The following is a 57671-nucleotide window of genomic DNA, read 5'->3' on the forward strand; positions in this document are numbered from 1 at the left end:
CTCGTACGCCCAGGTGGTATAGCCCAGCCCGTGCCCGAACCAGTACGCCGGCGGCTCCGCCTCGCGCAGCCAGGCACGGTAGCCGATGTCCTGGCCCTCGGCGTAGGTGAGCGTGCCGTCCACGGGAACGGTGGAGACCAGGGACCGGCCGGCGAAGGTGACGGGCAGGCGGCCGCCGGGCTCGGCCCGCCCGAACAGGACGTCCGCCAGCCCGTGCCCCGCCTCCTGCCCGGGGAACCAGCTCAGCAGCACGGCCGGCACCTCCTCGCGCCACGGGAGGGCGACGGGGCCACCGGCGTTGACGATCACGATGGCGGCCGGGTTGGCCGCCGCCACCGCCCGGACGAGCTCGTCCTGGCGGCCGGGCAGGTTCAGGTCCGTCCGGTCGGCGCCCTCGCTCTCGGCGTCCTGGCCGGTCCCCACCACCACGACGGCGAGGTCGGCGGAGCGCGCGAGGCCGGCCGCCGCCCGCAGCCCGGCCGTCTCCTCCGGCCGGGGCGGGTCGGCGGCCAGCGCCGAGGCCACTCCGCTTCCGGGGTCGAGACGCCGCCGGGACACCAGTTCGACGTCCCGGCCCGCCTCTAGCTGGAGCCGGGCCGTCCGGTACGGCGGGGAGAGGTGCACGGTCGCCGGGTCGTCGGTGTCGCGTTCCACCTCCTCGTCGATGAGCACGCGGCCGTCGGCTGCCAGGGTGACGTGCCCCCAGCCCGCGACGCCCAGCTCCCACAGTCCGGTGACGTCGGGACGCAGGAGCGCGCGGATCTCGACGACCGCCGCACGGGCGGGCACCGTGCGCGCCGGCTCCGGAACATGGCCCGTCAGGCGGTGCTCGGCGTGGATCTCCCGGCCGGCGGCGTCCAGCAGCCGGACCAGCAGGCCGGGCTCACCGGTGCGCGGGTCCCGGGCGTTTCCCGTGCCGAGGGGGGTGGGACGGGCGCCGGGCGAGACGCCGGGACAGTGGACCACCTCCACCGTGGCGGGCAGGGCTGCCCGGATGCCGTCGAGGAGCGACACCGTACGCCGGGGGTACACACCCGCGCTGCCGCCGCCCTGGATCCGGGGGGTGACGGCGTTCGGCCCGAACACCGCGACGCGGCGCGGCCGGGCGGGGTCCAGGGGAAGCAGCCCTCCCTCGTTGCGCAGGAGCACCGCGCTCGCCGCGACGGCGCGCCGCAGCAGCGTCCGCGCCGCCCGCTCGCCTTCCGGAGCCCCGGACGCCGGGCCGGTCGGGAGGTCCGGCGACCAGGGGCCGTCCACCCGAAGGCCGAGCGCGCCGACCCGGGCGGCCAGCAGAAGCAGCCGCCTGACCTTGTCGTCGATCGCGGCCTCGGGCACCTGCCCGTCACGCACGGCGGCGGCCAGCGCCGGCCCCCATGGACTCTCCGGGCCCGGCATGGCGAGGTCCTGCGCGGCCCGGCCCGCCGGAGCCGTGGAGCGGACGGCCCCCCAGTCCGAAACCACCACCCCGTCGAACCCCCACTCGTCCTTCAGCGGGTTCGCCAGCAGCGGATTCTCCGACATCGTGATCGAGTTCACCGCGTTGTAGGCCGACATGACGACCCACACGCCCGCCGCCACCGCGGTCTCGAACGGCGCCAGGTACAGCTCGCGCAGCGTCCGCTCGTCGATCCGCGCGTCGAGGGTGAGCCGTTCGGTCTCGGAGTCGTTGGCGACGTAGTGCTTGGCGGTGGCCGCGACCCCGCCCGCCTGGATTCCGCCGATGAGGGCGGCGCCGATCCGGCCGGCCAGCACCGGGTCCTCCGAGTAGCACTCGAAGTGGCGGCCGGCGAGCGGCGAGCGGTGCAGGTTCAGCGCCGGGGCGAGCAGGACGTGCACCCCCTTGCGCCGCGCCTCGCCGGCGAGCAGCCCGCCGAGCAGGCCGACCAGGTGCTCGTCCCAGGTGGCGGCCAGCGCGGTCGGGCAGGGCAGGGTCAGGGAGGTGTCCCGCTCGTCCCAGCCCTCCCCGCGCACGCCGGCCGGGCCGTCGGAGAACACCATGGCCCGCAGCCCGATGTCCGGCTCGGCGCCGGTGCGCCACACGCTCGCACCGGTGATCAGCCGCGCCTTCTGTTCCAGGTCCAGCTTGCTCACGAGGCGATCGATGTCGTCGTCGGTCACACACTTTCCTTTCACATCCAGGAGAGCGCTCTCCGAATCCGTCGCGGCGGAGAGCGTCAAGACTCGATCTCGTCCAGCAGGCCGCGCTCGGCCGTCCGGTTTCGCACGATCGCGGCGGCGAGGTCCCTGGTGGCGCGGTCCATCCCGGAGACCTGCTCCGACCGGGACACCAGGGCCGTCTGCTCGACATGCTCGCGCAGCCGGGTCAGGAAGAGCCGGTCGAAGGCGCCGCCCGTGGCGGCCCCGAGCGCCGCCAGCTCGGCCGGGGTGGCCATGCCCGGCATGTCGTGCCCTTCGTGCGGGTTCCGCGAAGGCAGTCCGGTACGGCCGAGACCGGCCCGCAGGCGTCGCAACTCCCCCGCGTGAGCCTGCCGGAGACGGCCCGCCAACCCTCGCACGGCGGGAGAACGCCCAGGTCCCGCACCGAGGTCGAGCAGGAGCAGCGCCCGCTCCTCCATCGCGATCATCAGTTGCAGCCAGGCGATGTCGGTGGTGTTGAACCCGGCGGCCGTGGCAGGCAGGACGGCGGCGGCGGGCGGATGCGAGGCGTGCCGGTCGGGTGATCCGGGTCCGGCGGAACGGGCGAGGCAGCCTCCCACCAGGGCGACCGCCGCCCCGAACACCAGGAGCAGGACCAGGGCGGCGGGGCCGTGTCTCATGCGAAGTCCCTCGATCAGGTCGGGCCGTGCCGGGCACCGGGTCACGGCGCCCGGCACGGTAATCAGGTCCCGGGGTGAGCCGGGCAGAGGTCAGGGCAGCTCGAAGTTCTCGGTGAGGGCAGCGCCGCGGTGCGGCTTGTACTGGTCGTATCCCCGCGGGTCACACTGCAGCCCGCCGTTGATGCAGTGCGTCACCAGCGCGTCCAGGATGGCGGGGGCGTCCCAGGCGTTGAAGAAGTCGTAGTGCCAGGTGTAACCGCGCCCGCTGGCCAGCCGCGCCTGCGACAGGTCGCCACTGGCGGGGAAAGCGATCTTGAACTCCAGCATCGGCACCGCGACCGGGTGGCTGGCCGGGCAGTAGCCGCCGGCCGGGTAGGCCATGTGGCTCTTGTGGTCGGCGCTGTCGAGGTGGACGCCGTCCCAGCAGCTCGGCGCCTGGTACCGGACGTTCACCTGGGTGCCCGCCGCGCACGACTGCGGGATGTCCCAGCTGCGTGAGATGTCCCCGCACTCGAAGCCCTCGACCGCGCCCGGGGAGTCACGGAACTGCTCCAGCGTCGCCGTCGGACTGCCCACGACGAAGCGCAGGCCCTGCGGGAACGGCTGGACCCGCCAGTACTCCAGGATCCCGGACTTGTAGTAGATGACCTGGTTCCCGGTCGGCTGGATCAGCTGGTCGCCCTTGTAGAAGCTGGGGAACCAGTACGCGGACCGGTCGTGCGGGTTGGTGCAGGACGTGCCGCCGGCCAGCAGCGAGGTCGCCGTGCTGGCGGCGTTCGTCGTCCTGTTCCCGACGAAGGTGTGCATGTGGGACGCGCCGGGAAGGCCGGGGTAGACGATGGGGTCGTCGGGTCGGTTGGCCGTCCAGGAGCAGTTGGCCTGGAATTCGTGGTGCGTCACCTCATCGGTGAAGGTCGGCCTCGGCCTGGGGATGGTCCCGTCGCCTCCGGCGCCGTACACCTTGAACTCCCACAGCGAGTAGCCGTAGCCGGTGCCGCGCGCGGTGCCGTACATCCGTACGTACCGGCCGGTGCCGGACACCTGCAGGGTCTGGGTCCCTCCGGTGCCGGACGCGGTGGAGTAGACATCGCTCCAGCTCTGCCCGTCGGACGAGGTCTGGATCTTGAACGCCTGGCCGTAGGCGCCCTCCCAGGCCAGCACGACCTGGGAGACGGTCGCCGAACCGCCGAGGTCCACCTGCAGCCACTGCGGGTCGGCCGCGAGGCTGGACCACCGGGTCGCGGTGTCGCCGTCGACGGCGGCTCCGGGGCCGTATCCCGCTCCCTCCACCGAGGAGGCGGTGACGACGCGGCCCTGCGAGAGCAGGGCGTCCGCCGCGCGGGCCGGGGCGATCATCAGCAGCGCGGCGACGACGACCGTGGCCAGCGTGCCGGCGAACAGGGCCAGGCGGAGCCTGGCGGGACTTCGGGAGAATTTCATGATCTCTCCTTGGGGGAACCGTCGGAACCGGCCAGGAGAGCGCTCTCCAAAAGAGTCGTATGCCGAGCCGCGCTTGTCAAGGCGCGATGACTCCGGCCGAAAAGAGACGTTCACCCGGCCGACACGCGGACACCCGCCCAAGGCCACGACCTGTGGGAATCCGGGCCACCCTCCGCCTGAATGCTTCGTGCGGATTTCTAGATCGCCGGAAATGGGCCTTGACTGGGTCCGGTTCGCCCGGCACCCTCGCTGGTACGGAGAGCGCTCTCCCTCTGTCGCCGATGCGGCGACCACCCCCCATGTTCGGAGGAGAGACAGTGCGTCCAGCTCGAAGCCCCGGCTTGTCGCGACCGGCCCTGGTCGTCGTCGCCCTGGTGGGGCTGCTCCTTTCCGGCCTGGCCTTACCCGGCCCCGCCGCCGCGGCCGACACCCTGCTGTCACAGGGGAAGCCGGCGACGGCGTCCTCATCGGAGGGTGCCGCCTACGCCGCCGCGGCCGCCGTCGACGGCGACACCGCCACCCGGTGGTCGAGCTCGTTCGGCGACCCCCAATGGCTGCAGATCGACCTCGGCGCCCCGGCGACGATCAGCAAGATCGTCCTGAGCTGGGAGACCGCGTACGGCAAGGCGTTCACCATCCAGACCTCGCCCGACGGCACGAACTGGACCGACGTCTACCAGACCGCCGCCGGCACCGGCGGCACGCAGACCCTCGCCGTCACCGGCAGCGGCCGGTACGTGCGCATGCACGGCACGGCGCGCGGCACCGGCTACGGCTACTCCCTGTGGGAGTTCCAGGTCTACGGCGAGAGCGGCGGACCTCCGGGAGGCGATTGGACGGAGGTGTGGAAGGACGACTTCACCGGCCCGGCCGGCACCTCCCCCGCGGCCGGTGACTGGATCCTGCGCACCGGGACCCAGTATCCGGGCGGCCCGGCGAAGTGGGGTACCGGAGAGGTCGAGACGATGAGCGCCTCGACGGCGAACGTGTCCCTCGACGGCTCCGGCCAGCTGAACATCAAGGCGATCAGGGACGCCTCCGGCGCCTGGACCTCGGGCCGGATCGAGACGCAGCGCACCGACTTCGAGCCGAAGCCGGGCGAGATGCTGAGGTTCAGCGCCCGCATCAGACAGCCCGACGTCCCCGGCGCGCTCGGCTACTGGCCGGGCTTCCGCGCGACCGGCGCCGCCTTCCGCGGCAACCACACCAACTGGCCGTCGATCGGCGAGACCGACATCATGACCGACGTCAACGGCCGCGACCAGCTCGCCAACACCCTGCACTGCGGCACCGCCCCCGGCGGAGCCTGCACCGAGTACGACGGCCGGACCAGCGGCTTCGCCACCTGCGGCGGCTGCCAGAGCGACTACCACGACTACGCGCAGGTCATCGACCGCACCACGACGGACGAGGAGATCCGCTTCTACCTCGACGGCAGGCAGACCTGGGTGGTGCGCCAGAGCCAGGTCGGCGTGGCCGCCTGGAACGCCGCCGTCCACCACGGCTTCTACCTGCGCCTGGACCTGGCGATCGGCGGCTCACTGCCCGACGCGATCGCGGGCCGCACGACGCCGACCACCGCCACCACCTCCGGCGGCGTGCTGAGCGTGGACCGCGTCGTGGTCGAACGGCGGTCCGGCACGACGCCCGCCGCCATGACCGACCCGCCCGTCCCCGCCGGGCCGAGCACGGTGAAGGTCACCGGCTCGCAGGGCAACTGGCAGCTGCAGGTGAACGGGTCGCCCTACCTGGTCAAAGGCGTGACCTACGGCCCGCCGCAGGGCGCGGCCGACGCGTACCTGCGGGACCTGGCCGCCATGGGCGTCAACACGATCCGGATCTGGGGCGTCGACGACACCGCCACCCCCGCGCTGCTCGACACCGCCGCCCGGCACGGCATCAAGGTCATCGTCGGCCACTGGCTCAACCAGGGCGCCGACTACGTGAACGACACCGCCTACAAGACCAGCGTGAAGAACGAGATCGTCGCCCGGGTCAACGCGCTGAAGAACCGCCAGGGCGTGCTGATGTGGGACGTCGGCAACGAGGTCATCCTCACCATGCAGGACCACGGGCTGCCCGCGGACGTCGTCGAGCAGCGGCGGGTGGCCTACGCCAGGTTCGTCGGCGAGGTCGCCGAGGCGATCCACGCCGCCGACCCGAACCACCCGGTGACCTCCACCGACGCCTGGACCGGCGCCTGGCCGTACTACAAGGCGTACTCCCCGGCGCTCGACCTGCTCGCCGTCAACGCCTACGGCGCCCTCAAGACCGTCAAGGACGACTGGTCCAAGGGCGGCTACACCAAGCCGTACATCGTCACCGAGGCCGGCCCGGACGGCGAGTGGGAGGTCCAGAACGACGTCAACGGGCAGCCCACCGAGCCGTCCGACCTGCAGAAACGCGACATGTACACCGCGAGCTGGACCGCGATCCGCGGCCATTCCGGGGTGGCGCTCGGCATGACCGCCTTCAACTACGGGCTGGAGAACGACTTCGGCGGGGTCTGGCTGAACGTCCTCACCGGAGGGTGGCGGCGGCTGGGGTACCACGCGCTGAAGCAGGCCTACACCGGGCAGTCCCCGGCGAACACTCCGCCGCAGATCACCTCGATGACCGTCGGCTCGCAGAGCGCGGTGCCCGCCGGGCGCACCTTCACGGTGGACGCCGCGGCCACCGATCCCGACGGCGACCCGATCCGCTACAACCTGATGTTCAGCGACAAGCACGTCACCGGGAACCGGGGGCTTCGGCACGTCTCCTTCACCCAGACCGGCCCGGGACGGTTCTCGGTGACCGCCCCCGAGCAGCTGGGCGTGTGGAAGGTGTACGTCTACGCCTACGACGGCCAGGGCGGAGCCGGCATCGAGCAGCGCTCGTTCCGCGTGGTCCCGCCGGTCGTGGACGGGACCAACGTGGCACGCGGGAAGCCCACCACCGCCTCCAGCTTCCAGCCGACCGGCGACGGCGGGCCGTTCTCCCCTGATCGCGCCACCGACGGCAGCTTCACCACCAGGTGGGCCAGCGAGTGGGCCGATCCCCAGTGGATCACCGTCGACCTCGGCCAGGTCACCGCGCTCAAACAGGTCCAGCTCGGCTGGGAGGCCGCCTACGGCAAGGCGTACCAGATCCAGACCTCGGCCAACGGCGCCGACTGGGCCACCGCCTACGGCACCACCACCGGCGACGGCGGATTCGACCAGATCCCCCTGAACGCCTCCGCCCGATACGTACGGCTGAACCTCACCCAGCGAGGCACCGCGTACGGCTACTCGCTGTGGGAGTTCGGCGTCTACAGCTGACCAGGCCGATCACGCACCACCCCCGATGAAAGCGAAGGACATGAGACACAGGTCAAACCCGGCCGCGCTCGCGATCCTGGCCGCCCTGCTGGTCACGCCCGCGGTGGTCATGCCCGCGTCCGCCTCCTCGATCCCCCAGGACGGCGGCGCGACCGCTCTCGCCGACTGCCAGTCCGCCAACGCCGCGCTGAACAGGCCGGCCACCGCCTCGTCGATCGAGGGCGCCGGCACCCCCGCCTCGGCGGCCTTCGACGGCGACCCCGGAACCCGCTGGTCGAGCGCGTTCAGCGACCCGCAGTGGATCCAGGTCGACTTGGGCGCGGTGCGCGACATCTGCAAGGTCGATCTGTCGTGGGAAGCCGCCTACGGCAAGGACTTCACCATCCAGATATCCGCCGACGGCGCCGCCTGGAGCGTGCTCAGGACGGTCACCGGCGGCACCGGCGGCACCGGCGGCACCGGCGGCAACGCCTCCTACGACGTCGCCGGCTCGGGCCGCTACCTGCGGATCAACGGCACCGCCCGCGGCACCGGCTACGGCTACTCGCTGTGGGAGGCGGCCGTGCACGTGACAGGCGGTGGCGGCACGCCGCTGCCCGGCGGTGGCGACCTCGGCCCGAACGTCAAGGTCTTCGACCCGTCCACGTCGTCGGCGACCATCCAGGGACAGATCGACCAGATCTTCAAGCAGCAGGAGGCCGCCCAGTTCGGCACCGGCCGGTACGCCCTGCTGTTCAAGCCCGGGAGCTACGACGTCAACGTCAACACCGGCTTCTACACCTCCGTGCACGGCCTCGGGCGCAACCCCGACGACGTCACCGTCAAGGGCGTGAGCGTGGACGCGGGCTGGTTCAACGGCAACGCCACCCAGAACTTCTGGCGCTCCACCGAGAACCTCGCGGTCACACCGTACGACGGCACCAACCGGTGGGCGGTCGCGCAGGCCGCGCCGTTCCGCCGCATGCACATCCGCGGCGGGCTCAACCTCGCGCCGTCCGGGTACGGCTGGGCGTCCGGCGGTTACATCGCCGACAGCAAGATCGACGGCACCGTCGGGTCGTACTCCCAGCAGCAGTGGTACACCCGGGACAGTTCGATCGGCGGCTGGTCCAACAGCGTGTGGAACATGGTGTTCTCCGGCGTGCAGGGCGCGCCCGCCACCGGCTTCCCCGAGCCGCGCTACACCACGCTCGACACCACCCCGGTGAGCCGCGAGAAGCCGTACCTCTACCTGAACGGGAACGACTACGCGGTGTTCGTCCCCGGCAAGCGCACGAACGCCCGCGGCACGACCTGGGCGAACGGCCCGACCCCCGGCACTTCGGTCCCGCTCACGCAGTTCTACGTGGCCAAGCCCGGGGTCGGCGCCGCCACGCTCAACCAGGCGCTCGCCCAGGGGCTGCACCTGCTGTTCACCCCCGGCATCTACCACCTCGACCAGACCGTCGAGGTGACCAGGCCGGACACCGTCGTCATGGGCCTCGGCCTGGCGACACTGGTGCCGGACAACGGCGTCACCGCCATGCGGGTGGCGGACGCGGACGGGGTGAAGCTGTCCGGCTTCCTGATCGACGCCGGCACGGTCAACTCGCCGACGCTCCTGGAGATCGGCCGCCAGGGCGTCCACACCGACCACTCGGCGAACCCGATCACCATGCAGGACGTGTTCGCCCGGATCGGCGGGCAGTTCGCCGGGAAGGCGACGACCGGCGTGGTGGTGTACGCCGACGACACGGTCATCGACCACACCTGGATCTGGCGGGCCGACCACGGCGACAGCGTCGGCTGGGACGTCAACGCCGCCGACTACGGCCTTCGCGTGTACGGCGACGACGTGCTGGCCACCGGCCTGTTCGTGGAGCACTTCAAGAAGTACAACGTGGAGTGGTCCGGCGAGCGCGGACGGACGATCTTCTTCCAGAACGAGCTGCCGTACGATCCGCCGAACCAGGCGGCGTACATGAACGGGAGCGTCAAAGGCTGGGCCGCCTACAAGGTCGCCCCCTCGGTGAACACCCACGAGGGCTGGGGCCTGGGCAGCTACTGCGTGTTCACCAGCGACCCCACCATCCAGGTGGACCACGGCTTCGAGGTCCCGGTGAAGGCGGGCGTGAAGTTCCACAGCCTCCTGGTCGTCTCCCTCGGCGGCAAGGGGCGGTACAACCACGTCGTCAACGACACCGGCGCCCCGGCCTACGGAACCGACACCATCCCCTCAACGGTCACCACCTATCCGTGACCGGCGACTGGCGTCGGTGAGCTTTGTGGCACGGCGAGCCGTGCCACAAAGCTCCTCACCGCAGTGCGTCGGCCGGTTCCATGCGCGCCGCGCGCAGCGCCGGATACAGCCCCGCGAGCAGCCCCACCAGCGCACCCGCCACGGGCGCGGCCAGCACGAGCCGTACGTCGAGAACCGGGGTCCACAGGCGCACGGCCGCCACCGCGACGACGGCCACCAGGCCCAGGCTGGCTCCGATCACCCCGCCGGTCAGGCCGATCAGGCTGGATTCCAACAGGAACTGGGCGGCGATGTGGCGGCGGGCCGCGCCCAGGGCTCGGCGCAGGCCGATCTCGGCGACTCGTTCCATGACGGTGACCAGCGTGACGTTGGCGATGCCCACCGCGCCGACGACCAGGGAGACCAGGCCAAGGACGAGGAAGAGGCCGTTGACGTCGTCCTGGGCGCCGTCACGCGCACGCTTGGGGCTGGGCGGCGCGATCACCTGGAGCTCCGCGCTGCGGTTGGGGCTCAGTGCGAGCGGCGCCTGGCGGGCGATGAGCTCGGCGGCGCCCAGTTGCGTGGCGACGAGGACGCGGGTGACGTCCTTCAGCCCGAGGTCGGGGCCGAGCGTGGGCGGGAGGAGGACCGCGCTGGCCAGGATCTGCTCGCGCCGCAGGCCGCCGATGACGCCGATGACGGTGTAGGCGCGGTCCTTGATGAACACGGCGGGCGCGTGTTCCAGGCTGGTGACGCCGAGCATGGCGGCGGCCTGTTCCCCCAGCACGACCACCCGGTCACGGCGGGACACGTGGCCGGGGTCGTAGAAGCGCCCGGCCAGCATCCGGCCGTGGGTGGTCTCCGGCAGGTCGGGGGTGGCCGCGACCACCGCGAGGGTCTGCCCGGACACCCGGGTCGGGTCGAGCAGGTTGTTCGCGGTCACGACCAGGTTGGAGCTACCGTCGGTCTGCGCCAGCGCCGTCGCCGACGTCACGCCGCGCAGGCGGCGCAGCTCCTTGGCCGCGTCCCAGGACACCAGAGGGTGGTGGCCGCCACGTGGCACCTCGACGGTGATGCTGGTGGCCAGCAACTCGTCGAAGCGGCCGACGATCTGGTTGCCCGCGGTCGCGGCGATGCCCAGGGTGACCACCAGCGTGGTGATGCCGAGGACGGTGCCGAGGGTGGTCAGGGCCGAGCGCACCGGGCGGGCGAGCATCCCCGCCAGGGACTCGGTCCACAGGTCACGGAGCTTCACTCAGCACCCCGTCCGCGATCCGTACCCTGCGCTTGGCCCTGGCGCTCACCTCGTCTTCGTGCGTGATCACCAGGATGGTCAGGCCGTCGGCCCGCAGGCCGTCGAACAGGCCGAGGATGGCCTCGGTGTTGCGGCTGTCGAGGTTGCCGGTCGGCTCGTCGCACAGCAGCAGGGCGGGCCTGGCCATCAGGGCGCGGGCGATCGCCACGCGCTGGCGCTCGCCACCCGACAGCCGGTCGGGGACGAAGCCGACGCGATGGCTCATGTCCACCTGCTCCAGCGCCTGCTCGGCGCGGGCGCGCCGACCGGCGCGCGGGTGCGGGCCGTACACCTCGGCGAGCATCACGTTCTCCACGACCGTCCGATGGGACAGCAGGTGGAAGGACTGGAAGACGAAGCCGATGCGGGTACCGCGCAGCCGGGTACGCGCGCCGTCGCGCAGCGCCGTGGTCTCGACGCCGCCCAGCCGGTAGGAGCCGGAGGTCGGCCGGTCGAGCAGGCCGAGGATGTTGAGGAGGGTCGACTTGCCGGAGCCGGACGGCCCGATGATGGCCAGGTAGTCGCCCTGGTCGACGCGCAGGTTCACCTCGGCGAGCGCGCGCACCGGCGGGTCCGCGGGAAAGTCCCTGCAGACGCCGGTCAGCTCCATGACGGGCTCAGGCATCGCTCACCACGACCCGATCGCCCTCCTTCAGGTCGCCCGCGCGCACCGGTGTGACCTCCACGTCGCCGTCGGCGGTCAGTCCCGCGCGTACCTCGACCTCGCGGGTACGGTCACCGTCCAGGGCCACCCTGACCCGGGGCCGCCCGTCCGCGGAGGTGACCACGGCGGTCACCGGGACGGCCAGCACCTCGCCCTCGGTCGAGCCGACCGAGATCCGCACGGTCATGGGCGAGCCGACCAGGGACTTGAGCGCCTTGGACGAACCGGGGGTGAGCAGGACGGGCACCGAGCCGGTCTCGGACTCGTTCTCCTCGCCGTCCGGTTTCTCCTCCTCCGTCTTGGCCGCCTCACCCACCGCACTCAGCGTGGCGGGCAGTTGGGTGCCGTCCATGGTCTCCATCGAAGCCTCTTGGCCGGCGCGCAGCAGCTTGGCCTCTTTGGCCTCGACCGATCCGGTGACCGCGAAGGTGGAGCTGGTCACGGTGGCGACCTTGCCCTCGATGGTGTCGCCCGGCTTGACCTCCGCCTTGTCGATCCGGGCGGGCAGCTTCGGCAGGAAGACGATCTCACCGGCCGGAACGCTGACGCCGTAGGTCTTGCGGAACTCGGCCAGCAGCGCCTGGGCATCGGCCAGATTGGCGGTGCTGTGCGTCACCTTCTGCCGCAGCGGCGAGACCTTCCTGGCCCGGCTCAGCGCCTGGGCGGCGGTGGCCTCGGCCTCCTTCGCGACGCGTACCGCCTTGCGCAGCTCCTCCAGCCGTTTGTCCCGCTCGACGCGGATCTGCTCCTCGTACGCGGCCACCGCCTGCCGGGCGTCGTCAAGGTCCTGCCGGGCGTTGGCCGCCTTCATCTCCAGCAGACTCGTGTCCACCGCGCTGGGCGTGGGCGCCGGGGTGACGGTCGTGGTCGGGGTGGGGGCCGGTTTCCTGGCCTCGGCCAGGGCCTGCTCGGCCGTGAGCACCTGCTCTTCGGCGGCCCGTACGGCACGGCGCAGCGCGGCGAGCTGGGTATCCTGCTCAGGCGTCATCTCCGGCGCCTCTTCCAGCGCCTTCTCCGCGGCCTTGAGGTCCCGGCGGGCGTTGTCGTGACGGATCCGGAGCGGCCGGACGTCGAGGCCCTCGTTCAGGGCCTTGCGGTCGGCGGCCAAAGTCTCCTTCGCGGTCTGTACCGCTTGACGCAACTGCTGCAGGTTCTTGCGCGCTTCCAGGTCAGGTTCCTGGGCCTTGTAGCCGCGCTTGGCATACCAGCGCCGCACCGCCGCCACCGTGGCCGCGTCGAAGACGCCGGTCGCCTTCACCCGCAACGCGCGCTGGAGCTGCTCGACGTCCTTGCCCTCGGTGCCGGGCACCAGCGGGCGATACATGGGCTTCTTGCCCCGCAAGGCGAAGACCGGCCGCCCGTTGACCTGCATCAGCGTCTGGCCCGCGCGCAGCGGACCGGGCTTGGGCGCCGTGGTGACGCGCTGCGGAGCGCCGTTCGCCCCACCGATCCCGCCGCCGCCACCGCTTCCGCCGACCATCCCGGCCAGCGTGACCGGCAGCGGCGAGCCGTACGTGAGCGTGCCGCTGACCGTGACGGTGCTGGTGAGCTTGCGTCGCTCGACCGGCGCGGTGATCAGGGAGGGCTTGGGCGGGCGGCGCGAGGCGGCCTCGTCGGCCGGGGAACGCAGCCGGGAGGCGACGACCCAGCCCACCCCGGCGATCACCAGCACGCCCGCCACGACCAGGGCGAGCACTCTTGATCTGCGCACGCTACTTCGCGGCCGTGGCGGCCATCATGCCCACGCCGGGCAGGAACTGGGCACGCTCGTAGACCGCGTTCGCCTTGGGCCGGTAGGCGGCGTAGAACTCCTTGCCGCATTCCAGGTCGTCCAGGGCCGCCTTGATCTCACGCCGCAGGAGGGGCCGCGCGTCGTCCGCCGTGGTGGTCCTCTGCTGGGCGAGCTTGCCGAACTCCGTCATGAACGCCGCCTCGGTGCTGCGCACGACCTCCGAGGGGCGCTGCGAGGCGACCCGGTAGCCCTTGCCCTTCAGGCAGTCGGCGAACGCGTCCGCCAGCTCCACCAGCTTGGGATCGCCGTCGATCTCACGGCTGATGATCTGCTCCAGCATCTGGCTCTGGGCCTTGGCCGCTTCGTCCATCGATTTCAGGTTCTTGCCGGTGGCCTTGTTGATCAGCTCCAGCGTGCAGGCGCTCATCGCGTTGAAGTACGCCTCCCGCTGCTGCTTCGGCAGCCCGGCGATGACTTTCGCGTTGGGGTCGTCGCCTGTGTCGCCGTCCGCCCTCTGGCGCGCCACCCTGCCCACGCCGTCGTTGGGGTAGACGAAGGAGGCGGCGAACCCAAAGCCGTACTTTTCCCGATATTTCCGCATTCCCTGGTAGTCGCCGGACATTTCCTGCTTGATGGCGTCCGGTAGTTCGGGCATGGATACGACCGGGTGATAGGTGAAGCCCTTGCCCTTCATACAGCTCGCCAGTTGGGCCTGGTTCTCACGCTGCTTGTTGGCGGGGTCGGCAGAGGGCGACACGGAGGCCTCGGTCCCGCCGGACGAGGAACATCCGGTGAGGGCCGCCATCAGGGCCGCGGCAATCATGAGCGGCACTCGGGAGGGGGTCATGGGGCTTCACTGTCACGAGTGCATGCTGAAGCCGACCTGAAAGCGGCTGAACGGCTCTTAAGCCGACAGCGGTGGGGCGTGCCGCCTACCGGCGACACGCCCCACCCGCGATCCGGACTACCCGTTAGCGGACGATGCCCTGGGTGTCGATGTGGTTGCCGTCCCAGTCGCCGGTGATGGGCAGGTCGGAGGGGTCGCCGTAGCCGACGGAGGTGGTGGTCTCGGTGGCGGTGGTGACCGGGCTGGTGCGCATGTAGAAGGTGCCGTTCATGCGGACCCCGACGTTGTCCTTGCCGTCACCGTCCCAGTCGCCGACCAGAGGTGCGGCACCGGGATCGCCGTAGCCGAAGATGTAGGAGGCCGCTCCGGTCTGAGGGGTGTTGGACAGGTAGAAGGTGCCATTGGCGGGTTTGTAGGCGCTGGGAGTGTCCTTGCCGTCGCCGTCCCAGTCACCAACCACGGGGATCATGTCGGCATCGCCGTAGGCGAGGGAAGTGGTGGTTTCCGTGGCGCTGGTGACCGGGCTGGTACGCATGTAGAACGTGTTGCCCATCCGGACCCCGACGTTGTCCTTGCCGTCACCGTCCCAGTCACCGACCAGAGGAACCGCACCGGCGTCGCCGTAACGGAAGGTGTAGGAGGCCGCCCCGGTCTCGGGCGTGTTGGACAGGTAGAACGTGGCCGTGGTCGGGTCGAAGCTGCTGACCGTGTCCTTGCCATCGCCGTCCCAGTCACCGCGGATGGGAACCATCGGGCTGTTGCCGTACGCGATGACCGGGCGGGTGGCCACGGTCGAGCTCTGACTGTCGGACAGATAGAAGTCCAGGACGCCGAGACTCGGCGAACCGGCGAAGGCGGCCAGGTCGGCCAGGCTGCCGTTGAACACCGTCGGCGAGCCCGGAAGGGTGCTGGAGGAGCCGGCGTACTGCCAGGCGGTGAAGCGTGACCAGCCCGCGGGCAACGCCCCGGGGGACCCGCTGTAGTTGGAGGTCTCCAGAGGGTTGGCCGAGAACGACTTGTTGCTCCCCGTGCACTGGTTCCACCAGTTGGGATTGGTGTAGATGGCCGCTTCCCGGCCGGTCTTCGCCTTGACCTCGTTCACGAAGTCGCGAATCCAGGTGACCATCTGAGTGGTCGACAACCCGTAGCAGGGATACATCGGGGCGGACGTCGTCCACCAGGGCCACTCGATGTCGAGCTGCAGGGGAAGGGTCTTGCCGTCGTTGACGTACTGGGCATGGGAGATCAGCCAGTCCGCCTGGGCCTTGCCGGTGTTCACGCCCTTGTCCGGGCGGCCGAAGGCGTAGGCCCCGATGTAGACGCCGTTGGCCTTGGCATTGTGGTAGTTGGCGTTGTACGTCGCATCGACGAAGTCGAGGCCCTCGGTGGCCTTCGCCCAGCCGAACTTGACGCCCTTGGCCGCCGTCTGCGCCCAGTCGATCGTTCCGGCGTGGTTGGAGACGTCGGTGCCGCCGACCGGGTATCCCGCCGGGACGGCGGCCTGCGCCGGCTGCACCCCCAGGGCGATCACCGATACGAGAGCGGCCACTCCGGCCATGACACGGACGGCCCGCATGGATCTGATCATGAGATTTCTCCGGTTCCAGCGGGGGCGGGATTCCTGTCCGCCCCCGCGTTGAGGGGTTGGGTCAGCGGACGATGCCCTGGGTGTCAATGTGGTTGCCGTCCCAGTCGCCGGTGATGGGCAGGTCGGAGGGGTCGCCGTAGCCGACGGAGGTGGTGGTCTCGGTGGCGGTGGTGACCGGGCTGGTGCGCATGTAGAAGGTGCCGTTCATGCGGACCCCGACGTTGTCCTTGCCGTCACCGTCCCAGTCGCCGACCAGAGGTGCGGCACCGGGATCGCCGTAGCCGAAGATGTAGGAGGCCGCTCCGGTCTGAGGGGTGTTGGACAGGTAGAAGGTGCCATTGGCGGGTTTGTAGGCGCTGGGGGTGTCCTTGCCGTCGCCGTCCCAGTCACCAACCACGGGGATCATGTCGGCATCGCCGTAGGCGAGGGAAGTGGTGGTCTCGGTGGCGCTGGTGACCGGGCTGGTACGCATGTAGAACGTGTTGCCCATGCGGACCCCGACGTTGTCCTTGCCGTCACCGTCCCAGTCACCGACCAGAGGAACCGCACCGGCGTCGCCGTAGCGGAAGGTGTAGGAGGCCGCTCCGGTTTCGGGGGTGTTGGACAGGTAGAACGTGGCCGTGGTGGGGTCGAAGCTGCTGACCGTGTCCTTGCCGTCACCGTCCCAGTCACCGCGGATCGGGATCATGGGGCTGTTGCCGTACGCGACGACCGGACGCGTGGCCACGGTCGAGCTCTGACTGTCGGACAGGTAGAACTCCAGGACGCCGAGATCCGGCGAACCGCCGTCGATGCCGACCGGTGAGGAGTAGCCGACGATGTCGATGTCCGAGCGCGAGTAGCTCTTGGCCTTGATCGCGTCGCCGCTGTTGCCCTCGATCGTGTAGACGGTGCTCGCGTTGGACGAGGTGACGATGCCGACGTGGTCGATGTCCCCGCTCTGGTCCCAGTCGAACACCAGCGCGTCCCCGGGCTGAGGGGTGTAACCGCTGGAGCGGGCGTGCCAGGTGCCGTACGTGGTCCCGTAGTCCTTGAAGGAGGAGGCCCAGCCGGTCAGGATGCCCCCGCTGGTCTCGGCCACGTCCGCGTGGCGCACCCCGGCGGTCTTCCAGACGTACTTGGAGAAGTCGGCGCACCAGTCGCTGTTGCGGAACTGCACGCCGTCCCCCGTACCGCAGCCGGAGGCCGACTTCCACGTGCGGAAGACCCCTGTGTAGTAGTTGCACCCGCTGCCCATGGGGTTCTCCTTGTTGCGGGCCGCCTTGCCGGCTTCCGCCTGCGCGACCGAGACGATCGTGTCCCGGCTCGCCGCGGAGGCCGGGGTGTTAACAGCCGCCTGCAGCCCGACCACCGAGACCGTCGCCGACAGCAGGCAGATGGTGGCGCGCTTGGCCATCGAGTTGTTCATGACTTCCCTCTCGCTTGCGTTCGCTTGACTGGAACCGAGAGTGGTCGGGGTCTCTCCAAATGGACTGCAATAGCGCTGTACCGATCCGTACTGGCATGATCGGTGCAGGCACGAAACCTGGGAGACTCACATGGAGTTACGGCTCCTGGGACCGGTGGAAGTGTGGAACGGGGGACGGCAGGTGCTCCTCGGGGGCGCCAAGCCGCAGTCGTTGCTGGCCGCTCTCCTGCTGGAGGCGGGCCGCGTCGTCACGGTCGACAGGTTGATCGACGCGATCTGGGAGGACGACCCGCCGACGACCGCCCGCGGGGTGCTGCAGACCTACGTCGCCTCGCTGCGAAGAGCCTTCACCGGCGCGGGGCTGCCCGACATCATCGTCTCCCACCGGCTCGGCTACCTGGCCGAGATCGCCCCGGACACCCTGGACCGGGACCTCTTCCAGCGGCTCGTCACCCGTGGCAGGCAGTCCTCCCAGCAGGGGCGGCACGAGGAGGCGGGCGAAACCTTCCGTACGGCCCTGCGGCTCTGGCGCGGCGAGGCCCTGGGCGGGATCGGCGGCGCGTACCTGCGCGCGGAAGCCGTACGGCTGGAAGAGCTGAGACTGGCGGTCACCGAGGAGCGGATCGCCGCGGACCTCGCGGCCGGGCAGGACGAGCGGCTCATCGACGAGCTGGCCGAGCTGGTCGCGCTGCACCCGGCGCGCGAGCGGCTGCGCCGCGACTTCATGGTGGCCCTGTACCGGGTGGGCAGGCAGGCCGACGCGCTGGCCGTCTACCAGAAGGGCCGCCAGGTGCTGATCGAGGAGATGGGCGTCGAGCCCGGGCCCGAGCTGCGCCAGACGCAGGAGGCCATCCTGCGTTCGGACCCCGCGCTGGCCAGGCCGGTCAAGGCCGTGCCCCGCATGCCGCGCCAGCTGCCCTCCCCGGTGCCCGACTTCACCGGGCGCGAGAAGGAGATCGTGGCGCTGCGTGACCATCTCACCGACTCCGGCGCCACCCCGATCTGCGTCATCTCCGGGCAGGGCGGCGTCGGGAAGTCCGCCCTGGCACTGCGTACGGCACACGAGATCGCGCACCACTATCCCGACGGGCAGCTCCACGTCGAGCTGCGCGGCACCACAGGCACGCCGGCCGGTGCCGAGGAGGTGCTCGGGCGGCTGCTGCGCGAGCTCGAGCCCACCGGCGCGCCGCTCCCGCTCACGCTGGAGGAGCGCGCCAGCCGCTACCGGACGCTGCTGGCCGACCGGCGCCGGCTGATCGTGCTGGACGACGCCGCCTCGGAGGCTCAGGTACGCCCGCTGCTGCCGGGCAACCAGGGCTGCGCGGTGATCGTCACCTCCAGGAACCGGCTCGCCGGGCTGTCCGGCGCCATGCTCGTCGACCTCGGCATGCTGCCGCCCGAAGCGGGCATCGACCTGCTCATCCGCATCGCGGGCGAGGAGCGGATCACCGGCGACGCGGAGGCGGCGGTGCGCATCGTCCGCCAGTGCGGTGGCCTGCCGCTCGCACTGAGGGTCGCGGGCGCGCGCCTGGCCTCGCGGCGCCAATGGTCGGCCCGGCGGCTGGCCGACCGGCTCGCCGACGAGCAGCACCGGCTCGACGAGCTGGCCGCCGGTGACCTGGAGGTACGCGCCAGCATCGCCCTCAGCTACGACATGCTCTCCGCCCAGGAGAAGCGGGCGCTGCGCCGGCTGGGCCTGCTCGGGCTGCCGAGCTTCCCCCTCTGGGTGGCCGCGACCGCCGCGGACCTCGGCCCGCGCGAGGCCGACCAGCTGCTGGAGCAGCTCGTGGACACCTCGCTGGTCGACGAGGTGGACCCCGATGAGACCGGTCAGGCCCGTTACCGGCTCCACGACCTGGTCAGGCTGTTCGCCGGCGAGCGCGCCCGGGCCGAGGAAGAGGCCCAAGAGCTGACGGCGATGACCAGTAGGGTGCTGGGCGGCTGGCTGTGGCTGGTCGAGCAGGTCAGCAAGGTCGTCCCGACCGGGGCCGTTCCCATGCGCGTCACCCCCGGGCTGCCGCACCCGGTGGGAGAGGATGCGGCCCGCCCGGCGCTGGCCGACCCGCGGGGCTGGTTCCGGAGCGAGGAGGAGTCGCTGATCGCCGCCGTCGAACTGGCCGCCTCGATGGACCTCGACCAGCTCGCCGTCGACCTCGCCTCCGCGCTGTCCCTGGTGGCCCTCGGAGGCAGCCAGTACGTCGTCGACGACCCGTTCACCTCCTGGCACCGCACCCACGAGGCGGCGCTGGCCGTGGCGCGGCGCGCCGGCAACGTGCTCGGCGAGGCGAGCCTGGTGGCGGGCCTGGGGCAGCTCTACTACGAACGGGACTTCTACGCCGAGTCCCGCCAGTACCTCAGCCAGGCGCTCTCGCTGTTCCGCGAGGCCGCGGACGTACGGGGAGAGGCCTCCACCCTGGCCGCCCTCGGCGCGGCGTGCCGCGAACAGGGCTACCTGGCCGAGGCGCTGCACTTCCTCGGCGAGGCCGAACCGCTCTGGCAGCGCCAGGCCGACACCGCCGCCATCGCCCACGTCAAACGGCTGACCGGCACCGTACGCCTCGAACGCGGCGACTACACCGCTGCCTGGACCGACTTCACCACGGCGCTGACCCTCTACCAGGAGGCCGGCAGCCGGCGCGGCGCCGGGCTGACCCTGCGCAACATGTCGCTGCACCACCGCGCCAGAGGCGAGTACGACCTGGCCGAGAAGGTGTGCGAGCAGGCGCTGGAGATCTTCCGGCAGCTCGGCGACCGGCTCATGGTGGCCTACTGCTCACGTTCGCTGGCCAAGGTCAGGCTCCGGCTCGGCGGGCACGAGCAGGCCCGGCGGCTGCTGGAGGAGGCGCTCGGCGTCACCCGGACCCTGCACGACCGCTGGGGCGAGGCCTGCACCCTGCGTACCCTCGGCGAGCTCAACCTGGCCGAGGGCCGCCTCTACCAGGCCAAGGCTGATCTGGAGGAGTCCGCGCGGCTGTGGGAGGCGCTGCGCCTGGGCCTGTTCCGGGCCCGTACCCTGCGGGACCTGGCGCTGGTCCACGAGGCCCTCGGCGATGACGCCACCGCCCGTACGACCCGGGCCGAGGCGCTGGAGGTGTTCCGGCTGCACGGCGCCCGCGAGTACGAGGAGATGTCCAAGTAAGGGCAGTTTCAGAGGTATTACAGCGGTCTTGGATCCCGCCGGTGAACCATGGCGACGGCACACCTCACCTGGAGTGCCCATGGTTCACAACGGAGGGCTTCCATGCCAAAGATCGTGCTCCTGTCCGACCCGCGGATCGCCGCGGTTTCCGTCAAGGAGTGCGGGGAACCGCTCGTGGACCTGCGCACCGTGGAAGCCATCCGCGTCGATCCGAGACTGGCCGACCGCGAGGGGGCCTACGCGCACGTACGGCTGAGCGTGGCCGACCGGCTGGTGGTCGCGCAGACCCGGCTGCCCCGGGAGCTGCGCCTGCTGGTCACCGAGGGGTATCGCCGGGTGGGACTGCAGCAGCAGTACTTCGACTCATCGGTCACCCGCCACCGCGCCGCGCACCCCGGCTGGGACGAGCACCGCGTTCACGTCGAGGCCAGCAGATACGTCTCCCCGCCCGACGTGGCCCCCCACGTCACCGGCGGCGCGGTCGACCTGACCCTGTGCACCTCCACCGGCACGGAGCTGCCGATGGGCACGCCGGTCAACGCCACCCCGCCGGAGGACGGCGAGGCCTGCTACACCGCCTCGACCGCGATCTCCGCGGAGGCCACGGCGAACCGGCACATCCTGGGCACCGCCATGACCTCCACCGGCTTCGTCAACTACCCGACCGAGTGGTGGCATTGGTCCTACGGCGAGCGCTATTGGGCCTTCACCACGAGCGCTCACCACGCGCTGTACGGCCCCTGGGAGTTGCCGTCCTGAATCGGCCGCCACTGCGCCACCGTGACTTCTCCGCCCGATGCCGAACTCGATCGGGCGAGACGTTTGTGAGCTCGACGGCCTTGCCGACAACCCTGCCCATGAGATTACCCACAGGGCGAAATGTCCGTATTGTCATGACAAGTCGGTAACGGGTCCGGCAGAATGCGGGACCACCAGCGTCTCCCTCCACGGAGGAACCCTCATGCGTCGACCCCTTGGGGCACTCGCCGTCGTCGCCGGCCTCACCTCTTGCGCCCCGTCCACCGGTGGGGCGGCCGGAGCTGCGCCCGAAGTGACCGCGCCGACCTCGACACCGACGCAGACGAAGGACGCGACTCCCGAGCCGACCTCCGAATCGGACGAGTGCCGTGTGCGCGTGACCAGTCCGAGCATCTCCGCGCTCACGATCCAGACCTCGGCCGTCCGCCGCGGCTGTGTGCGCCCGGCGCTGCTGCGGATCCGGGTCAAGCGCGCCGTCCCCGGCGACGATCCGGTCGTCAAAAGCGGCGCCACCAGAAAGGACCGCATCACCCTGAAGCTGCCCTGCAAGCCGGGCACGTACTACGCCGTCGCCACCGACTACCGGGGCCGCACCGCCAAGTCCAAGGCCGTACAGCTGACCTGCGCCACCCCCACTCCCACGACGCGGGGTACGGAGGCGCCGCCGGTTTCCGAGACGAAGGAGCCCGTCACCTCCGTCGGCACGGCATTGGAGAACGAGGTCGTCCGGCTGACCAACGCCGAGCGGGCCAAGGGCGGCTGCGACCCGCTCAAGCACGACGCGCGGCTGCGCAGGGCGGCGTTCGGGCACTCGGCCGACATGGCGAAGAAGGACTATTTCGACCACGACTCCCAGGACGGCCGCGACATGGTCGACCGCATTCGCGCGACCGGCTTCACCGGCTCGACCTTGGCCGAGAACATCGCCATGGGCCAGCGGTCGGCGGCCGAGGTGGTCAAGGGCTGGATGAACAGCGATGGCCACCGGCAGAACATCATGAACTGCTCGTACACCCTCATCGGGGTGGGCGCGGCCAAGGACCCGCAGGGGCAGATCTACTGGACGCAGGACTTCGCCGCCGACTGATTTGTCGCACGACCTGGGCGCCGGAGCGCGAGCCCCGAGCATCCTGGGGCAGCCGTCAGCCAAACCCGCCATCACGAACCGCCATCGCTTGCCGGCGAACCCATGCAGAGCGAACATCCGCCTGGAAGCTTGGAAACATGGCGATCGAAGACCCTCACCACCTGTTGGGACGCCTACGGCTGGGCCGGGAGGAATACTGCCAACGGCTCCTGACCATGCTGATCGTGGGCGGTCCCTACCCCCGCTGGAACAGCCGTACCCGCCCGTCGCCCCGGGGCGCCGGGTTCCTGCGGTCGCTGGATGAGCTGTCGTTCGGCCGCAGCGAGTGGAGCGGTCAACCGCTGTTCGTGGACGAGTTCGAGTTGCGCTCACGGCACGACGACGAACAGGGCGGAGCACCCGACTACGCCGTGCTGTGGCACGACCGGCTATGGCTGATCGAGCTGAAAACCGAGAGCTCAAGCCACCGGCGAGGTCAGCTCTCCGGCTACTACACGCTCGCCGCCCATCATCATCCGAGCCTTGCCGTGGATCTCACCTACCTGACACCAGCGCTCACCTTCACGCCACCGACCAGCCAGAACGGCACCAGATTCGCACACGTCACCTGGCCCCAGATCTTTCCGCTACTGGACGAGGCCTGGGGCAAGGGCACGGACATGGAACGACACGTCCACACAACGTTGCTGGCGGCCTTGAAGAGCATCGGCTCGGACTGGTCCGGCTGGCGGGCCCAGCAGGTCGGCGTAAGAAGCGATGAACCTCTGACGGTCGAGAACACGGCGATGGCCATGGCAGAGGCCACCGCTCGTGACGGACGGCAGCGAGCTGTGGACCATCCGGCAGCGGACCTGGACCAACTGCAACGTCTTCGCCTCGCCCTCCGGCAGACCATCTGCACCAGTCCGGCACAGGCCCCTCTCCGCCACGTACGGCCTTGGCTCTGGAGCGCCACGACCAGCGGCGGCGATGCACTTACGGCCTCCGGCCGAGACACGGGGTTCGAACTGCGCCTCTCCCGGTACCAAAAGCCGGCGTGCTGAAGGTCACGAGGGATCTCTGTCCTCGTCGACGCCGTGCAGGTGGTCCTCGAAGGTGGGGCGTCGATCCGCCATCCGCGACCATACGATCAAGGTAGCCAGCCGGAAGGGGGCCAATACGAGCCTGAGCACTCGACGCCCCAGCCGACGGATCAACCTGGAGAGTTCCTTGAGCGTCTGCCAGGGGCGTCCCAAGGCCACGACGGTCAGGGTGAAGATCATGCCGCCGAAACTGATCCCTCCGAAGTCGTCGGGGTCGTCTCGCTCCTTCTTGCTCACGACGCGAAACTGAAGGCCGGAAACACGAACGTGCTGCTGTGCGCCACGGATCCTCCCGAGCCAGTCTTCGGTCGCGCGATAACCGTATGCCTACGTCGGCAAAGACGCACGGCAGGCCGCGACCGTCAAGGCCGCCAGCACGACGGTGGACAGCATGTCGGCCGCGGGCGGATCGATCACGCGTTGCGCCGCGACGGCCATGACCGCATCCTCGATGCCGACGAGGTCTTCCGCGTCTGGGCCGCGCTGCCGACCGAGCCGCGCCGCCTGTTCTCACCGCGCACGCTGGAGCACGTGCTCGACCGGGCTGCCACCGCAGCGGGGGCTGCCCCTGGTCAACGGCGAGCGGCTGGCGGCCGGGGTGGACCTGGGACACACCCCCAGCGCCTTCACCGCCGTCTACCCGCAGGTGGCCACGGCCGCGGCCGAGAGGACCGCAGCCGTGGTAGCCGAGGTCTTCCCTTGGACGTCGGCGACGAGTTGACGCGTGGTGACGGGCCGGCCGGCGTCCAGCGCCAAGCGCGTCACCACGGCGACGGCCCGCCGGCCGTACGGGCTGCCCGTCCACCTCGACCTGCCAGGGCTCGCAACGACTTCGTGGCCGCTTTCTCCCGCTCTTCAGAAATATGGTGTCCAGCCGGGGCCGATGGGGATGCCGGGGCCGAACTTGTTGCCGCCCTTGCCGTTCCAGATGTACAGCGTGCCGTCACGCGTGGCCGCGATGTCGGTGTGACCGTCCTGGTTCACGTCTCCCAGCGACATCAACGTGCTCGCGTACGGCTCCCAGCCCGGACCGAGCTCGATGGCCGGACCGAACTCGTTGCCCCCTTCGCCGTTCCACACGTGCAGCGTGCCAGTATCCGTCTTGACCGCGAGTAGGTCGCTGTTGCCGTCGGCATTGACGTCCCCCGCGATCGGGCGGCTGAAGGCGGTCCAGCCGCCGCCGATCGTGGTGGCCGGGCCGAACTTGTTGCCGCCTTGGCCATTCCAGACGGTCAGCGTCCCGGTGGCGGCCGAGAAGATGTCGCCCACGCCGTCGGAGTTGAAGTCCGGCGTGGCCGGTCCGGTCATCGCGGCGTAGTGCGAGCGCAGTTCCGCTCCCGAGAGTTCGCGGTTGTAGAGCGCGAACTTTCCGACCGCCCCCTTGAAGTAGGACGCCCCGTCGCGGGTGCCGACCCGGACGGGCGCCGGACCCGGCTTGGGGTTGATGACGACCTCGTCGTCCGTGCCGGGGCGGTAGACCAGGTTGTCCGTGCCCGCCAGCACGCCGTCACGGTAGATCCGCACCTTGCCGTACGCACCCTCCGAGGTGTCGAACGTGACGGCGTAGTGGATCCACTCGTTGACCTTGACCGGCTGCTGGACGTACGCCCCGGCGCCGAAGCCGCCGTCGAGGTTCCACGCGTAGCCGGAGATGCGGTTGGGCCGGTTCTCCTCGTTCTCCTTCGAGTACATGCGACCCGCCCACTCGCGATCGCCGCCGGTGCCCGACTTCGTGCCCTTGCCCATGAAGTAGACGTAGCCGGACTGTTCCTCGTCGGCGAATTGGAGAGTGTGCGGCCTGATCCACGCCTCCATGGTGAACGCGCCGGTGGTCGAGATGTGGAACTGCTTGGCGGTGGGAATCTCGAAATATCCCGACGAGCCGTTGAAGACGGCGGCGCCGTCCTGATTGGGCAGGCGGACTGTGCTGGTGACGCCGTGAAAGGTCCCCTTGTGGCCGTTGCCGGTGCGGTCGCTCTCCGCGCCGTCCGAGGGGTTCGACAGTCGCCAATAGGCGACCGGGCGGTGCGAGAGCACCAGCGCGTCGTAGGCGCTCAGGCCGGCGGAACTCGCCGTGGCCGGGTGCGGAAGGCACACCGTCGAGGCGCCCAGGGCCGCCGCGACGAGAATACGTAGGCGAAGCGCTCTGCCCGCGCCGATCGGTGTCCGGGTCGTAGGTCTTTGCACGGCGGCAGAGTAGGAAACGGCGGTATGGCGCCGGTATGTCGTCTCATCAGGCCGGCCAGGTGGTGAAGACCGATCACCCGCGGAACATACTCCCGGCATACCCCCTCTCGCTAACGTCCTTCGTCCAAGTACGAATCACCGCACATGAGAGGGCACTATGCGACTGGCAAATATCCTGCGGAAGGCGGCGTTCGTCGGAGCCACGGGAACGGCGCTGACGATCCTCCTCGCCACGTCCGCTTCGGCGATCTCCTGGAACAGCAGCGCACCCAGCAACGCCTCGAGCGTCTCGACCCCGGCGTACGACGACGTCCGGATAGGCGCGACCGGGCCGAACGACGGCACCCTCCAAGTCCGTAAGGGCAAGTACAACGGCAAGTGGTACGTCTGGGGACGCGTCGCCAGCCCGTCGTCGAAGCTCAACAGCGGATATGAGCTCCAGCTCACGGTGGCCGGGATCGGATGCAAGCTCGGCAGCGGCACGAAGATCAAAGACATCAACACGACGACCTACACCGCCGCAGCTCCGCTGGACTCAAGCTGCCAGTACACCGGGCGAATCGTGAAGACGAGTTCCGGCTACACCCTTGGCATAGCCACCTACTACGCCTGATCCACCGCTCCCCGCGCCACTCCACCGGCATGAAGTAGGTGACCGCGGCGTGGTCGACCAGGATGTCGACCACGCCGTACAGCTGCTCGGCCGTCTGGACGAGCGCCTGTGGGCCCTGCTCGCGCGAGGTCCGTGGCCTGGGCGCAGGCCGGTGCCACTCCCCCGCCCGAGGTGTTCCACTACGCCAAGGCCACCACGAGCTGAGTTGGTTCCTGATCACTTCCGGCGTGTCCGGGACCGGCTGTGCGAGATAGCGAGCCGGTAGCCCGCCTCGCTCGCCCGGATCCGACGATCCGGGCGAGCAGCGTGGCCGCGTTGGCGTCGTCGAGCCTGCCGAGGTGCGGGTGCCGGGCGTTGTTCAGGGTGGCCGGCGGATCCCGGCTGGTGATCAGGACGCGGCTGGCCGGGCCGGGATGAGCGGGCGGACCTGGCGTACGTGGCGCGCGTTGTCGAGGATGATCAGCGGGTCGCCCGCGGCGGTGAGCGAGCGGTAGCAGGCGGCGGCTCGCGGGTGAAGATCCGGCGGGGTCAGGCCAGGGTTGAGAAGTCCGGGGAGGTGGAGATGGTCATGATGGCTCCCACCGCCGTGATCACCGTCGGCCCGACCAACCTCAGCCAGTACAAATCCGGCAGACCCTCGAAGCGAGTCACCAGACCGTCGGCTTCACTGGGCCACGTCGTGGCCGTGCGCAACAGCGGCGTGAGAGTGATCTCGTCGACGAGCGACGATGCGATGTCCGGCCCCTTGTCGACGGCGACGTGCCGCACGTCCTCCAGCAGCAGGCTCACCATCGGCCATTTCAGGGTCTGGACGATCTTGATGTCGAGATGGTCGCGCTCGCCGAGAGCCGCGAAGGCCACCGCGTCGAGGAAGCCACCGGCGCAGTGCGCAAGCACCGCGCCGGCTCGCTCACAGGTCATCTGGACCGTGTTGTCCACCATGGGTTGCTCAGCATTGCAGGTTCTCCCCCGAGTCGGCACCCTCAGCCGTCCTTCATGACGTAGCGGATGGGGAGGCGTTTGAGCCCGCCAACGAATGTGGTGGCGGTCCACACGGGCTCGCCATCCAGCTCGACGCTCGCCAGCCTCGGGACGAGTTCGGCGAAGAGCGCGCGGATCTCCATGCGGGCGAGCGCGGCGCCCAGGCAGTAGTGGACGCCGAAGCCGAAGGCCAGGTGCCTGTTGGGGTCGCGGCCGACGTCGAAGCGGAACGGGTCGGCAAAGACCTCCTCATCCCTGTTGGCCGACGGATACGACAGCAGCACGGATTCGCCCTTCCGGATCGGCGTGCCGTTGACCTGGGTGTCAGCGGAGGCGGTGCGCATGAACTCCTTCACAGGGCTCACCCACCGGATCATCTCCTCGACGGCCGTCGGCAGCAGACTGGGGTCGTCCCGCAGTCGCCGCAGCTCCTCCGGGTGCCGGATGAGCGCCTCCAGGCCGCCCGCGATGGTGGAGCTGGTGGTGTCGTGCCCGGCCGTGGCAATGAGGATGTAGTAGGAGGCGGCAGTGTTGTCGTCCAGCAGCCGGCCGTCGATGCGGGCGTTGGCGATCTCCGAGGCCAGGTCGCCAGTCGGCCTGGCCCTGCGCTCGGCCGTCAATTCGTGGAAGTAGGCGAAGAGGTCCTCCAGCACGGAGGTGTGACCCTGCGGGCTGCCGCCGCGCCCGGTCTCCTCGTCGTGCTGGCCGAACAGCTCCTGCGTGAGCCGCAACATGCGTGGGAAGTCCGACTCGGGCAGGCCCAGCAGGGTGAGGATGACGTAGAGCGGATAGTGCACGGCGACCTGGCGGGCGAAGTCGCACGCGCCGCCGTACTCCGCCATCCGGTCCACGTGCAGGCGGGCGAGCTCTCGGACCCGCGCCTCCAGGGCGCGCATGGCCTTGGGGCGGAACCAGTCGGCCCCGACGGCGCGCAGGACGCGGTGCTCCGGCTCATCCATGTGGACGATGCTCCTGAGCGCGGTCCCCCGCGCCCGGCGCGTTTCGAGTGCGGCGTCGAGGTCCGCGGTCCTCAGCACGGGGCGCGGAGCGCTGAGCCACAGGGCATGGTCCCGCTCGATCTCCAGCACGTCGGCGTGGCGGGTGACCGCCCAGAACGGGGTGTATCCGGCGACCTCCACGCGGTGGACGGGAGACTCACGGCGCAACAGCGCGAGGGCCTCGTGAAGGCGGGTCTCGTCGGTGTACGCGGCGGGCCTGGTAAACGTTCGCCCGGCTTCGCTCACGGACATGGCGGGATTCATGGTGAAGCCTCCTGTCTCATCGAATGGCGCGACGGGGCGGTACATCCGGCCGGGAGGAGTACCTTCCCTTTCGACGCCCTACAGGCCAGGAGGTGCCATTCCCGCGGCGCCGCGTCCCCATGTCAGGACCGGGGACCGGCTGCTTCTGAACGTCGATGGGGACAGACGTTGCCGCACCGACACAGGGGGTGACAAAAGGATCGTTGATCCCGTAAGTTCACCGGATTCCCACCAATTGGAGGATCTACGGTGAGCAGCCCCCAGCATCGTATGACTGCGGCCTGCTTGGCGGTCGGCACCATCACGGCGCTCCTCACGCCGGGCACCGCCCAGGCCACGACCGAACCGACCGCCACCGTTTTCTACCCCAACGCGGTCCAGAGCACGGGCGACGAGTCCCTCGTCGACGACCACGACCGCGACGGCGCGGCCTTCGCCCCGGCGTACCGCACCGTCACCCTCACCTACCTGGACAGCTCCGGCACTCTCACCGGGCGCTACGTCATGGTCAAGAGCGAGACCGGCAAGCCCGCCAAGGCGGTGAACGGGGCCTTCCCGGCCTGGCACCGCGACAGTGACCAGTTCGAGCAGGTCATGGGCTACTACTGGGTCACCACCGCCCAGCACTACATCCAGTCACTGGGCTTCGGCTCCCGGCTGCGCCCGGTGAACCTGCGCCAGATCGAGCTGCGGATCAACCAGTACGGCGGCGACAACTCCTTCTTCAGGGAGGACAAGGCCAACATCACCCTCGGCAAGGGAGGCGTGGACGACGCCGAGGACGGCGAGGTGATCGTCCATGAGTACGGCCACTCCGTGCAGGACGGCCAGGTGACCGGCTTCGGCACGACCCTGGAATCGGGCGCGATCGGTGAGGCCTTCGGCGACTACCTCGCCGTGGCCGTCAGCAGCTGGAAGACCGGCGTACCCACGCGGACTCCCGAAGCATGCGTGGCCGACTGGGATTCGGTCTCCTACACGTCAGGGGCCCCGCACTGCTTGCGCCGGCTGGACGGCACCAAGCACTACCCCGAGGACATGGTCGGCGAGGTGCACGCGGACGGCGAGATCTGGTCGTCAGCCCTGTACGACATCCGCACCGGGCTTGGTGACACGCTGGGCAGCACGGTCATCATCGACGCGCAGTTCGACTTCGCCAAGGACACCACCTTCAAGGCGGCGGCCGAGGCCACGGTGAACGCGGCACAGCGGCACGGCGGCGACACTGCCGCGGCAGCCGTACGTGCCGCGTTCACCTCCAGAGGGCTTCTCTAGCTCTGCCGGAGCGCGGGCATCGAGACCGGGATGGAGCAGGCGGTGGCACCTCCGCCTGCTCCGGCCGCTGCTGCCGAGGGCGGCCAGCGGGGTGGACGGTGGAATGACCCCCGCGCGACGATCGACGGCGTGTTGTACCGGGCACGGACCGGGCTGCCGTGGCGGTACCTGCCCGAGCGATTCGGCCCATGGATCACGGTCTACAAACGGCACCGCCGCTGGCCGCCGAGTTGGCGGAGGTGGTCAGGCTGGGGCTCCTCCCGGGCCAACCGCGCTTACCTGCGCCGCCGCGAGATCCGCCACACCATCCCCGAGCCGCGCGATCAACGCGCCAACCGGCGTCGGCGCGGCTCAGCAGGAAGACGACCCACCGGCTTCGACGCCGAACGCTACAAGGCAAGGAACGTCGTGGAACGGGCGATCAACCAACTAATAAGCCGGCGTTACCGCCATCGCCTGGTGCATTGATAGGCGATCCAGCGACCGCCGCCCGCATTGGCTACGGCGTTCCGCTTCGCCCTGGCGGGCGTGCTCCCCCTACCGCCCCAAAAGACGTTTCTCCTGGCGTTGTAGGCGACAGCGCCGCACCCGTTGACGAAGGTGACAAGGACTTTGCAGCTGGAGCGGCCGCATTCTCTCAGCGCCCGCCGTTTGGCGGAAGCCACTGTTCGGTAGTCCCAGGACCTGCCGGTTCGGCCGTTCCGCGCCACAGCAATGGCGCCGTAATAGTAACGTGCTTGACTTTCCCCCGCAGTAGCCGATGTAGCCGCAGCAGCTGCCACGGGAGACGCCGTAGCCAGCACCCCGCTCGCCATAAAGACGCAAGCGGCCACGGCAGTGAGCTTCTTGCCTAGCTGCACGATCTCTTCCCTTCGTGCCGTCCAAGCGGACGGCAGCGTGATTGGTGAGGAGAGTCTGTATTGTGCCACTTGCAAACTACTTAAACCGATGGATGCTCAAGGGAGCAATGTGACGGCCGCCAGCGGAACGGGCAGGAGTTGAGCCGCTTGCGCGCAGGCCCGCGCCGTCGGCCAGCTCGGGAGTGTTCCCTCACCAGTTGGTGAAGGCGCCGTCACGGGTGCGCAGGTGGGGGCGTTCAGCGGCGATGGCCTGATATTTCCGGGCCTCGGCCCGGTCGATGTCGACGCCGAGGCCGGGCAGGTCCGGGATCTCGAAGCGACCCCCTCGGACCACCGGCCGGGCGGTGAACACGTCCGGCAGCTCGGGCAGGGCCTGGTGCTCCTGCACTCCGATGTACGGTGAAGCCAGGTTCAGGTGCAGCGACGAGGCCGCCGTCACCGGGCCGAGCGGGTTGTGGGTGGCCAGCTTGACGTAGTGCGCCTCGCACATCGCGGCGATCTTCCTGGCCTCGGTGAGCCCGGCCGCCACAGCGACGTCCACCCTGGCGTAGTCGATGAGATCCTGCTCGATGAGCCGCTGGAACTCCCATTTCGACCCGAACTGCTCGCCCGCCGCCAGCGGCACCGCTGTACGGGATCTCAACGACCGGTACACCTCCAGGCTCTCGCACCGCAGCGGGTCCTCCACGAAGTACGGCTTGGCCGCCTCGATCTCGCGGCACAACGTCACGGCCTCGGGCAGGTCGAGCCGCGTGTGCACGTCGAGGATCAGCTCCACGTCGTCGCCCACGGCCTGCCGTACGGCATGGAACAGGTCGATGCCCCACCGCATCGAGGCCCGCTGGTCCAGGGTGCCGTCCTCGTCATGGGGCACGGCGAAGCGAAGGTGCCGCCAGCCTTCCGCGACGAGTGCCCGCGCCCGGTCCAGGAACGCCTCGAGGTCGTGGTAGTCGTCGCCCAGGTGGGCGTAGGCGGGGACGTGATCACGCGTCCGCCCCCCGAACAGGTCGTAGACCGGCACTCCAAGCGTCTTGCCCCGGATGTCCCATAGCGCCACGTCGATGGCGGCTGTGGCGGACGACAGGATGCGATCGGCCGGGAAGAAGCCCCGGCGGAACATCACCTGCCACAGGTGCTCGATCCTGGTGGGATCCTCACCCAGCAGCAGCTCGCCCAGGTGCTCGATCGCCCCCGAGACCGCCTTCTGCCGCGAGCGGATGCCCACCTCGCCGATGCCGTGCACGCCCTCGTCGGTGTCGACGACGACCAGCATCATGCTGTCGCCGTGCTCGGGCAGCGTGAGCACTTCCCAACCAGTGATCTTCACAGATGAACTCCTATGAGAACGTTACCGGGATTCTCAGGAACCCAATCATGCATCCTTCGCGCGGCGATGGCCAGAGCGGATTTAACAGGTTGGTGACCGCGAGGAAACGCTCTTGACGCTTCCGGGAACGTTTGCAACCATCCTCCGTACCGGTACGAGGAGGACAGCGTGGCAGTGACGATCAGGCAGGTGGCTCAGGCGGCCGGGGTGTCGGTCTCGACGGTCTCTCGCGCGTTCACCGCCCCCGATCAGGTGCAGCCCCAGACCTTGCAGCGCATCCGGGACGCGGCCGTGAAACTGGGGTACGCGCCCAACCCGGCGGCCCGCTCACTGCGTGGCGGGAAGACCGAGTCTCTCGGGCTGATCATCCCCGACATCGCCAACCCGTTCTTCCCGCCGATCTTCAAGGCGATGCAGGCCCGGGCCCGCAGGCTCGGCTACACCGTGCTGGCCGCCGACACCGACGAGCGGGAGTCCGACGAGCTGGAGACCATTGCCGCGGTCTCCAAGCGGGTCGACGGCATGATCCTGTGGGCCTCCACCCTCTCGGAGGACAGGCTGGGCGAGCTGGCGGAGACCATGCCGGTGGTCCTGGTCAACCGGCACGTGCCCGGCATCCCGGAGATCCGGATCTCCCTGACCGCCGGCATCTCCCAGGCGGCCGAGCACCTGAAGGCCTACGGCCACACCAGGTGCGTCTTCGTCAACGGCTCGCGGCCCGAGCACAGCCGCGGCAAGTCGATAAGGGAGGCGTTCGAGGCGCACGACCTGTCCCTCGTCGAGCTCGGCCCCTACGAGCCGCGCTTCGAGACCGGCCTGCACGCCGCCACCTTGGTCACCTCCGCCGACGCCACCGCGGTGCTCGCCCACAACGACCTGGTCGCGCTCGGAGTGCTGCACCAGCTCGCCAAGCTGGGCGTCGACGTGCCGCGCGACGTCAGCGTGATCGGCATAGACGACACGCTGCTCGCCGAGACCGCCACCCCGTCGCTGACCACCATCCGCATCTCGGCAGAAGAGCTCGCCACCCGGGCCACCGACCTCCTGCTCGACACCATCGGCGGGCGGGGCGGCGGGCGCGTCGTGGAGATCGGCTCCCGGCTCATACCCAGATCCTCGACCGGTCCCGTCCGCGGCTGACCGAAGACCTGGCGGTACCGTCCGCCACTCACCGAAACCGACAACCCCCGTGGTACGGCATGCCGTACCACCGTCCCGCCCTGCCGTCTTCAACACCTTTTTTAATGCTATGACCTGAACGCGGGAGTTCAGATGAACAAGATCACCGCTTCCCTCGGCGTGGCCTTCCTGGCCACGGCCGTCGCCGCATGCGGATCGTCCTCCGGTGCCGGGCAGGAGTCCGGCACCATAACCCTCAGGGTCCAGGGCATGCCGCCGGCGACCGACAAGCCGAGCCTGGCCGCGTTCGAGAAGATGGTCGCCGACTTCGAGAAGCAGAATCCCGGCATCGCCATTGAAGGCTCCTCGGCCGCCTACGACCCGCTGACGTTCTCCGCCAAACTGGCCGGCGGCAAGGTCGAGGACGTGATCAAGGTGCCGCTCACCGAGCCGCAGGGGCTCATCGCCCGCAGGCAGGTCAAGCCGCTGGCCGCGGAACTGGCCAAGTGGCCGCACTACAAGGAGTTCAACCCGCAGGTCTTGCGGCCGCTGAGCGACTCCGCCGGTGAGGTCTACGGCGTGCCCCAATCGCCCTTCGCGATGGGACTCGTCTACAACCGGGAGCTGTTCGCGAAGGCGGGCCTCGATCCCGACAAGCCGCCGACGACCTGGGACGAGGTTCGGGCCCAGGCCAAGCGGATCGCCGAGAAGACCGGCAAGGCCGGGTTCGTGCACGAGTCCAAGAACAACCAGGGCGGCTGGCAGCTCACGAAGCTGACCTACACCTTCGGCGGCGAGATGGAGAAGCCCGCCGGCGACACGTGGGTGGCGGCCTTCAACGCCGACCCGACCAAGCAGGCGCTGACCCTGCTCAAGGAGATGCGCTGGACCGACGACTCCATGGGTGCCAACCAGCTCAACGACCAGAACGACGTGATCAAGCGGTTCGCCGCCGGCGAGATCGGGATGTACCTGGGCACGCCCGGCACGTACCGGCTGGCCAAGATGACCTACGGCATGCCGGACATCGACGCGTTCGGCATCGGGCCGCTCCCGCAGGCCGGCGGGAACGCCACGCTGACCGGCGGTGACGTCTACATGGTGCCCAAGTCGGCCTCCGCCGAGAAGACGGCCGCGGCCGTCAAGTGGCTGCTGTTCGCCTACGCCCAGCCGCAGTACGACACCGGCGCCGCCGCCGAACGGGCCAAGGCGCTGGCGGCCGACCCGAACGCCGCCGTGGGCGTGCCGACGCTGCCGATGTTCGACGAAGCGCAGCAGGCCAAGATCGACGAAGCCGTCAAGCCGTACGTGAACGTCAAGCTCGAGCACTTCCGGCCGTGGATCGAGGGCACTCCTAAACTCCAGCTCCGCGCCGAACCCCCGGTGCAGGCCCAGGCCGTCTACGCCGTGCTCGACAACGTGGTGCAGGCCGTACTGACCGACCGGGACGCCGACGTCGACGCCCTCCTCACCAAGGCCGAAACCGACGTGAACACCAAGCTCGCCGCGAGCCGGCAGTGACGCTCGCCCCGCGCCTCGCCCGACGCGAACCGGCGGTGACGGTCGTCCCACGCGCCGGCAGGCGGGGGAACTCCGTCATGGCGTTCCTCTTCCTCGTCCCGGCCTTCGTCGCCTTCGGCGTGTTCTCCTACTGGCCGATGATCCGCGGGCTGCTGATCTCCTTCCAGGAGACGAACCTGGTCGACCCGGCCACGTGGGTGGGGCTGGACAACTTCACCGCGCTCGTCCGGGACCCGCTGCTCTACACGGCGATCGCGAACACCCTGCTGTTCGTCGGGCTGGGACTGCTCATCGGGTTCCCTGCGCCGCTGATCCTGGCCACCGTCATGTCGACGGTGCGAAAGGGCGCCGGGGTCTACCGCTTCCTCGTCTACCTCCCGGTGGTGATCCCGCCGGTGGTGGCGATCCTGCTGTGGAAGTGGTTCTACGATCCCGGGCACGGCCTGTTCAACGAGTTGCTGGGCCTGATCGGCGTGGGCCCCTTCCCCTGGCTGGAGTCGCCCAGGACCGCGATGCTCAGCCTGGTCATCCAGTCGACCTGGGCCTGGATGGGCAGCACGGTCCTCATCTACCTCGCCGCCTTGGTGACCATCCCCTCGGAGCTCTACGAGGCGGCGCAGATGGACGGCGCGTCGATCGGGCGCAGGCTGTGGCACATAACCCTGCCCCAGCTCCGCCCCACCATCGGCCTGCTGCTCCTGCTCCAGCTGGTCAGCACCACACAGGTGTTCACCGAGCCCTACGTCTTCACCGACGGCGGACCGGAGAACAGCACGCTCACGATCCTCCTGCTGATCTTCAGGTACGCCTTCCGGGACGGCGCCTACGGCCAGGCCGCCGCGCTCGCCTTCCTCCTGGCGATCTTCCTGGGCCTGATGTCGGCGATCTACCTGCGGGCCACCCGCGCATGGAGCTCCTCATGAGCCTGATCTCCGCCGTCGAGGAGCGCCGCCCGGCGGTCAGGGCGGCCGTGCGCGCGGTCCAGTGGCTCACCCTCGCGCTTCTCCTGGTGATCGGCATCGGCCCGCTCTACATGACCGTCAAGGGCGCGGTCTCCCCGGCCACCGACCTGATCGCCAAGCCGCTCGAACTCTGGCCGGGCGACCCCCGGCCGGAGAACTTCGGCACCGCCTGGAACGACCTGGGCATCGGCCACTACCTGCTCAACACGCTCCAGGTCGTCGGCGGCTCATGGGCCGTCCAGCTCATCGTGGCGATCACCGCCGGCTACTCCCTGTCGGTGCTGAAGCCCAGGCTCGGCAGGCTGATCTACGGCGCGATCCTGGCCACGATGTTCGTCCCCTACACGGTCTCGATGACCAGCCTCTTCCTGACCATCATCGACCTGGGCCTCGTCGACTCCTACTGGTCGATCTGGCTGCCCGCGGGGGCCAGCGCCTTCAACGTCCTGCTGGCCAAGCGCTTCTTCGACGCGCTGCCGCCGGAGCTCTTCGCCGCCGCCAAGGTGGACGGCGCCAACTCCTGGCAGCTCCTGACCAGGATCGTGCTGCCGATGAGCCGCCCGATCCTGGCCGTCATCAGCCTGATCGCGATCATGCACAGCTGGAAGGACTTCATCTGGCCGCTCGTGGCCATCACCGACCCGGACAAGCAGCCCGTCAGCGTGGCCCTGGCCACGCTGGCCGACCAGGCGCCGCAGGACGTGCTGATCGCCAGCATGGCGATGGCGCTGGCCCCGCCGGTCCTGCTGTTCCTGGTCTTCCAGAAGTACGTCGTCGCCGGGCTCGGTTTCACCGGTGTCAAAGGCTAATCCGGCTGTCAAAGGCTAATCCGGCGTCAAAGGCTAATCACGAAAGGCAGACCCCCATGCCTGAAGTCTCCCGTCGTACCCTCCTCCAGGCCGCCGCGCTGACCGGCCCACTAATCGGCGCGGCCTCCGCTCTCACCGCCGCCCCCGCTCAGGCGGACGGCCTGTCGATCTCGGCCGACGGCATCGCTCTCGTCGCCGAGGCCGACGGCTCGATCGTGGTCCGCGACGGTTCGGGAACCGATCGTCTCAGGATCGGCCACTTCATGATCAAGGACAGCGTGCTCGGGCAGCAGCGTACGTTCGGCGGCACGCCGAGCCTGACCACCGTGGATGGGCAGCCCGCCCTCCAGGTCGTCTACAAGCTGTCGGCGAGCGCCTCGGCGGTGACCGTGCGCGGCACGTTCACCGTGGCCGCCCGCCGGGCGGGCCTGAAGTGGGAGGTGAGCGGCAGCGCCACGCTGACTCCCGCCGGCTACATGTTCTCCCGCACCCTGATCGGCAACACGGCGCCCGAGAAGTACGTGCCCGCCACCGCCTGGACCAAGGACGCGCGTGGCGGCGTGCCGTACGAGGTCAACGCCGGCTCGCTCTATCAGGAAACCTGGGCGGACACCCAAGCCTACTTCCGGCTGTCGAGCTCGAGGCCCGCCTTCACCAACGCCACCTGGATCCACGCACCCGCGGGCGAGGATGGGGCGACCCAGGTCGAGCTGGTCCTCGGCGACCTGCGGCCGGGCGCGGCCAACGCCGTGGCGACCGCCGCGCCGCTCGGCGTGGACGTGTGGAGCGACCAGCCTTTCGGCCTCCACGAGCCGGGCGCGGCCCTGGCCGTGAACGCCCAGGTGGTCAACGGCGGCGCCGCGCCCAAGCCGGTGAGCCTCACCTGGTGGGCGCGCGACTTCAACGGCGCCGTGCTCGGCGGCGGCCGCCTCGACAGGACCGTGGAGCCCAGCGGCGCCTGGACCGAGGCGCTCACCGTGCCGGCGCCCCCGCAGGGCATCGTGTTCGTCGAGGTCAAGGCCGCCTCGGGCGGCGAGGAGGCGTTCGCGCGCACCAACCTGGCCACGCTGAAGCCGCACGCCTACCAGAGCGAGGGCATCTTCGGCATCTCCAACTACACCTGGCTGCTCGTCCCGGACAAGGAGCAGGTCGGCCGGTTGATGCAGAAGGTCGGCGTCAAGTGGGTGCGCATCGCCTACGACGGCGCGCCGGGCATCCCGCCCGCCGAACTCGACGCGCTGGGCATCGGGCACAACGTCCAGCTCGGCGGGGTGATCTACAACGGCACGGCGGAGCAGGTCGCCGCCTGGGCGGACGACCGCGCCAGGATCGCCCGCGAGTCCGGCGCGACCTACTTCGAGGTGGCCAACGAGCTGAACCAGCCCTGGATGTCGGGGCAGAAGGCGGCCGAATACGTGCGCGACGGTCTGAAGCCGATCCACGACCGGCTCAAGGACTCCGGCATCAAGCTGATGAACTGCGGCCTCGGCGGCATGGACTACCGGTGGACGGCCAACTTCCACGCGGCCGGCGGCTGGGACCTGATCGACGCGTTCGCCTTCCACCCGGGCCGCGGCAACTTCACCGCCGACTACGCCCCGCCGCCGGAGGAGTGGGAGCAGGGCTCCAACGGCTCCTACTGGAACTTCCTCGGCTCGTTGCGCAAGGCCAGGCAGACGCTGGACGAGTACGGCGGGGACAAGGAACTGTGGCTGACCGAGGCCTACGCCTGTACCCGGCCCAACGCCTGGTGGAACGACACGATCCGCCAGGCCGCGGAGAACACGCTCCTGCAGCTCGCCCTCTGCCTGTCGGAAGGGGTGGACGGGGTCAACTGGTACCAGCCGCACGACAGCACCATCCATCACCCGCAGGAGGCGGACCCGAACAACGCCGAATACCACCACGGCCTGCTGAACCGCGACACGAGCGTCAAACCCACCCTGCTCGCCTTCGCCACGGCCACGCGCCACCTGGAGGGCGCGATCTTCAAGCGCTGGCTCACCTTCGCCGACCCCGATCTGAAGGGCCTGCTGTTCGACACGCCGCGGGGCAAGCTGGCCGTCCTGTGGAGCCGCAAGGACGGCTACCTCCTCAACCGGGACCATGGTGAGGACCAGTGGTATCCGCATCCCGAGGCCTGGGAGGACCACTGGCCGACCAAGACCCGCCTGTCGCTGAAGACCTCCGGGAAGACGGTCCGGGAGATCGACTGCATCGGGCAGGAGCGCACCATCACCGCCACCGGTCGCCGCGTACAGGTCACCCTGGACGGCGCCCCGCGCCTCTACTACGGGCTGGAGCTATGAGATCGGAAACCCTTTCCCGCGACGTGACCGTGGTCGGCGGCGGCCTGGCCGGCGTCAACGCCGCCGTCGCCGCGGCCCGGCTGGGCCGTACGGTCGCCCTCGTCACCAACCGGCCCGTGCTCGGCGGCAACTCCAGCAGCGAGGTACGGGTCTGGGTGGTCGGGGCGACCGGCCACGGCAAGAACCACCACGCCCGCGAGGGCGGCGTCATGGGCGAGCTCTTCCTGGAGAACCAGTACCGGAACCCGCACGGCAACCCGTACTTCTGGGACACGACCGTCCTCGACCTGGTGCGGCAGGAGCCGAACATCGCGCTCTTCCTCAACACCGACGTACGGGAGGTGTCGTGCTCGGCGGGGCGGATCGACTCCGTGACCGGTTGGATGATGGGCTCGGAACGGCTGATCACCTTCGAGTCGCCGATCTTCCTGGACTGCACCGGGGACGGGCTGGTCGGCCACCTGGCCGGTGCCCGCCACCGGATCGGCCGTGAGGGGCGCGCGGAGCACGGCGAGCCGTGGGCGCCCGAGGTGCCCGACGACATCACGCTCGGCAGCACGCTGCTCTTCTACACCAAGGACGCGGGCGAGCCGGTCCGTTACGTCCCGCCGGGCTTCGCCAAGGACATCACCGAAACCTCGATCCCCGAGCGGCGGATCATCAGGGCGGGCGACAACGGCTGCGCCTACTGGTGGATCGAGTTCGGCGGCGAGTTGGACACCGTGCACGACAACGACCGCATCCGGGACGAGCTGTGGTCGGTCATCTACGGCATCTGGGACCACATCAAGAACTCGGGGAAGTTCGACGCCGAGACCATGACCCTGGAGTGGGTGGGCGCGCTGCCCGGCAAGCGGGAGTACCGCCGCTTCCTCGGCGACCATGTGCTCACCCAGCATGACGTGCTGGGCCAGACGCCCTTCGAGGACCGGATCGCCTTCGGCGGATGGTCGATCGACCTGCACCCGCCGCAGGGCATGTACGCGAAGGAGGACGGCGCGAGGCAGCGCTATGCCGACGGGATCTACCACATCCCGTACCGGTCCATCTATTCGCAGAACGTGCCCAACCTGCTCATGGCCGGGCGGAACATCTCGGCGTCGCACGTGGCGTTCGGTTCGACCAGGGTCATGGCCACCTGCGCCACGATCGGCCAGGCAGCCGGCACGGCGGCCGCATTGTGCGTCGCCGACGGCGTCTCCCCCCGGCAACTGGACGTGCGCGCTCTGCAGACGGCCCTCCTGCGGGAGGACGGCTCGATCATCGGCCTGCCGTACGAGGATCCCGCGGATCTCGCTCGCGCGGCCACCGCCGCCGCGTCGAGCACGTTGTCCCGGCTGGAGGTGGGGACCTCGGCCGAGACCTGGCCGTTGGAGGCGGACGCCGGCCTGATCCTGCCCGTCGACCCGGCCCTGGACTCGGTGGAGCTCATGCTCGACGCGGCGGCCGGGGCCGAGCTGATCGTGGACCTCTACGATCCGCTGCTGGGCCAGAACTACGTGCCGCGGGATCTGATCGCCTCGCACACGGTTCCGGTGGAGCCGGGAAAGAACCAGTGGGTCCGCGTGGATCTGTCGTTCCGGCCTGCTCGGGCGCAGAACGCGTTCCTCCTGATCCACGCGAACCCCGACCTCGCCCTCCACGTCGCCGACCGGCCCACCCCCGGCGTGCTCTGCCTGACCCGGGTGCCGCTGCGCCCCCAGGACGAGGCACCCCAGCTGCTGCGGGAGTGGTCCGACTCGGGCCTGCTGCGCCGTACGTTCTGCCATCGGACCGGCCCGACCGAGGCCTTCGCGCCGTCCAAGGCGCTCGACGGCTTCCAGCGCCCGCACGCGGGGCCCCACATGTGGGTGTCGGACCGGCTGCCCGCCACCCTCGAACTGTCCTGGCCCTCGCCGGTGACGATCGGCCGCGTCGACGTGCTGGCCGACGACGACGTGAACGAGGACCTGATCAACCTGCACCATCACCGCACGCCGTTCGAGGTCATGCCCACGCTGGTCCGCGACTACCGGTTGGAGGTGCGGCAGGGCGGCGGCTGGCGGACGGTGTCCGAGGTGCGCGACAACCGGCGGCGCCGCAACGTCCACGACCTCGAACCGGTCACCACCGACGCGCTGAGGATCGTGGTGGACGCCGGCAACGGAACCCCGTACGCCCATGTCGTCGCGGTTCGCGTGTATGAGTAGACGCATGAAGCGTGTTCTGGTCACCGGCGCCGCCGGCCGTATCGGCCGGGCCGTCCTCGACCTGCTCGGGCAGCAGGGGATCACGGCCAACGCCCTCGTGCTGGAAGATCCGGGAGATCTGGAGGCCGAGCTGGTCGTCGCGGGGTCCGCGACGGACGCGCACGCCGTACGGAAGGCCCTTAAGGGGGCGGACGCCGTGATCCATCTCGCGGCGATCCCCACCCCCGAACGGCATCCGGCCGAGGAGGTCTTCGCCACCAACACCCAGGCCACCTTCACCGTCCTGGAACAGGCGGGCCGGGCCGGGATCAGGCAGGTGTGCACGGCCAGCAGCACGGCGATCTCGGGCCTTCCTTTCGCCGCGCGCACCCTCCACCCGCGATACGCCCCGGTGGACGAGGAGCAGCCGTCCCTTCCCGAGGATCCCTACGCGCTGTCCAAGCAGGTCGACGAGCTGACCGACCAGATGATGTCGCGACGCCACCGCATGTCGGTGACCGCGCTGCGCCTGCCGTACGTCGGCGGCTTCGACGAGCGCCTCCTCGACTTCGCGGGGAGGTGCGAGCTGGACCCCGGCCTGCACGCGGCCGGCCTGTGGGCCTACCTCGAAACCCGGGACGCGGCCCGTGCGTGCCTGCTCGGCCTCGCCCTCGACGGCTGCCACGTCATCACCGTGGCGGCCTCGGAAACTCTCGTCTCCCACCCCACCGAGGAACTGCTCCGCCGTTTCCATCCCACGACCGAGATTCGCCGTCCGCTGCCGGGCCGCACGGTCCCCCTGAACCTGGCCAGGGCGACCGGCGTTCTCGGCTTCAGCGCGGAATTCCACGTGTGACGGCCTCCATGAGTACTCACATGCGGCTTGAACTGCATGGATGGAGTTTTCGACAGGCGCACACTCGATCGGACCGGTCGCAGCCGCCGCTTCCTCGTCTAGGACCGGTTGCGCGCAGCGGGCTCCCTGGCGTGCATGAGCCGCAGGCACAGCAGGCCGACCAGGCGGCCCGGAGCGCGCAGCCGGCCTCCAGGTCCTCGCGGACCTCCAACACGGTGATGCCGTGCGCGGGCAGCGCTCCAGTCGACCACCTGGGCCGCGACGTCTCGCAAGGGGGCGGCAGGGCCGGCCCATCCCGATGACGATCGCCTGCACAACGGCGCGCTGATCGTCGAGGCTCATGCGCAGGGACCCCGGGGAGACCGTCACGACCGCCGGCGATGCGTGGGTGAGCTGGCAGGTGGCGGTCTACGCGGGTTCGCTGATCAAGGACAAGACCCGGTCAACTGCCCACCTGAGCATGAACGGTGCTTGCCCCGTCCCTCCTTGGCGAGGGAGAACGAGACCACCGCACTGGTCTCTCTTCAGGGCGGGGGCAAGCCGCTGACAGACGTCACGACCCCGGCCACCCCGCCGGCCGACGAGGGTTCCAGTTCTCGCTGAAGGCCCTTCGCACCCTCGCGAAGTGCGCTCTCGGGATCGTGGCGCTCTGGGCCGCTGTCGGGCCGGCCAAGCTAGGCGCCGACCCTGCAGTTCTCGGCCCCATCCTGAAGGTCTTCACGTTCTGACTTCAGGCGCCCTTGCCGTCTAGCGTGGGCGGCCGTCCTTCCAGGGGGCCGCCCACGGCACGTCACTCGCGCATGCCAAGTTCACGTTCGTGCTCAGCAAGCCGCATCTTGCGGTAGCCGGCCTTCAGCAACTCGATGCCGTGTAGACCCTCCGGCCGCGAGGGGCTCCGACACCGGCGTATCGAAACGTCTTGTAGAGGTCAGCGCCGGAGATCGTGAAGGGCCCCGCATCGGGCCAGGTGGGAATGTCCACGCAGAAGGTCTTGGACGTGGTGCAGGTGTTCTTCACCTCAACGTACTGGCTGAGCCCTTCCTCGTACCGCTTCGAGACGGAAGCGCAGCCGCTGCGGCGAGCCCCCTGCTAAGGCGCCGATCTTACGTCCTGGCAATTCACGTTCTCCCTTTCCGAGGTGCCCAGTCGGTCGTCGCTGGGATGAACCACGAACCTCACCCTAGGAATCGGCGGTATTGGAGCCGGTATGCCAGAAACGCACCCATAACGCCTTGCCGCTGGCCGCAGCGCCGCGTAAGACCTTGGCCACCAAATCGCCGGACGGCGTGCGCGTCCTGCCAGGCCGGAAAGGGCTAATAGGGCTGCTCAGGAGGCCGTTGTTGACGAGGGTCGAATGGCTGGCCCGGTCGGGCAGCGCATCCTCGGATCCGGCCTCCCATCCGTGTGCCGTTGCCCGGTGATCGAGACGGACGGGTGGCGGCCTACGGTCAGCCCAGCTGTGCCGTCGCGAGCCAGCCGCGCCCGGCGTCTGCGCGGGCGGTGCGGGGCGTCCGCAGGCGGCGGCCTTGGCGATGTCCGTCATGTCGGGTTGCCGGCCGCGCCGGGCGAGCCAGGTGTCCAGGTTCTCGGCGGGGCCGCCCTGCCACAGGTAGACGAGTTCGGTGGAGATGTCCGCGCGGGCGGCGCGCAGCAGTTCGGAGTTCTCAGCGTGGTCGACGACGAGTGTGCTTGCGGGGGGGCGGAGGCGGCGGTGATCCGGTCGAGGAGCAGGTCTGCGGCGCTGGGCGGGGGTGCGTACAGGATGCCCTCGGCCAGCCAGGCGGCCAGTGGGAGCCGGCCGCTTCCAGCGCGTGCGGCCAGTCGTGGCGCAGGTCGGTGACGACTCGATGCGCGGGCGTCCAGGCCGCACGCCACGAGGACGACCTGGTCGCAGCCCTGCGCAGTAGCGTCCAGTAGCGCGTGGTCGAAGAGGCGGGTGCGTACGGCGACCTGCTCGGCCATCGCCTGCAGGAAACGCGCCGTTGCGGGCGGGGCGCTGGCGGCCCATGAAGTGGAGTGCGGGGCGACGGCCTGGAGGAAGTGTCGTGCGTGGGTCGTCGAACAGGCGGTCCAGGCGCGCCTACGAGCACCTACACCAGCAACGATCGAGTAGCAAGCTTGATCTGACGCCGTATGACCACGGTCCGCCGGCGGGCAGTTCCCACTACCCGCCGTACCAGCGTCGCCGTCCTAACTGATCACGAGGTATCCCCTCAAGGATCTTGACCGGCCGCCGGATCTCTGGCTTGATCATGGCGTTCCCTTATGCCTTGTTCCTGCTCAGAGCGGAGTACATGTGCGCTTCTCACCCTTCAGACGGCCGGACGTGAGCCGAGCGACTCGCCGATTAGTCGCGCTCGGGGGCTGCATGGCCATGGCGGCCGGGCTCGTCGTCGCCGCAGGGCCCACGGCCTCGGCTGAGAACTCGATAACCGATCTCGGCGTTCGTTCCAGCATCGCCGACCACAGTGAGGTGGTCGCAGGCGGAGGCAAGGTCTTCGTGGCCGCCGGGGACCGCGTGGTGGTCACCGACATCGAAGGCGTGCTACTCGGTGCGGTCACCGGCCTCGCCGGTGTGGACGATGTCGTCGCGACACCGGACGGCGCCCACGCATACGCCGCGCTGCCCAGCTCGCACGAGGTAGTGGAGATCGACACCGCTGCCCTGGCGGTCACCCGGCGAATCAGCTTCACGGCGTACTCGTGCCTGGCCGACCTGGCACTTTCCGGGCAGACATTGTGGACGGCCCACGGGTGCGACATGCACACCGGCGGCGTCATCACCCGCGTCGATGTATCGGCTCCGGACCCGCAACCAGTCACCGTTCTGACCGGGCAATCCACTACGCCCACGATCGCCGTCGCGAGGAACACCCTGCTGTCCATCGCTCCTGACACCTCCTCCGCCGATGTCCGGGTGTACGACGTGAGCAACGGCTCCGCCACTCTGCGCGGCGAGATCGACGGAGACGACCCGGCCACCAGCTCCCGGCCGGGTCTGAACATCACCCAGGACGGCTCCACAGCCATCCTGGCATTCCCGCGTGGGTTCGAGTCCTGGGATCTCGCAAGCCTGACGAAGCTGCGGGACTACGGCAAGGACCCGGCGGTCCGGGGCTCGGTGGCCGGCGCCGCCATCAGCGCGGACGGTGACCATCTCGCGGGCGGCTGGTCGTGGGGCGACCGAGGCGTCGAACTGTATGACGTGGCCACGGGGGCGCTTACCGACAAGCAGAAGATCCCCAGCGGATGGCCGACCCCCAGAATCCTCACCATGACCATCGCCGGCAACGACGTCTTCTGTGTCCTTTACACCTCCTACACCACCAACCTGCGTCTGTGGCGGCTGGAGGACGCCACCCTGCTGCCGTCGGCCGTGACCTTGTCGGCCCCGGACGAGGCGACGGCGCTGGAGCCCGTCACGCTGAACGGCCGGCTCACCTTGCCCGAAGGCGTGACCCCGCGCGTACGGAGGCTGGAGGTCACCCGCCGCCTCCCGGACGGGACCAGCACGACGCTCCGCCGCGGAAAAACGAAGGCGGACGGCACGTTCTCCATCACCGACATCCCACCGGTGGCCGGAACGATCGGCTACGACGTGAGCTGGCACGGATCCGCCACCGTCCGCGGCAGCAAGGCGTCGGTGTCCGTCGACGTCGCCCGGCAGCCGGCATCGCTCACCTTGGCCGGCCGCAGGGACCTGGTTCTCGGCGACCGGTTCCACCTTCGGGGCACCTTGAAGTTCGGTGACAAGGCGCCCGCCACCCGTTCCTCAGTGACGGTGATCCGCGGGAACCCCGACGGCACCAGCACAGACCTCGGCACGGTGCAGACCTCCGTGGCCGGGCGCTTCAGGATCAGTGATCTGCCCGATCAGGAAGGCGAGTACATCTACAACGTGCTGTTCATGGGCGACGATGTCGTTACCGACACGATTGACGCCCTTTTCGTCACGGTGCGGGCCAGGAGCGTCTAGCCGGGTCGTGTTCCGCTCGCGAATACGGTTTCATGCTGTGAACTCGGGTTCCGCTGTTTGATCAGGGCGGTGACTGCGGCCATCGCAGGGTGGTGTTGTCGCTTGTCTACCGGTTGGTGAGGGGCTTGTTCGACGTGTTGTCGCGGCTGGTCAACCGTGGCCGGTGGACGGCGATGTTCCGGTCACCCCTGCCACAACCTTGCGCTGGCACCGTCATCTCATAGCGCGTAAGTGGACCTTCACCGACCGGCGGCCACCGGGACGGCCCGGTGCCGCCACCCCGTCAAGGCACTGATCGTGCAAACGCAGCGGGAGAACCCGACCTGGGGCATCGGCGAATCCAAGGCGAGTTGACGCGCCTGGGCTGGTGGCAGTCGACCCCCGAACATCGCAACGCAGCCCGACCACGACGTGGCCGACCTCAACGACCAGCGAACCATCCAGCGAAAACTCGTCGTCGCAGGCACGATCAGCGCGTCACCAGATCACCGTCCCGCACCGGCAACTCGGCGGCGACGCTCGGGTGGGATTCGCGCCCGAGGATCGGGCCTTTCTCGGCCCCCTCCTGACCTCGCTGCCCCGCGAGGCCCTACGCCGGCTGCGGCTCCTCGTCCGACCGGATACTCGACTACCCAGCACCGTTTGACGACTTGGAATTCTCGTGTTTCCGATTTCCTGGAGCCGACTTCGACGTCGATGCTCAGTGTTGACCGACGATTCGGATATCGACGGGTAGGAGTCCTTTATTTCACCTAGGAGGCCTTTCCCGATCACGTTGTCGGACAAGCTCGCGGCGGCGACGAGCACGGGGAAGACAATGCTGAGCGTATCGGTGACGATGCCTCGCCGGCCGGGCACCGTGAGGAGACTCCACTACCGCGAAAGCCTCTGGACTCCGCCAGACGACCCGGCTATCGCGCGCCGCCGTGTACAGGATGATCGCCACGGACTCACGCGATCTGAGCACATCAAAATCCCCTTGGCCGGACCGCGTCGGCCGCTTCCCGGCGACGCTCCGCGAGGTGCACGGCGCGGCTTGGAACGAGATGGAGAGCCGATCCGAGCCCGCCGTCACCGCTGAGCTGTCCCGTAGCCGTGAAGCCAACCAGTACCTGCGGCGATCATGGAACCGTCCGGCTTCAGCGGTCTCGTTCCGGCAGCCGCAACCACAGATCCGGCGGGCCGACGACGGGCCGAGCGTCAGGCAGCCGCAGTCCCGCCATGGCGCACGAATATGCCACGGCCTCGCCCTGGTAGAGGTATTCCGCGAGGATCCTGTCGGCCGCCAGGTGTCCGCCAACGTCGCCGGCGCCGGGATTCGTTTCGGAGTCCTCGATCACTCCATCGCGGCTCACCAGCCCTTGGCTGCCGCTCTTGGGGCTGGCGAACAGGCTGTAGCAGACGGTTCCCTCGGACAGCGGCAAGATCACTTCGGGGGTGGAGGGGACGTATCCTCAGGGTTGGGTGACGACGTATCCGCCGGGGACGTCGGTGATTCCGACGATTCCCAGATGGGCATCGGGATCGGCCCAAGGATCAGCCAGGATCGCCTCCATCGCCGTGTCGTCGGCCCGCCGTCGCAAGTCCTCGAGCAAACAATCACACTGTCCGCCAGCGAGGTCGCGCGCTTCGGTGCTTGGGTGGAAGCGACAAACCTGGGACCCGCCACCCTCGACTGCTACGCCGGCACCGTGACACGGCTCGCGCGCGACTATCTCCACCGGCCGCCCGCCCCGCTTCTGAGCATGGCATCCGAGCTGACCAAAGATCTGTTCTCCATGCTCCGAAGCAGGCATCAGCACCTGGATCAGCGCCGTGAACTGTATGCCACGGCCGCCGAATTATGCTCCTTCATGGCCTGGGCGGCAGCACCGCGAATGCTCGCTCAATGACTCCATGAAGGTGTTCCTCACCCTGCAAGAGACCGATGCCTGGCAGGAACTGGGCAATATCCCACGCGCTCTACAGCCGCTGCGCGACGCCTGATCGCCCATGCGGCCGCCGCCCACCCTGACGAGTTGGGCGGCTTCCGCCACGTCGCTCACTACCCCGCCTCACTGATCACCGCGGCCCATTTCGGCCGGGCCTCGCCGACCTGACCAGCACCGCGCCGATCGGGTTCAGCAGTACTCACCGATCGACTGCTGCCGGAATTCCTCCTCCGAGACTCGCTGTCCATCAAAGTCGATCACCTGATCGGTGCCTGCGAGATCTTTCGGCACTTCGTCCAGCACGAATCCCCGGCCGATGGCGGGAGAGTCCGGCACGTCCGCCGAAACAGCGATGTTGGATGGCAGGGGAAGCTCCAACGGGATTACCTGTTGAGAGAAGCCTTCCTTGTCTCCGAGAATGATGGCCCCTTGCTTCGTATCCGGCCGCGCCGGATGTGACACCTTCCACACGGGACGTCTCGTCTGGTGTTCCAGAACCTCGAAGGCGGAGACGGACTCCCCAGCGCACAACGGGACGACGAACCGGTACTGACCATCGGCTGTCCGGCCGATCCCCACCGGCCTCGGGGCACGATCGGCCAGCGGCACACCGCAGGCCACGATCTGCACCGCCAGGCCGGTGAGAACCACCAGAGTCCGCAACTGACGCCAGATTATTGCGCTCATGACCCCCCTTCAATCAGCACTTGTAGAGGTCGCCACCCTTCTGGTCGGCTTCTAGTTCGTATCTGTTCTTGCACGCATCATAGGACTCGCCGAGGTAGTACACCAGGAAGGTCGGCCAGAAACCTGTTGCCCCAACGTATTGGTTCCATTGGACCCGGTGGTAGTTCTCGTGGGCGATGAACTTGGGATCCCAGTATTTCAAGGGTTTGTCGGTCAACATGATCGCTCCGATAGTCATGGCGTCGCGGCCGAAATGCGTACCCTTTTCGAGCCCGCCGCATACGGTCAGCCCTGTCGCCGGGTCTTGGTCGCATTTACCACCTTCCTTCTTCGCCCATGCGAGGAGCCGCTCATTGAATACCTTGTTGGAAATCGTCGGATCTGTGCTCCCGAGGAATTCGAGCAGTTCCGGCGCGGCTCCGACGAGAGCGACCACCAGCTTGGCTTCCAGCCGGAGAGTGCAATAGGAATAGATCGGCTCGCAGAGCAGGTCGCGCCACTTGTCCCAAGCATCTCGGATCATTTCCTTGCACGCGTTGTCCGACAGGTTGCTGCGGCAGTCGCTCATGGCCTTGCTAAGCTTTTGCTGCTCTCTAAGCAACGCCATGACCTTCTTGCTCATGCCCTTTTCTTCTCCGCCGGGTAGTCCCGTCAGAAGGCTGGTCATCCCCTTGATATCGCTGGTCTCCGCTATGGCCAGGGCCGCCAGGAACCGGTAGTCCTCTGCGTTCTCGAAGTCCGGCTGATAGAGCTCGAGGAAGTACTCCTTGGCCTCCCACTTCATGTCCCAATAGGGCACGCCGGGTTCGATCGGCCGGCCGTTGTGCATGAGCTTGCCACCGCCGATCCGGGCGAGTTCGTCGTCGTCGAACCAGGCGTACTTTTCACTCTCCACTATGATCATCCGGAGCCAGCTCGGGTCGACGACGGCGCCGGCGCAGCTCCAGATGTCGCAGGCCACAGCTCCTCCGCCGATTTCTCCCCTGCCGCAGGAGCCGATGCACTGCCCTCCGCTGGAGGATCCGTAACCGTTGTAGCTGCCGGCGGGGATGGTGGTGTAGCCGCTTGATCCGGAGCTGCTGTTCCCGCTTCCGGCGATTGAGCCCGTGTCGATGACGGTGTAGTGGCCGGTGGGGTCGGTGCCGGTCAACGGTGAGGCGTTGGCGTAGGTATACCGATTGGCCTGCACCGATGGAGCGGGGTTGAGGGTGGCGGTGTCGCGGCTGGTGAAGGTGCTGGTGCCGGGCTGGTACCAGCGGGCGTGCATGTTGACCTTGCCGGTGTCCGGGTCGGTGTACTCCCCCTGATAGCCGAGCTGCGTCTTGGTGCCGGTCTGGGCGGTGGCGGTGCCGAACGGGTCGTAGGCGGTCGAGGTCTGCAGGCTGGTGGTGTAGGTGGCGACCAGGTCGCCGTGCAGGTCGCTCAGAGCCGCCACGGCAGCGCCAGTACCTTCCTTGAGGCCGAGCAGGCCGCCGGTGAGGTCGCGGGCGTACTTGGCCTGGACGGCCCCGCCGCTGTCGGTGATGGCGGCCAGGTCGTTGCCGAGCCCGGAGTAGGCGAAGGTCTGCTTGGCGGTGCCGCGGATGCGGGAGGTGACGCGGTCGAGAGCGTCGTAGCTGTAGAGGCTGTCGCCGTCAGCGATGAGCCGGTCGAAGGCGTCGAAAGTGTAGCTGGTGGTGGCGCCCGCCTTGGTGCTGGTGGCCAGGGTGCCGCGCGGGGTGTAGGTGTAGTCGGTACCGTCACCGGACGTAAGGCGGTTACGCTCGTCGTAGGTGAACGTCGCGTTACCGGCCTTGGTGCGATTGCCGGAGGCATCCCATTCGTAGGCGGTCACCGCGCCGCCCGGGGCGGTCCAGGAGGTAAGCCGACCGGCATGGTCGTAGGCGTAGGCGTTGGTGCCCGCACCGGCGGTGCCTGCGGTGGTTTTGGTGGTGAGGTTGTCGTCCTTGTCCCAGCCGTAGGTGATCTTGGCGAGCTGGGTGCCGGAGCCGTTCGTCAACGTCTGGCTCTCGACCCGGTGCATGTCGTCGTACTTGATGGTCTGGGTGCTGGCCGTGCCGCTGGTGGCGGTGATGGTCTTCAGCCGGCTGGCCGGATCGTAGCCGTAGGTGAGGGTGCGGCTGGTGACCGGGTCGGTGGCCGTCTTGAGCCGGTTGACGTTGTCGTAGGTGAAGGTGGCGGTACCGGCCGCATCGACGCGTTGCGTGGGGGTGGCGAGTCCGCCGTAGGTGTAGGAGGTCTGCTGGGCGGTGCCGCGGGAGACCTTCAGCGGCAGGCCGCGGTCGTTGTAGTCGACGGTCAGGTCACCGGCGGCGGTGGTACGGCCGGCCAGGTCGTAGCCATACGTGCGCTCAGCTGTGGTGGCGCCGCCGCCCTCGCCGCTCTCCTTGGTGAGTCGGCCCAGGTCGTCGAAGGTACGGTCGATGCGCACCCCGCCCGGCTGGATCGTGGCCTTCGTATTACCGGCCGCGTCGTAGATGTGCGTCCAGGTGCGGTCGGCTGCCCCCGGGTGCGCCGTCGTGGAGGGTTCGGTCAGCGTCTCGGCCAGGCCGAGGCTGTTGTAGCTGGTCCAGGTGGCGTTGCCGCGGCCGTCGGTGATGCGGGTGCGGGCGCCGGTGGCGTCGTAGCCGAAGCTGGTGGTGATGGACTCGCTGGCCGAGACCGGCTCGATGAGCGAGGTGATCCGGTTCAGCGCGTCGAAGGTCTGCCGAGTGACGTGTCCTTCAGGCGAGGTGGCGCTGATCGGATTGTCCGCGGCGTCGTAGCCCATACTGGAGGTGCGCAGCACCGTACTGGTGCCGTTCACGTTCAGACGCATGTCCTTGACCGATGTCTTGCGGCCGGCCAGGTCGTATCCGACGGCGGTGGCGCTCTTGTTGCCGTCCGCGTCGATGATCGTGCTGGTCGTGCTCGGACGCCCGGCCAGGTCGTACTCCATGGTGGTCGTGCCGCCCGGGTCTGCCGCCTCGGTGATCTCACCGGCTGCGTTGACCTTGAAATTGGTGGTCTTGGTGGTCGCGCCCTGGCCAGGGACGATCTGCTTGACCAGCCGGCCGGCGTCGTCGTACTCCATCTTGGTGGTGTAGACGGCGCTGGCGGGCTTGCGCTCGATCTGGGTGGCGGTGATCTGCCGACCCAGGTCGTCGTAGGTGGCCTGGGTACGAGCGCCGGTCGGATCGACGGTGGCCAGTGTCTCGTCGGCCATGTCGTACTCGCTCACCCACGTGCCGGGGGTCTGGCCGTCGGCGGGGGCGGGCTTGGTGACGCGGACCTGCCGGCCGAGCTGGTCGTAGTCGTAGGTGGTGACGTTGTCGAGCGGGTCGGTGGTGCTGATGAGCTGTCCGGCCTTGTCGTAGGCCTGCTCGACTGTCGAGGTGAGCGCGCTGCCCCCGGGTGGCGTGTAGGCGGGCGCGGTGGTGCTGGTCAGCCGGTCGGCCTTGTCGAAGGTCGAGGTGACGGTGCGGTTCTCGGCGTCGCGCTGGTGCGTGGTGTTGCCCACTGTGTCGTAGCCGGCCAGGGCGGTTGGGCGGGCCGGGGCGGCGGCGCCGTTCTTGTCCACCTGTACCTGCGGCGCCTTGCTCTCCACCAGCCGGCCCAGAATGTCGTAGCGCAAGGTGGTGGTGTAGTCGGTGGCGTTGGCGCCGTCAGCGTTGCCGCGCGGGTCCGTGGTGGCGACGGGCAGGCCGCGATCGTCGTATTCAGTGGCGGAGACGATGTCCTGGGCGCCGTTTTCGACGGTCTGCCGGGTTTGCTGGTTCAGCTTGTTGTAGAGGTAGCTGGTGGTTTCGGTGCGGTCGCTGTCGGCGGCCGTGCGGGTGGCCTTGGTGACGTTGCCATTGGCGTCATAGCCGAACGTGGTGACGCGCTCCAGCCCGTCCGGGTTCTCATTCGAACGCGGGTCCAGCACCTGGTCGGTGAGCCGGCTGGCCTTGTCGTAGACGAAGATCGTGACGAGCTCGTGGCCATTGGCCTGCTTGCCGCCGATCTGTGCGATCAGGTTGCCGGCCGCGTCGTACTCCTCGGCCTTGACCAGCACATCCCGGGGCGGGGCAGCAGGGTCGTTCAGCCTGGCGCCGACCGCGACCTGCTCCTTGAGCCGGTTGTCCATCCAATAGTTGTTCTTGGACGTGCGGCCCATCGCGTTGTTCACGACGCTATCCAGCCGCCCGCCCGCGTCATAGCTGCGGGTCTCCAGCAGCACGTCCTTAGCCGCCTGCGGGCTGACCGGACTGCCGATCCAGCCCTTCAGCGTGCGCGTGTACAGCTCGCCGCGGACGGTGTATGCCTGCTCGATCACCGTGCCGCGCTCATCGGTGGTGCGGATGACCTGGCCGCGGTGGTTCCAGTCCTGCTTGGCGATACCGCCTTCGGGATCGGTGACCGAGTCCTGGCGGCCGTGCGCGTCGTAGGTGACCGTTGCGGTGCGCTCCGGGTCGCCGCCGGTCAGATCGGCGATCGTCTGCGTCAGCGGGTTGCCGTCCGGGTCGTAGGTGGTGCGGGTCTGCGCCGTGTGCGTGACGCCGCTGATCTCGTTTTTCACCCCGGGGGCGGTGCTGGTGGTCAGGCGGTTCCAGCCGTCGTAGGCGAAGGTGGTCATCGCCCCGTCGGGCACCGTGTCGGAGACGCGGGTGCTGGCCACCATGCGGCCCAGCACGTCGTAGTCCAGCTTGGTGACCAGACCTTCAGGGGCGGTCTGCTCGGCCAGGTCCCCGGCCGCGGTGTAGCGGTACTGCCAGATGCTGCCGCGGGCGTCGGTCTTGCTCTTCACCAGTCCTGCCGGGGTGGTGCCGCCGCCTACCGCCGGCTCGGTGCCGTCGGTGTAGGCGATACTCTCCGAGCGGCCCTGCGGGAAGTCGTCCGTGGCCGGGGTGGTCACCTTGGTCTGCTCGCCGAAGTTGTTGTACTCGGTGGTGGTGGCGTAGGCAGGGTCGGTGTCGCTCGCCGACCGGCCGTCTCGATACGCCTTTACCTGGTCGTTGCGTGGGTCGAACGGGTCGCTCTCGTTGAGGTAGTAGGTCCAGTACTCGATCGCGCACTCGTTCGGTGCCCGGCAGTACTTCCGGCCCACCGTGTTGCCGCGCTTGTCCTGGTAGATGTCGTTGGCGATGTTGTTGCGGTCGATCACCTTGGTCAAGTAGCCCGCCTGGTCATACTCGTACCAGGTGGTGAACTGCCGCTGGTCGGTCACGCCGCGGATGCGGTAGCCGCGCCAGGCGTCATACAGGTACTTGAGCGGCTTGTTGTCCGGGTCGGTCACCGTCACCTGCGCTTCGCCGGACTGCTGCTCGATCCCGACAGTGCCGATCTTCCAGGTGCCGCCGTCGGCGTCGGTGTGGGTGGCGATGCGGTCGGTCTTGTCGTCGTAGGTGTTGACCGCGTGCACCCTGCCGGACGGCAGCGTCGCCTTGGTCAGCTTGTGCGAGGCGCCGGTACGGGCTGCGTAGTGCCGCTGCACCTCGTTCGTGGTGAGCGGGCGGTCGTAGATGGCAACCTCGTCCACCAGGCCGGCCAACCCGCCGATCGTGGTGACGTACCGGTTCTCGGTGCCGGTGATGGTTCCGGTAAGTGTGCCGACGACTGCCCCGTCCAGGTAGAGGGTCTGCAGGTTGCCGGAGACGGTGAGCACCGCGTGGTGCCAAGCGCCGTCATTGACCGCCGCGGCAGTGGTGATCGGGGTGGCGGTCGGCTGGTAGGAGCTACGCAGCTTGCCGTCGGTACCGACCCCGAACACCTCCTCCTTGGTGGCGCCGGGGGCGGTGCGCAGCGACATGACAGTGCCGGCGGAGCTGGAGCTGGTTTTGAACCAGGCCTCCATGGTCGCGTTGTTGCCGATCTTCGGGACGATCCCGTCCTTGGGCCGCACCCCGGTGGTGGTGGTCAGCTCGACCGCGCCGTCTGTCGTGCCGGCCAGCGCGCCGGGCTGGGCGCGCTTGGCGGTGGCGTCATAGGTGGCATCGCCCGCGCCCCAGCCCAGGTCGATCGCGTTGCCGCTGGCCTCGCCGAGCCGCCAGTAGCCGAACGGATCGGAGTCCAGCACGCTGCTGCGATACAGCGACCCGCCCCCGTACTCATACATGGTGCAGTTCGGCGCCGCCACCGGCGCGCACACCTGCGTCAACCGGCCCTGGTCATAGCCGTAAGTCCAGGTCAGCGCCTTGCCATCGACCGGGTCGCTGGACACCGTCGCGACCTGGCCGCCCTGCCAGGTGAACGTCACCGACCGGCCGCCAACCCCGGTCACCTTCGACAGCTTCCCGCCCGTGTCGTAGGTCAACTCGCTACTGCGTCCCCGCTGGTCGGTCATCTTCGTCAGCCGCCCGGCGGCATCGAACAGGAACGTGGCGTTGATTTTGTCCCTCAGCCGCCAGGTGCCGCCGCTCTCCTGGATCAGCGTGGCGTACATGCCGGGCGGCGGCTGGAACGTCCCGTCCCCGTTTGCCACGAACCGCACCTGCCGCCCATCCGGATAGGTGAGCAGCGCCGAGGTGGAGGCGCCGCGCACCTCCTTGACGACCTTCATGTCCCAGCGCGTCGACCAGCCCGCCCCGAACATGCCATCGGTGCGCGGGTCCATGCTGTTGTAGGTCCGCACCACCGACAGCGGCGGCCCCACCGTCGCCACCTGCAAATCTGTCGACATGGTGGTGTAGTTACCGGTCTGCTGGTTGAACTCCAGCCCCTCCATGCCGGAGGAGGACAGCTGCGAAGTCACCACCGGCTGCCGTACACCGGTGACGAACGTCAGTTTCGGCGAGGTGGTGATGGAATTGTCGTAGGAGTCTTTGGCTGTGACCGTCCACCAGTACTGCTTTCCCCAGCCCAGCTTCCCCGCCGGAACGCTCCAGCTGTTGGCGTTGCCTGCCACATACCCCCCGGACGTAGTGCAGCCGGTGCCGGTCATCGCCTCGACGTCGCACAACGTGAACGAGTACGACAGCTTCGAGGTGCTGGAGTTGTTGCTCAGCCCCCACGCCCGCAAGGTCGGCGTCAGCGAATCGACCAGATGCCCCTGCTGCGGATACACGTCCGACAGGGTCGGCACGGCCATGACCGCCCGATCGGCCGCCTCGGCCCGCAACGTCCCTGCCGGCAGCCCGGACTCCTCAGATGAGCTTGCCGCCGCATCCACCGTTCGGTCCTCCAGCGGCACCGTTCCCTTGGGCCGCTGCACCTCCGAGCGCCACCCGTTCGACGGCTTTGCCGCGGCCGGAACCTCGGTCGCGGGCACCAACGGCGGCAGTGTCGTTGCCGACCCCATCATCTGCTGCGGCACCGCGGGTAAGGCACCAAGATCAGCCACCGCGCCCACCGTAGGGGCAGCCGCGGCCGGCGACGCCTGCAGCACAAGCAGACCCGGTGCTAACCCGGCAAGCGTAAGGATCATCCCAGCCGAACGACGCCATGACGAATTCCGGCGCATGCGCCATCACACTCCGAACCACAACGAAGGACACCAACGAGACGGCAGCCATCGCTCTCCGCCACGGCCCTCCAGGTCGCGCGGCTCGGAGCCGATCACTTCGACGAAGAACGTAAGAAAATCCGATGTTCACGGCAAGACGTACGATCATCACAAAACGGATAACAGCCCTAACTGGTATGTGACGCTCCGTAAAGCAATGTATACGCACTAACCGGACACATATGGCGGATTCAGTCACACGAACGGTTTCATGGGCCCGAGTCTGCGCCAGGCCAAGCAGACGTGATGAGCTTGTGATGTGAGTTGCCGGGCGATGGTATCAAGGACGCACGATCCAACTGGTGGCCGGATGTGATGATGGAGCACTCCAGGGAGAGCCGCGGCAGGATGATCGGCCGTGCTCCTTCGCCTTGCCTACCTCACCATCATGAACACCTCTGCGGCGCTGCGGTTGCCGCCGGTGGGCGATCGGGGTAAGGACGTCGAGGTCCTGCACCGACTACGGCTCCTCGTCCGACCGGACACCGTCCTGCGCTGGCACCGAGATCTGACAAAACGGCGTCACGCCCGTACCTGCTGGCCGAAGCGGCTTGGACGCCCACCCACCGCCAGCTCCATCCGGCGCTCTCATCCTGCGCCTGGTCCGGAGAACCCCTGCTGGGGGAACAGTCGGGTACACGGCAAGCTCACCACCTCAGCATCAAGGTCACGCCCTTCACCGTCTAGGAGATCCTCAAGCAGGAAAGTCTCGATCCGGCGCCCGAGCGGGCATCCAGCGCGTGGGCCGACTTCCTGCGCTCGCCAGCCGACGCCCTGCTGGTCTGCGATTTCATCGAGACCGTCACCTTGAACGGGCAGCGTCAGTACATCCTGGCCGTCTTCGAGCACGCCGGCAGGCGCATTCGCATGCTGGGAACCACCGCTCACCCCACCGCCGACTGAGCCACCCAGGCGATCAGGAATCTCGTGATGGACCTGAAGGATGCGAGCTGCCGGGCACGCTTTCTGATCCGAGACAGGGACGGCAAGTTCCCCGCCCTCATGGACGCGATCCTCGCCGAAGGCGGCATCAAGACGGTGCTCACCGGCATCCATCACGGAGCGATGGGTGCAGCCCTGCCACCACACACTCCTGAACCGCTGCCTGATCTGGAACGGACCCCACCGGCGGCACGCCCTACGCGAGTACGAACACTTCTACAACCAGCACCGAGCCCACCAAGCCCTGAGCCAAGCCGCCCTGCTGCGCACCGTCCCGGAAACGATCACGGACCCCGAACACATCACCGACCTGAACATGCGCCGACGAAACCGGCTCGGCGGAGTCCCCCACGAGTACTCACATACCGCTCAACCTGCATGGATGGAATTTTCGGCAGGCGCAGTGCTGAGGCGTTCGATGTCCTGCGGTTGCAAAGGGTTGGCACCCAAATTTAGATGAAAAATAGACTGACATGCTTTGCTGACTGCCGTCAGCAGAAAGCCTACTCAGGAGAGCCAGTAAGTGACCGAGTCCCTCCTGATCGCTGTCATGCCTCCGTCATCAACTGATCGCGTCTTGCTGTCGCGAAGCGCCCGCGCGCATGAAGGCATTCCCTGCCGACGCATGACCGGCCACGCCTGCGACGGCTTTCTGGGCGCAGGCGAAACGCTCCAGCGCCCATAGTCGTGGTCACAGGGCCGGCCTCGACGAATCTGCATCTGAGCCGGGGCCGAGCCGGCGTCAGCGCTCTTCTAGGGTTTCAGAACCACGGGGATGATACTCAATGGCGATGCCACTTCTCGATCCTGTCCCAGCAAAGGGAGGGGAGCGCAACGCCGCCCGTCGGGTTGCGGCCGGCGTGCGCGGGAATCCCTTGTCGGGAAGGCTGGGGCTCGACTCCTCCGTACAGGCCCGGAGGCTCGGGCTGCGACTCCCCGTGGACATGGCCTTTGAATCGTGGCGGAAAATCGGCGACCAATTGAGTGTGATTGCCGACTCCTCCTCCTGGTGGCTGGGGGATTGGCTCGTCTATGGCGCGGAGTACTTCCCCGACCGCTACCGGATAGCCCTCAACAAGACCTCGCT

At 68.9% G+C, this 57671-nt stretch carries 37 protein-coding genes and 1 pseudogene (2 of these 38 running past the window's edge); 19 read left to right on the forward strand and 19 right to left on the reverse strand.

Annotated elements, in window-relative coordinates; translation table 11 throughout:
* From ABZS69_RS49860 to ABZS69_RS49870, 3 genes are all read right to left on the reverse strand, one after another.
* Positions 1-2118 carry the 5' portion of a glycoside hydrolase family 3 C-terminal domain-containing protein gene (locus tag ABZS69_RS49860; protein WP_355386786.1) on the reverse strand. It extends 336 nt beyond the left edge of the window, so 2118 of the gene's 2454 nt are visible here — the first part of the coding sequence; its start codon is at positions 2116-2118; its stop codon lies beyond the left edge, outside the window.
* 56 nt (positions 2119-2174) lie between these two features.
* Entirely contained in the window at positions 2175-2777 is a 603-nt protein-coding gene (locus tag ABZS69_RS49865; RefSeq protein ID WP_355386789.1) for a DUF305 domain-containing protein, read from the reverse strand.
* 90 nt (positions 2778-2867) lie between these two features.
* On the reverse strand, positions 2868-4217 hold the full coding sequence (locus tag ABZS69_RS49870) for a DUF1996 domain-containing protein (RefSeq protein WP_355386792.1): 1350 nt from the start codon (positions 4215-4217) through the stop codon (positions 2868-2870).
* 317 nt (positions 4218-4534) lie between these two features.
* On the opposite strand from ABZS69_RS49870, the gene ABZS69_RS49875 reads away from it, so the two are divergent.
* Entirely contained in the window at positions 4535-7519 is a 2985-nt protein-coding gene (locus tag ABZS69_RS49875) for a discoidin domain-containing protein (protein WP_355386794.1), read from the forward strand.
* 40 nt (positions 7520-7559) lie between these two features.
* Positions 7560-9758 (forward strand): discoidin domain-containing protein, encoded by a 2199-nt coding sequence (locus tag ABZS69_RS49880; protein WP_355386797.1) that lies wholly within the window; start codon positions 7560-7562, stop codon positions 9756-9758.
* Positions 9759-9813: 55 nt separating this feature from the next.
* On the opposite strand, the gene ABZS69_RS49885 is transcribed toward ABZS69_RS49880, so the two are convergent.
* The 6 genes from ABZS69_RS49885 to ABZS69_RS49910 form a co-directional block, all read right to left on the reverse strand.
* Complete coding sequence (locus ABZS69_RS49885) at positions 9814-10992, reverse strand: ABC transporter permease (protein WP_355386800.1); 1179 nt, start codon at positions 10990-10992, stop codon at positions 9814-9816.
* Complete coding sequence (locus ABZS69_RS49890) at positions 10979-11656, reverse strand: ABC transporter ATP-binding protein (protein ID WP_355386803.1); 678 nt, start codon at positions 11654-11656, stop codon at positions 10979-10981. The genes ABZS69_RS49885 and ABZS69_RS49890 overlap by 14 nt, the downstream gene beginning before the upstream one ends.
* The gene (locus ABZS69_RS49895; protein WP_355386806.1) at positions 11649-13406 is read right to left on the reverse strand and encodes a peptidoglycan-binding protein; all 1758 of its coding nucleotides are present in this window, start codon (positions 13404-13406) and stop codon (positions 11649-11651) included. Before ABZS69_RS49895 ends, ABZS69_RS49890 begins: the two co-directional genes overlap by 8 nt.
* Before the next feature lies 1 nt (position 13407).
* Positions 13408-14274, reverse strand: a complete 867-nt coding sequence (locus ABZS69_RS49900; protein WP_355386809.1) for a hypothetical protein — start codon at positions 14272-14274, stop codon at positions 13408-13410.
* 124 nt (positions 14275-14398) lie between these two features.
* Positions 14399-15850, reverse strand: coding sequence for a GH25 family lysozyme (locus ABZS69_RS49905; RefSeq protein ID WP_355386812.1), 1452 nt, complete (start codon positions 15848-15850; stop codon positions 14399-14401).
* A 73-nt stretch (positions 15851-15923) separates the two neighbouring features.
* Positions 15924-17270, reverse strand: a complete 1347-nt coding sequence (locus ABZS69_RS49910; protein WP_355386815.1) for a CHAP domain-containing protein — start codon at positions 17268-17270, stop codon at positions 15924-15926.
* A gap of 130 nt (positions 17271-17400) precedes the next feature.
* Here ABZS69_RS49910 and ABZS69_RS49915 point away from each other — a divergent pair, with 130 nt between their 5' ends.
* The 4 genes from ABZS69_RS49915 to ABZS69_RS49930 all read left to right on the forward strand — a co-directional run bounded on the left by ABZS69_RS49915 (position 17401) and on the right by ABZS69_RS49930 (position 23298).
* On the forward strand, positions 17401-20409 hold the full coding sequence (locus ABZS69_RS49915) for a BTAD domain-containing putative transcriptional regulator (RefSeq protein ID WP_355386818.1): 3009 nt from the start codon (positions 17401-17403) through the stop codon (positions 20407-20409).
* A gap of 102 nt (positions 20410-20511) precedes the next feature.
* On the forward strand, positions 20512-21168 hold the full coding sequence (locus ABZS69_RS49920; protein ID WP_355386821.1) for a M15 family metallopeptidase: 657 nt from the start codon (positions 20512-20514) through the stop codon (positions 21166-21168).
* 376 nt (positions 21169-21544) lie between these two features.
* Complete coding sequence (locus tag ABZS69_RS49925) at positions 21545-22255, forward strand: CAP domain-containing protein (RefSeq protein WP_355386824.1); 711 nt, start codon at positions 21545-21547, stop codon at positions 22253-22255.
* Between the two features lie 137 nt (positions 22256-22392).
* Positions 22393-23298, forward strand: coding sequence for a hypothetical protein (locus ABZS69_RS49930; RefSeq protein ID WP_355386827.1), 906 nt, complete (start codon positions 22393-22395; stop codon positions 23296-23298).
* A 3-nt stretch (positions 23299-23301) separates the two neighbouring features.
* Here the strand turns inward: ABZS69_RS49930 and ABZS69_RS49935 are convergent, their stop codons facing one another.
* Both ABZS69_RS49935 and ABZS69_RS49940 read right to left on the reverse strand, forming a co-directional pair.
* On the reverse strand, positions 23302-23574 hold the full coding sequence (locus ABZS69_RS49935) for a hypothetical protein (RefSeq protein ID WP_355386830.1): 273 nt from the start codon (positions 23572-23574) through the stop codon (positions 23302-23304).
* Between the two features lie 618 nt (positions 23575-24192).
* Positions 24193-25524: an FG-GAP-like repeat-containing protein gene (locus ABZS69_RS49940; RefSeq protein ID WP_355386833.1), complete on the reverse strand. Its 1332-nt coding sequence runs from the start codon at positions 25522-25524 to the stop codon at positions 24193-24195.
* A gap of 157 nt (positions 25525-25681) precedes the next feature.
* On the opposite strand from ABZS69_RS49940, the gene ABZS69_RS49945 reads away from it, so the two are divergent.
* A complete protein-coding gene (locus ABZS69_RS49945; RefSeq protein WP_355386836.1) occupies positions 25682-26137 on the forward strand; it encodes a hypothetical protein in 456 nt (151 codons plus the stop codon).
* Between the two features lie 528 nt (positions 26138-26665).
* Here the strand turns inward: ABZS69_RS49945 and ABZS69_RS49950 are convergent.
* Positions 26666-27079, reverse strand: coding sequence for a hypothetical protein (locus tag ABZS69_RS49950; RefSeq protein WP_355386839.1), 414 nt, complete (start codon positions 27077-27079; stop codon positions 26666-26668).
* Between the two features lie 41 nt (positions 27080-27120).
* On the reverse strand, positions 27121-28368 hold the full coding sequence (locus ABZS69_RS49955) for a cytochrome P450 (protein WP_355386842.1): 1248 nt from the start codon (positions 28366-28368) through the stop codon (positions 27121-27123).
* 297 nt (positions 28369-28665) lie between these two features.
* Here ABZS69_RS49955 and ABZS69_RS49960 point away from each other — a divergent pair, with 297 nt between their 5' ends.
* Both ABZS69_RS49960 and ABZS69_RS49965 read left to right on the forward strand, forming a co-directional pair.
* Positions 28666-29655 carry a M36 family metallopeptidase gene (locus tag ABZS69_RS49960; RefSeq protein ID WP_355386845.1) on the forward strand — a complete coding sequence of 330 codons (990 nt, stop codon included), beginning with the start codon at positions 28666-28668 and terminating at the stop codon, positions 29653-29655.
* 81 nt (positions 29656-29736) lie between these two features.
* A pseudogene (locus ABZS69_RS49965) lies at positions 29737-30087 on the forward strand (transposase); the annotation flags it as partial.
* An 11-nt stretch (positions 30088-30098) separates the two neighbouring features.
* Here ABZS69_RS49965 and ABZS69_RS49970 read toward each other — a convergent pair.
* Both ABZS69_RS49970 and ABZS69_RS49975 read right to left on the reverse strand, forming a co-directional pair.
* Positions 30099-30470 (reverse strand): DUF4189 domain-containing protein, encoded by a 372-nt coding sequence (locus tag ABZS69_RS49970; protein ID WP_355386910.1) that lies wholly within the window; start codon positions 30468-30470, stop codon positions 30099-30101.
* A 235-nt stretch (positions 30471-30705) separates the two neighbouring features.
* The gene (locus ABZS69_RS49975; protein WP_355386848.1) at positions 30706-31842 is read right to left on the reverse strand and encodes a mandelate racemase/muconate lactonizing enzyme family protein; all 1137 of its coding nucleotides are present in this window, start codon (positions 31840-31842) and stop codon (positions 30706-30708) included.
* 168 nt (positions 31843-32010) lie between these two features.
* Between ABZS69_RS49975 and ABZS69_RS49980 the strand changes: the two genes are divergently transcribed.
* The 7 genes from ABZS69_RS49980 (at position 32011) to ABZS69_RS50010 (ending at position 41586) form a co-directional block, all read left to right on the forward strand.
* Positions 32011-32982, forward strand: coding sequence for a LacI family DNA-binding transcriptional regulator (locus ABZS69_RS49980; RefSeq protein WP_355386850.1), 972 nt, complete (start codon positions 32011-32013; stop codon positions 32980-32982).
* 132 nt (positions 32983-33114) lie between these two features.
* On the forward strand, positions 33115-34482 hold the full coding sequence (locus ABZS69_RS49985; RefSeq protein WP_355386853.1) for an extracellular solute-binding protein: 1368 nt from the start codon (positions 33115-33117) through the stop codon (positions 34480-34482).
* A 77-nt stretch (positions 34483-34559) separates the two neighbouring features.
* On the forward strand, positions 34560-35405 hold the full coding sequence (locus ABZS69_RS49990; RefSeq protein ID WP_355200510.1) for a sugar ABC transporter permease: 846 nt from the start codon (positions 34560-34562) through the stop codon (positions 35403-35405).
* Entirely contained in the window at positions 35402-36253 is an 852-nt protein-coding gene (locus tag ABZS69_RS49995; RefSeq protein ID WP_355386856.1) for a carbohydrate ABC transporter permease, read from the forward strand. Before ABZS69_RS49990 ends, ABZS69_RS49995 begins: the two co-directional genes overlap by 4 nt.
* A 56-nt stretch (positions 36254-36309) precedes the next feature.
* The gene (locus ABZS69_RS50000; RefSeq protein ID WP_355386859.1) at positions 36310-38562 is read left to right on the forward strand and encodes a hypothetical protein; all 2253 of its coding nucleotides are present in this window, start codon (positions 36310-36312) and stop codon (positions 38560-38562) included.
* The gene (locus tag ABZS69_RS50005; protein ID WP_355386862.1) at positions 38559-40751 is read left to right on the forward strand and encodes an FAD-dependent oxidoreductase; all 2193 of its coding nucleotides are present in this window, start codon (positions 38559-38561) and stop codon (positions 40749-40751) included. Before ABZS69_RS50000 ends, ABZS69_RS50005 begins: the two co-directional genes overlap by 4 nt.
* 4 nt (positions 40752-40755) lie before the next feature.
* Positions 40756-41586 (forward strand): NAD(P)-dependent oxidoreductase, encoded by an 831-nt coding sequence (locus ABZS69_RS50010; RefSeq protein ID WP_355386865.1) that lies wholly within the window; start codon positions 40756-40758, stop codon positions 41584-41586.
* Between the two features lie 1539 nt (positions 41587-43125).
* Here the strand turns inward: ABZS69_RS50010 and ABZS69_RS50015 are convergent.
* Complete coding sequence (locus ABZS69_RS50015) at positions 43126-43692, reverse strand: class I SAM-dependent methyltransferase (protein WP_355386913.1); 567 nt, start codon at positions 43690-43692, stop codon at positions 43126-43128.
* Between the two features lie 220 nt (positions 43693-43912).
* Between ABZS69_RS50015 and ABZS69_RS50020 the strand changes: the two genes are divergently transcribed.
* Together ABZS69_RS50020 and ABZS69_RS50025 are read left to right on the forward strand one after the other, a co-directional pair.
* The gene (locus ABZS69_RS50020; protein WP_355386868.1) at positions 43913-45562 is read left to right on the forward strand and encodes a hypothetical protein; all 1650 of its coding nucleotides are present in this window, start codon (positions 43913-43915) and stop codon (positions 45560-45562) included.
* Between the two features lie 935 nt (positions 45563-46497).
* Complete coding sequence (locus ABZS69_RS50025) at positions 46498-47454, forward strand: hypothetical protein (protein ID WP_355386871.1); 957 nt, start codon at positions 46498-46500, stop codon at positions 47452-47454.
* A 228-nt stretch (positions 47455-47682) separates the two neighbouring features.
* Here the strand turns inward: ABZS69_RS50025 and ABZS69_RS50030 are convergent, their stop codons facing one another.
* The 3 genes from ABZS69_RS50030 to ABZS69_RS50040 form a co-directional block, all read right to left on the reverse strand.
* On the reverse strand, positions 47683-48180 hold the full coding sequence (locus ABZS69_RS50030) for a hypothetical protein (RefSeq protein WP_355386874.1): 498 nt from the start codon (positions 48178-48180) through the stop codon (positions 47683-47685).
* A 13-nt stretch (positions 48181-48193) separates the two neighbouring features.
* Positions 48194-55600 (reverse strand): RHS repeat-associated core domain-containing protein, encoded by a 7407-nt coding sequence (locus tag ABZS69_RS50035; protein WP_355386877.1) that lies wholly within the window; start codon positions 55598-55600, stop codon positions 48194-48196.
* A gap of 630 nt (positions 55601-56230) precedes the next feature.
* Complete coding sequence (locus ABZS69_RS50040; protein ID WP_355386880.1) at positions 56231-56698, reverse strand: hypothetical protein; 468 nt, start codon at positions 56696-56698, stop codon at positions 56231-56233.
* 677 nt (positions 56699-57375) lie between these two features.
* On the opposite strand from ABZS69_RS50040, the gene ABZS69_RS50045 reads away from it, so the two are divergent.
* A protein-coding gene (locus ABZS69_RS50045) for an LmbU family transcriptional regulator (RefSeq protein ID WP_355386883.1) crosses the window boundary here: on the forward strand, positions 57376-57671 show its beginning. Its footprint extends 358 nt past the window's final position; the window shows 296 of its 654 coding nt (coding positions 1-296); it begins with the start codon at positions 57376-57378; the stop codon falls past the right edge of the window.

It is taken from the genome of Nonomuraea sp. NPDC005650 (assembly GCF_040605375.1).
Taxonomy (GTDB): Bacteria; Actinomycetota; Actinomycetes; order Streptosporangiales; family Streptosporangiaceae; genus Nonomuraea.

Bases quoted from the DNA above. Each gene is read 5' to 3' on its own strand.
- ABZS69_RS49865 (WP_355386789.1), bottom strand. From the start codon at position 2,777: ATGAGACACGGCCCCGCCGCCCTGGTCCTGCTCCTGGTGTTCGGGGCG.
- ABZS69_RS49870 (WP_355386792.1), bottom strand. From the start codon at position 4,217: ATGAAATTCTCCCGAAGTCCCGCCAGGCTCCGCCTGGCCCTGTTCGCC.
- ABZS69_RS49880 (WP_355386797.1), top strand. From the start codon at position 7,560: ATGAGACACAGGTCAAACCCGGCCGCGCTCGCGATCCTGGCCGCCCTG.
- ABZS69_RS49890 (WP_355386803.1), bottom strand. From the start codon at position 11,656: ATGCCTGAGCCCGTCATGGAGCTGACCGGCGTCTGCAGGGACTTTCCC.
- ABZS69_RS49900 (WP_355386809.1), bottom strand. From the start codon at position 14,274: ATGACCCCCTCCCGAGTGCCGCTCATGATTGCCGCGGCCCTGATGGCG.
- ABZS69_RS49905 (WP_355386812.1), bottom strand. From the start codon at position 15,850: ATGCGGGCCGTCCGTGTCATGGCCGGAGTGGCCGCTCTCGTATCGGTG.
- ABZS69_RS49910 (WP_355386815.1), bottom strand. From the start codon at position 17,270: ATGAACAACTCGATGGCCAAGCGCGCCACCATCTGCCTGCTGTCGGCG.
- ABZS69_RS49915 (WP_355386818.1), top strand. From the start codon at position 17,401: ATGGAGTTACGGCTCCTGGGACCGGTGGAAGTGTGGAACGGGGGACGG.
- ABZS69_RS49920 (WP_355386821.1), top strand. From the start codon at position 20,512: ATGCCAAAGATCGTGCTCCTGTCCGACCCGCGGATCGCCGCGGTTTCC.
- ABZS69_RS49930 (WP_355386827.1), top strand. From the start codon at position 22,393: ATGGCGATCGAAGACCCTCACCACCTGTTGGGACGCCTACGGCTGGGC.
- ABZS69_RS49945 (WP_355386836.1), top strand. From the start codon at position 25,682: ATGCGACTGGCAAATATCCTGCGGAAGGCGGCGTTCGTCGGAGCCACG.
- ABZS69_RS49950 (WP_355386839.1), bottom strand. From the start codon at position 27,079: ATGGTGGACAACACGGTCCAGATGACCTGTGAGCGAGCCGGCGCGGTG.
- ABZS69_RS49955 (WP_355386842.1), bottom strand. From the start codon at position 28,368: ATGTCCGTGAGCGAAGCCGGGCGAACGTTTACCAGGCCCGCCGCGTAC.
- ABZS69_RS49970 (WP_355386910.1), bottom strand. From the start codon at position 30,470: ATGGCGAGCGGGGTGCTGGCTACGGCGTCTCCCGTGGCAGCTGCTGCG.
- ABZS69_RS49985 (WP_355386853.1), top strand. From the start codon at position 33,115: ATGAACAAGATCACCGCTTCCCTCGGCGTGGCCTTCCTGGCCACGGCC.
- ABZS69_RS49990 (WP_355200510.1), top strand. From the start codon at position 34,560: ATGGCGTTCCTCTTCCTCGTCCCGGCCTTCGTCGCCTTCGGCGTGTTC.
- ABZS69_RS49995 (WP_355386856.1), top strand. From the start codon at position 35,402: ATGAGCCTGATCTCCGCCGTCGAGGAGCGCCGCCCGGCGGTCAGGGCG.
- ABZS69_RS50000 (WP_355386859.1), top strand. From the start codon at position 36,310: ATGCCTGAAGTCTCCCGTCGTACCCTCCTCCAGGCCGCCGCGCTGACC.
- ABZS69_RS50005 (WP_355386862.1), top strand. From the start codon at position 38,559: ATGAGATCGGAAACCCTTTCCCGCGACGTGACCGTGGTCGGCGGCGGC.
- ABZS69_RS50010 (WP_355386865.1), top strand. From the start codon at position 40,756: ATGAAGCGTGTTCTGGTCACCGGCGCCGCCGGCCGTATCGGCCGGGCC.
- ABZS69_RS50025 (WP_355386871.1), top strand. From the start codon at position 46,498: ATGATCGCCACGGACTCACGCGATCTGAGCACATCAAAATCCCCTTGG.
- ABZS69_RS50030 (WP_355386874.1), bottom strand. From the start codon at position 48,180: ATGAGCGCAATAATCTGGCGTCAGTTGCGGACTCTGGTGGTTCTCACC.
- ABZS69_RS50035 (WP_355386877.1), bottom strand. From the start codon at position 55,600: ATGCGCCGGAATTCGTCATGGCGTCGTTCGGCTGGGATGATCCTTACG.
- ABZS69_RS50040 (WP_355386880.1), bottom strand. From the start codon at position 56,698: ATGGATGCCGGTGAGCACCGTCTTGATGCCGCCTTCGGCGAGGATCGC.